The sequence below is a fragment of the Bradyrhizobium sp. KZN70725 genome (genome assembly GCF_055264925.1).
Map to the genome: position 1 here is coordinate 57672 of NZ_JBUYWT010000005.1, position 55546 is coordinate 113217.

56 protein-coding genes and 1 tRNA gene (2 of these 57 only partly in view) are annotated in these 55546 nt (G+C 63.8%); 19 read left to right on the forward strand and 38 right to left on the reverse strand.

Translation table 11 applies throughout. The annotated features are described in order from the left end of the window. Positions 1-640: the beginning of an ATP-binding protein gene (locus ACZBJS_RS06475; RefSeq protein WP_463438586.1), read on the reverse strand. Its footprint begins 2243 nt before the window's first position; 640 of the gene's 2883 nt are visible here — the first part of the coding sequence; it begins with the start codon at positions 638-640; its stop codon lies off the left edge, out of view. A 121-nt stretch (positions 641-761) separates the two neighbouring features. Here ACZBJS_RS06475 and ACZBJS_RS06480 point away from each other — a divergent pair, with 121 nt between their 5' ends. Then, positions 762-1064 carry a hypothetical protein gene (locus ACZBJS_RS06480; protein ID WP_463438587.1) on the forward strand — a complete coding sequence of 101 codons (303 nt, stop codon included), beginning with the start codon at positions 762-764 and terminating at the stop codon, positions 1062-1064. Between the two features lie 33 nt (positions 1065-1097). Here ACZBJS_RS06480 and ACZBJS_RS06485 read toward each other — a convergent pair whose 3' ends face one another. From ACZBJS_RS06485 to ACZBJS_RS06505, 5 genes are all read right to left on the reverse strand, one after another. Then, on the reverse strand, positions 1098-1358 hold the full coding sequence (locus ACZBJS_RS06485) for a DNA -binding domain-containing protein (RefSeq protein WP_463438588.1): 261 nt from the start codon (positions 1356-1358) through the stop codon (positions 1098-1100). 119 nt (positions 1359-1477) lie between these two features. After that, positions 1478-1732, reverse strand: a complete 255-nt coding sequence (locus ACZBJS_RS06490; RefSeq protein WP_463438589.1) for a helix-turn-helix domain-containing protein — start codon at positions 1730-1732, stop codon at positions 1478-1480. Positions 1733-1915: 183 nt separating this feature from the next. After that, positions 1916-2227, reverse strand: a complete 312-nt coding sequence (locus tag ACZBJS_RS06495; RefSeq protein WP_463438590.1) for a DUF736 domain-containing protein — start codon at positions 2225-2227, stop codon at positions 1916-1918. 665 nt (positions 2228-2892) lie between these two features. Then, positions 2893-3786, reverse strand: coding sequence for an ArdC family protein (locus ACZBJS_RS06500; RefSeq protein ID WP_463438591.1), 894 nt, complete (start codon positions 3784-3786; stop codon positions 2893-2895). A gap of 531 nt (positions 3787-4317) precedes the next feature. Then, a complete protein-coding gene (locus ACZBJS_RS06505) occupies positions 4318-4506 on the reverse strand; it encodes a hypothetical protein (protein WP_463438592.1) in 189 nt (62 codons plus the stop codon). A 710-nt stretch (positions 4507-5216) separates the two neighbouring features. Here ACZBJS_RS06505 and ACZBJS_RS06510 point away from each other — a divergent pair. Continuing rightward, the gene (locus ACZBJS_RS06510; RefSeq protein ID WP_463438593.1) at positions 5217-6743 is read left to right on the forward strand and encodes a site-specific integrase; all 1527 of its coding nucleotides are present in this window, start codon (positions 5217-5219) and stop codon (positions 6741-6743) included. 416 nt (positions 6744-7159) lie between these two features. Here the strand turns inward: ACZBJS_RS06510 and ACZBJS_RS06515 are convergent. The 6 genes from ACZBJS_RS06515 to ACZBJS_RS06540 all read right to left on the reverse strand — a co-directional run bounded on the left by ACZBJS_RS06515 (position 7160) and on the right by ACZBJS_RS06540 (position 12758). Continuing rightward, positions 7160-7235 (reverse strand) — tRNA-Lys (locus ACZBJS_RS06515). A 164-nt stretch (positions 7236-7399) separates the two neighbouring features. Further along, a complete protein-coding gene (locus ACZBJS_RS06520; RefSeq protein ID WP_028332421.1) occupies positions 7400-7990 on the reverse strand; it encodes a Spy/CpxP family protein refolding chaperone in 591 nt (196 codons plus the stop codon). A 162-nt stretch (positions 7991-8152) separates the two neighbouring features. Beyond that, positions 8153-9436: a TRAP transporter large permease gene (locus ACZBJS_RS06525; RefSeq protein ID WP_092090549.1), complete on the reverse strand. Its 1284-nt coding sequence runs from the start codon at positions 9434-9436 to the stop codon at positions 8153-8155. Then, positions 9436-10008, reverse strand: coding sequence for a TRAP transporter small permease (locus ACZBJS_RS06530; RefSeq protein ID WP_057020631.1), 573 nt, complete (start codon positions 10006-10008; stop codon positions 9436-9438). The genes ACZBJS_RS06525 and ACZBJS_RS06530 overlap by 1 nt, the downstream gene beginning before the upstream one ends. A gap of 320 nt (positions 10009-10328) precedes the next feature. Further along, positions 10329-11333 (reverse strand): TRAP transporter substrate-binding protein, encoded by a 1005-nt coding sequence (locus tag ACZBJS_RS06535; protein WP_028342401.1) that lies wholly within the window; start codon positions 11331-11333, stop codon positions 10329-10331. A gap of 1071 nt (positions 11334-12404) precedes the next feature. Continuing rightward, a complete protein-coding gene (locus tag ACZBJS_RS06540) occupies positions 12405-12758 on the reverse strand; it encodes a DUF2200 domain-containing protein (protein ID WP_057020632.1) in 354 nt (117 codons plus the stop codon). 343 nt (positions 12759-13101) lie between these two features. On the opposite strand from ACZBJS_RS06540, the gene ACZBJS_RS06545 reads away from it, so the two are divergent. Further along, a complete protein-coding gene (locus ACZBJS_RS06545; RefSeq protein ID WP_463438594.1) occupies positions 13102-14019 on the forward strand; it encodes an MBL fold metallo-hydrolase in 918 nt (305 codons plus the stop codon). A gap of 690 nt (positions 14020-14709) precedes the next feature. On the opposite strand, the gene dapD is transcribed toward ACZBJS_RS06545, so the two are convergent. The 4 genes from dapD to ACZBJS_RS06565 all read right to left on the reverse strand — a co-directional run bounded on the left by dapD (position 14710) and on the right by ACZBJS_RS06565 (position 21910). Beyond that, positions 14710-15681, reverse strand: a complete 972-nt coding sequence (gene dapD / locus ACZBJS_RS06550; protein WP_316393856.1) for a 2,3,4,5-tetrahydropyridine-2,6-dicarboxylate N-succinyltransferase — start codon at positions 15679-15681, stop codon at positions 14710-14712. A gap of 232 nt (positions 15682-15913) precedes the next feature. Continuing rightward, positions 15914-18700, reverse strand: a complete 2787-nt coding sequence (gene fdhF, locus ACZBJS_RS06555) for a formate dehydrogenase subunit alpha (RefSeq protein WP_375162588.1) — start codon at positions 18698-18700, stop codon at positions 15914-15916. A 36-nt stretch (positions 18701-18736) separates the two neighbouring features. After that, positions 18737-20449 carry an NADH-ubiquinone oxidoreductase-F iron-sulfur binding region domain-containing protein gene (locus tag ACZBJS_RS06560; RefSeq protein ID WP_316393855.1) on the reverse strand — a complete coding sequence of 571 codons (1713 nt, stop codon included), beginning with the start codon at positions 20447-20449 and terminating at the stop codon, positions 18737-18739. A 207-nt stretch (positions 20450-20656) separates the two neighbouring features. Then, on the reverse strand, positions 20657-21910 hold the full coding sequence (locus ACZBJS_RS06565; protein ID WP_463438595.1) for a molybdopterin molybdotransferase MoeA: 1254 nt from the start codon (positions 21908-21910) through the stop codon (positions 20657-20659). A 184-nt stretch (positions 21911-22094) separates the two neighbouring features. On the opposite strand from ACZBJS_RS06565, the gene ACZBJS_RS06570 reads away from it, so the two are divergent. Then, positions 22095-22979 (forward strand): formate dehydrogenase accessory sulfurtransferase FdhD, encoded by an 885-nt coding sequence (locus ACZBJS_RS06570; RefSeq protein WP_283069765.1) that lies wholly within the window; start codon positions 22095-22097, stop codon positions 22977-22979. Continuing rightward, positions 22972-23604, forward strand: a complete 633-nt coding sequence (gene mobA, locus ACZBJS_RS06575; protein ID WP_253589662.1) for a molybdenum cofactor guanylyltransferase MobA — start codon at positions 22972-22974, stop codon at positions 23602-23604. The genes ACZBJS_RS06570 and mobA overlap by 8 nt, the downstream gene beginning before the upstream one ends. Before the next feature lie 115 nt (positions 23605-23719). Here mobA and ACZBJS_RS06580 read toward each other — a convergent pair whose 3' ends face one another. From ACZBJS_RS06580 to ACZBJS_RS06640, 13 genes are all read right to left on the reverse strand, one after another. Then, positions 23720-24358, reverse strand: a complete 639-nt coding sequence (locus ACZBJS_RS06580) for an HD domain-containing protein (protein WP_316393851.1) — start codon at positions 24356-24358, stop codon at positions 23720-23722. Between the two features lie 188 nt (positions 24359-24546). Next, the gene (locus ACZBJS_RS06585) at positions 24547-25539 is read right to left on the reverse strand and encodes a LysR family transcriptional regulator (RefSeq protein WP_092090324.1); all 993 of its coding nucleotides are present in this window, start codon (positions 25537-25539) and stop codon (positions 24547-24549) included. 318 nt (positions 25540-25857) lie between these two features. Continuing rightward, on the reverse strand, positions 25858-27417 hold the full coding sequence (locus tag ACZBJS_RS06590; protein WP_038383406.1) for a 2-isopropylmalate synthase: 1560 nt from the start codon (positions 27415-27417) through the stop codon (positions 25858-25860). Positions 27418-27826: 409 nt separating this feature from the next. After that, positions 27827-28909, reverse strand: a complete 1083-nt coding sequence (locus tag ACZBJS_RS06595) for a phosphatase PAP2 family protein (protein ID WP_316393849.1) — start codon at positions 28907-28909, stop codon at positions 27827-27829. Between the two features lie 23 nt (positions 28910-28932). Further along, positions 28933-29874 carry a polyphosphate kinase 2 family protein gene (locus tag ACZBJS_RS06600; RefSeq protein ID WP_057015076.1) on the reverse strand — a complete coding sequence of 314 codons (942 nt, stop codon included), beginning with the start codon at positions 29872-29874 and terminating at the stop codon, positions 28933-28935. Beyond that, positions 29840-30850: a branched-chain amino acid ABC transporter permease gene (locus ACZBJS_RS06605; protein WP_229190073.1), complete on the reverse strand. Its 1011-nt coding sequence runs from the start codon at positions 30848-30850 to the stop codon at positions 29840-29842. Before ACZBJS_RS06605 ends, ACZBJS_RS06600 begins: the two co-directional genes overlap by 35 nt. Continuing rightward, positions 30847-31728: a branched-chain amino acid ABC transporter permease gene (locus ACZBJS_RS06610; RefSeq protein ID WP_283069752.1), complete on the reverse strand. Its 882-nt coding sequence runs from the start codon at positions 31726-31728 to the stop codon at positions 30847-30849. Before ACZBJS_RS06610 ends, ACZBJS_RS06605 begins: the two co-directional genes overlap by 4 nt. Before the next feature lie 224 nt (positions 31729-31952). Continuing rightward, a complete protein-coding gene (locus ACZBJS_RS06615) occupies positions 31953-32666 on the reverse strand; it encodes an ABC transporter ATP-binding protein (RefSeq protein WP_463438596.1) in 714 nt (237 codons plus the stop codon). Between the two features lie 4 nt (positions 32667-32670). Then, positions 32671-33444 (reverse strand): ABC transporter ATP-binding protein, encoded by a 774-nt coding sequence (locus ACZBJS_RS06620; RefSeq protein ID WP_463438597.1) that lies wholly within the window; start codon positions 33442-33444, stop codon positions 32671-32673. Between the two features lie 22 nt (positions 33445-33466). Next, entirely contained in the window at positions 33467-34777 is a 1311-nt protein-coding gene (locus tag ACZBJS_RS06625; RefSeq protein ID WP_463438598.1) for an ABC transporter substrate-binding protein, read from the reverse strand. A gap of 176 nt (positions 34778-34953) precedes the next feature. Continuing rightward, positions 34954-35718, reverse strand: coding sequence for a substrate-binding domain-containing protein (locus ACZBJS_RS06630; RefSeq protein ID WP_316393842.1), 765 nt, complete (start codon positions 35716-35718; stop codon positions 34954-34956). A gap of 15 nt (positions 35719-35733) precedes the next feature. After that, positions 35734-36435, reverse strand: a complete 702-nt coding sequence (locus tag ACZBJS_RS06635; RefSeq protein WP_456782044.1) for an NUDIX hydrolase — start codon at positions 36433-36435, stop codon at positions 35734-35736. 12 nt (positions 36436-36447) lie between these two features. Further along, positions 36448-37473 carry an ABC transporter substrate-binding protein gene (locus ACZBJS_RS06640; RefSeq protein WP_229190068.1) on the reverse strand — a complete coding sequence of 342 codons (1026 nt, stop codon included), beginning with the start codon at positions 37471-37473 and terminating at the stop codon, positions 36448-36450. 190 nt (positions 37474-37663) lie between these two features. Between ACZBJS_RS06640 and ACZBJS_RS06645 the strand changes: the two genes are divergently transcribed. Both ACZBJS_RS06645 and ACZBJS_RS06650 read left to right on the forward strand, forming a co-directional pair. Then, entirely contained in the window at positions 37664-38113 is a 450-nt protein-coding gene (locus tag ACZBJS_RS06645; protein WP_253639119.1) for a cupin domain-containing protein, read from the forward strand. A 220-nt stretch (positions 38114-38333) separates the two neighbouring features. Continuing rightward, a complete protein-coding gene (locus ACZBJS_RS06650) occupies positions 38334-39659 on the forward strand; it encodes a 4Fe-4S binding protein (protein WP_057015068.1) in 1326 nt (441 codons plus the stop codon). A 72-nt stretch (positions 39660-39731) separates the two neighbouring features. Here the strand turns inward: ACZBJS_RS06650 and ACZBJS_RS06655 are convergent, their stop codons facing one another. Then, positions 39732-40616 carry an SDR family oxidoreductase gene (locus tag ACZBJS_RS06655; protein WP_316393833.1) on the reverse strand — a complete coding sequence of 295 codons (885 nt, stop codon included), beginning with the start codon at positions 40614-40616 and terminating at the stop codon, positions 39732-39734. A 92-nt stretch (positions 40617-40708) separates the two neighbouring features. Between ACZBJS_RS06655 and ACZBJS_RS06660 the strand changes: the two genes are divergently transcribed. Next, a complete protein-coding gene (locus tag ACZBJS_RS06660) occupies positions 40709-41542 on the forward strand; it encodes a helix-turn-helix transcriptional regulator (protein ID WP_463438599.1) in 834 nt (277 codons plus the stop codon). Here the strand turns inward: ACZBJS_RS06660 and ACZBJS_RS06665 are convergent. From ACZBJS_RS06665 to ACZBJS_RS06675, 3 genes are read right to left on the reverse strand one after another with little or no spacing between them, the layout of a single operon-like run. Next, positions 41539-42324, reverse strand: a complete 786-nt coding sequence (locus ACZBJS_RS06665; RefSeq protein ID WP_057015065.1) for an ABC transporter permease — start codon at positions 42322-42324, stop codon at positions 41539-41541. The two genes, ACZBJS_RS06660 and ACZBJS_RS06665, sit on opposite strands and share 4 nt — an antisense overlap. Continuing rightward, entirely contained in the window at positions 42324-43139 is an 816-nt protein-coding gene (locus ACZBJS_RS06670) for an ABC transporter ATP-binding protein (RefSeq protein ID WP_057015064.1), read from the reverse strand. Before ACZBJS_RS06670 ends, ACZBJS_RS06665 begins: the two co-directional genes overlap by 1 nt. A gap of 34 nt (positions 43140-43173) precedes the next feature. Continuing rightward, positions 43174-43341, reverse strand: a complete 168-nt coding sequence (locus ACZBJS_RS06675; RefSeq protein ID WP_168857129.1) for a hypothetical protein — start codon at positions 43339-43341, stop codon at positions 43174-43176. Here ACZBJS_RS06675 and ACZBJS_RS06680 point away from each other — a divergent pair. Next, positions 43340-44263: a ketopantoate reductase family protein gene (locus ACZBJS_RS06680; protein ID WP_316393830.1), complete on the forward strand. Its 924-nt coding sequence runs from the start codon at positions 43340-43342 to the stop codon at positions 44261-44263. The genes ACZBJS_RS06675 and ACZBJS_RS06680 overlap by 2 nt on opposite strands. Here the strand turns inward: ACZBJS_RS06680 and ACZBJS_RS06685 are convergent. After that, complete coding sequence (locus ACZBJS_RS06685; RefSeq protein WP_316393829.1) at positions 44239-45036, reverse strand: IclR family transcriptional regulator; 798 nt, start codon at positions 45034-45036, stop codon at positions 44239-44241. The two genes, ACZBJS_RS06680 and ACZBJS_RS06685, sit on opposite strands and share 25 nt — an antisense overlap. Positions 45037-45167: 131 nt before the next feature. Here ACZBJS_RS06685 and ACZBJS_RS06690 point away from each other — a divergent pair, with 131 nt between their 5' ends. The 7 genes from ACZBJS_RS06690 to ACZBJS_RS06720 are packed head-to-tail and all read left to right on the forward strand — an operon-like array spanning position 45168 to position 51104. Next, positions 45168-46403, forward strand: a complete 1236-nt coding sequence (locus tag ACZBJS_RS06690) for an ABC transporter substrate-binding protein (RefSeq protein WP_410469681.1) — start codon at positions 45168-45170, stop codon at positions 46401-46403. 56 nt (positions 46404-46459) lie between these two features. After that, the gene (locus ACZBJS_RS06695) at positions 46460-47809 is read left to right on the forward strand and encodes an aromatic ring-hydroxylating oxygenase subunit alpha (RefSeq protein WP_168857153.1); all 1350 of its coding nucleotides are present in this window, start codon (positions 46460-46462) and stop codon (positions 47807-47809) included. Further along, positions 47806-48612 (forward strand): SDR family NAD(P)-dependent oxidoreductase, encoded by an 807-nt coding sequence (locus ACZBJS_RS06700; protein ID WP_076824289.1) that lies wholly within the window; start codon positions 47806-47808, stop codon positions 48610-48612. The genes ACZBJS_RS06695 and ACZBJS_RS06700 overlap by 4 nt, the downstream gene beginning before the upstream one ends. 32 nt (positions 48613-48644) lie before the next feature. Continuing rightward, complete coding sequence (locus tag ACZBJS_RS06705; RefSeq protein WP_156436025.1) at positions 48645-49238, forward strand: 3-phenylpropionate/cinnamic acid dioxygenase subunit beta; 594 nt, start codon at positions 48645-48647, stop codon at positions 49236-49238. Between the two features lie 42 nt (positions 49239-49280). Beyond that, complete coding sequence (locus ACZBJS_RS06710; protein WP_028342366.1) at positions 49281-49475, forward strand: SH3 domain-containing protein; 195 nt, start codon at positions 49281-49283, stop codon at positions 49473-49475. Between the two features lie 23 nt (positions 49476-49498). After that, the gene (locus ACZBJS_RS06715; protein ID WP_229190059.1) at positions 49499-49894 is read left to right on the forward strand and encodes a hypothetical protein; all 396 of its coding nucleotides are present in this window, start codon (positions 49499-49501) and stop codon (positions 49892-49894) included. Positions 49895-49904: 10 nt separating this feature from the next. Further along, complete coding sequence (locus ACZBJS_RS06720) at positions 49905-51104, forward strand: FAD-dependent monooxygenase (RefSeq protein WP_316393822.1); 1200 nt, start codon at positions 49905-49907, stop codon at positions 51102-51104. 24 nt (positions 51105-51128) lie between these two features. Here ACZBJS_RS06720 and ACZBJS_RS06725 read toward each other — a convergent pair whose 3' ends face one another. From ACZBJS_RS06725 to ACZBJS_RS06740, 4 genes are all read right to left on the reverse strand, one after another. Next, positions 51129-51401 carry a DUF3551 domain-containing protein gene (locus ACZBJS_RS06725; RefSeq protein WP_316393820.1) on the reverse strand — a complete coding sequence of 91 codons (273 nt, stop codon included), beginning with the start codon at positions 51399-51401 and terminating at the stop codon, positions 51129-51131. Between the two features lie 115 nt (positions 51402-51516). Beyond that, positions 51517-51789, reverse strand: coding sequence for a DUF3551 domain-containing protein (locus ACZBJS_RS06730; RefSeq protein ID WP_057015057.1), 273 nt, complete (start codon positions 51787-51789; stop codon positions 51517-51519). 39 nt (positions 51790-51828) lie between these two features. Next, positions 51829-52500, reverse strand: a complete 672-nt coding sequence (locus ACZBJS_RS06735; RefSeq protein ID WP_229190056.1) for a hypothetical protein — start codon at positions 52498-52500, stop codon at positions 51829-51831. A gap of 151 nt (positions 52501-52651) precedes the next feature. Further along, on the reverse strand, positions 52652-53488 hold the full coding sequence (locus ACZBJS_RS06740; protein ID WP_026193124.1) for a hypothetical protein: 837 nt from the start codon (positions 53486-53488) through the stop codon (positions 52652-52654). A 230-nt stretch (positions 53489-53718) separates the two neighbouring features. Between ACZBJS_RS06740 and ACZBJS_RS06745 the strand changes: the two genes are divergently transcribed. The 3 genes from ACZBJS_RS06745 to ACZBJS_RS06755 all read left to right on the forward strand — a co-directional run. Continuing rightward, positions 53719-53934, forward strand: a complete 216-nt coding sequence (locus ACZBJS_RS06745; RefSeq protein WP_016844293.1) for a hypothetical protein — start codon at positions 53719-53721, stop codon at positions 53932-53934. 147 nt (positions 53935-54081) lie between these two features. After that, positions 54082-54870, forward strand: a complete 789-nt coding sequence (locus tag ACZBJS_RS06750) for an ATP-binding cassette domain-containing protein (protein ID WP_463438600.1) — start codon at positions 54082-54084, stop codon at positions 54868-54870. Beyond that, positions 54867-55546, forward strand: partial view of a glycine betaine ABC transporter substrate-binding protein gene (locus ACZBJS_RS06755; RefSeq protein ID WP_316393810.1) — the beginning only. The gene runs 880 nt beyond the window's last position; only the first 680 of its 1560 coding nucleotides appear in the window; it begins with the start codon at positions 54867-54869; the stop codon falls past the right edge of the window. Before ACZBJS_RS06750 ends, ACZBJS_RS06755 begins: the two co-directional genes overlap by 4 nt.

Here is a 55546-nt window from a genome sequence, read left to right on the forward strand (position 1 = left end):
ACGCGGCGGTGATGGCGACGAGGTGCGGGTCCTTGAGGCTCGCGAGGTCTAGAAACCGAACGCCATCCCTGAAGTGGTTTCCAAGCTCATGCGCAAGCGCAACGGCGAGCGTTGTCTTGCCAATACCTCCCGGCCCTCGCAGCGTGACGAACCGGCGCGTCGTCAGCTGCTCGGCCAGCGCGCGAACGTCTCCATCCCTCCCGATCATCCGCGCCGGGCGGACGGGAAGATTGGGATGGAGCGTTGCACCGTCGGGCTCGGGCTGTCTGGCCGGCGGCGCTGATCGGCCCACCGGCGCCACGAAGCAATATCCTCGCCCGGGGACGTTTGCCACATAGGACTCGCCGTTCTCATTCTCGCCCAGCGCACGGCGCAGTTGGGCGATATGGAAACGCAAGCTGCTCTCGTCGACCGTCAGGCCAGGCCAGGCCCTGGTCATGAGTTCGCCCTTGCCGACGACATCGCCGGCACGACTGACCAAATGACAGAGAAGGTCGAAAGCACGACTTCCCAGCGGCGTCGGCGTACCGTCGCGCTCCAGCAGGCGAGCCTGCGGGACGATGCGGAACGGCCCGAACGAAAACGCCTCGGAGGCCGCCTCAACTTGTCTAACTGGGCTTGGTCCGTTGCGGCTCGCCACAGATCACCCGTGACCCTGCATTGGGCAGAGCATCCTTATACCAAATTCGCGGACGGCGCGACCGGAACGAGGTGGAGGTTAGCCCAAAGTTGCGACCATCAAACCTGTCGCGGACCTGCCAGTGCCTGAGGAAGACTTCGCCGGTCGCGATGTGGCGGCAGCCTCGCCAGAACGGGAGATCACGGCCGGCGCGATCACGCTCGTGCGCCGCGCCGACCTCCACAGCTCGACCGTGATGGTGGGGTTCGAGCGCCAAACCGATTGCCCGGACACCGCGAGGATGTCCTTCAGGAGCGGCACGCTTTTCGGCGGACAACCGCGCCAGGTGAAAGCGTCGCGAGTGGTTTGGGAGCGCCGACGGCAGCGGGATCGGCAACTGTCGGCAGGCCCGGATCCGCGTTGGCGTGAGTCAGTGCTTGCATAGAACGCGTTGCAACAGAGCTATTCCTAAGCGAGATCATGGCGATCGTGCTGAGCGGACCAGCTCGCGATACCCGTGTTCGGTCACCCAGTGTGCGCGCGCGAGATGCGCGTCATGGACTTGGCGGCAGCGCTGCGGTTCACGCGTCGGATCGAGACCGAAGAGAAGCTGGACAGCTTCCCGCCAGTCAGCGCCGTCGCGCGCCGAGTCGAGGAGGCGCAGATAGAGAGCCATATGCTCGCGATCATAGGCGGTGAGCGTTTGGCTGACCGGTGGCTCGTCCAGAAAAGGCGGCATCAGATGTCCCACTGGACGACTATATTCGCTTCGCTCAGCAGGCATTGGTTAACACTCGTCCTTGGTGTCAATATGAACGAAGACGACCGGCGGTGTTTCGGCGGACGGCCGGAAGGCCGCTAGCGGCGCGTCGGATGATCATGCCGGTCATGGAGCAACAGTACTCCTTCGCCCTTGTCCGTCGAGAGCAGGACGATACCGGCTGATTCAAGCGCCCTCCGAACCTGGTCACGCGTCGACTCGTACACCTCCAACCCGTTCTCGGATTCGAGGCGCTTGAGCGCGGTCAGCGACGTTCGAGCCTTGTCAGCGAGCGTCTCCTGCGTCCATCCCAGCAGCGCGCGCGCGGCCCGTGATTGTCGGGCGGTGATCATGCATGATCACCTCCCACCCACGCGAACGCACTTGCCAGAACTACGACTATAATAGTCGTTCTCGGCTTCGCGCGCCAGAAGAATCGACGCTTTGCGCCCTGCCGCGCCTCGGCGCGGAGCACTGATTCGGTCGCCGGCACCGAAAAGGCCCCGGCCGACCCGGCCGGGACCTTGGTTCGGGGCTCAGTCGCCGCTGCGGCGCGACCAGATCAGGATGAAGCCCTCATCGCCTTCGACCTTCACCAGCGAGGCGTAGATCGGAGCCGGGAAGCTCGGATCGTCGAGCTTGACCGAGAGGTATTCACGGTCGCTGTCGCGGGCGGTCTTCTTCCAGGCGGCACCGAACTCGGTCACACCGGCGAAGATGCGGTAGTCGGGCGCCTTGTCGTTGTCCTTCTCAGATGCGGCGAAGCGTGCCTTGATGTTCAGCGTCAGTGTCTTGATCGAGCCAATGTAGCCGTTGTCCGAAGCGGTGAAGGTGCCGATGGTAGCCATGGTAGTCTCCGTTGGTTGCTCGGGCCGCGCCCATCGCGGCCTCGATGGCGATCCCTGGCCCGGGGAGCGATCGGCCCGCAGCCTTTTGGGCCCGCAGCGCCTGCGGAGGACGGCGACAAGCCTGCTTTTTTGTCTCCCGCGAGGAATGCCGCCCACTTCGCGGCAGGGGAAAAAAGCAGGCGTAGCCGTTGCGGGAAGGCGATCGAGGCTTTTGCCGGCCCTCGGGCCTGATCAGCCCATTCGAGGTTGCGTTGGACGCGCCATGAACGAACTGACGGAGACCATCATGGCGGCCGACATCGGCGCAGCACAAGGACGTGAGCTGGTCAATCGGGCACATGCTAACATTGGTGTATCAACAGCTAGGAGGCGTATCCCGGCAAACACCAGCGTCCCTCGTAGCAGTCCCGTGTGCCGAGGAGAAGCTACGTCTGGAGCAATGCGACAATCCGCAATCTCAATGCTCCAGACATCACACGAGCGGAGCGTTCGGCCTTCTCGCTCGCTGCTGATGGACGAGCACGACACGGCAGTCATCTTGGCTGCCGCAGGCCGCGCGCCGGTCAGGCGCGCGGCCAAATTTTTGGAACTTGCCGGAGGCCGCTCGCGCGGCTCCGCTTACGTAATCGAGTCATGTCTGCATCGACAGTGTTTGCCGCCGCGGCTCAGGCCGCGGCGGCATTTTCTGTCTGCAACGCGTGAAGATAATCCGCCGCGCGCTGCGCATGCGATGAGGCGGTGAAGATGGCGCGCTTGTCGTTCTTCAGGACCTTGATCCAGGACGCTATATAGGCGGCGTGGTCCTCCCTCACCTCCGGCGTGAGGCCGAGATCGGCAGACAGGAAGGCCGCACCCAGTTCGGCGACCAGTTCTTCCACCGCATAGCCCTCATCCCCAAAACGTTTGCGGCCGAAGTCACGATTCAACCGGCTTTCATGGCGTGTCCAGTGCGTGCATTCATGCGCAAGCGTTGCGTAGTAGCTGATCGCATCGCGGAAGAAGTCGATGCAGGGCATATGAATGTTGTCGGTCGAGGGAACATAGCAGGCGCGACTGCCGCCATGGACAATATTGGCTCCGGTTGCCGCAAAGAACGCGTCGGCATGGGTGGTGCGCTGAATGGGGGCGGTCGGCTGCTCTGGCTGGCCGTAGTAGTGCGACGGAAGCCCGTCGATCTGCTCGACATTGAAGACCGTGTAGCCCTTCATGAAGGGGATCGCGCGTTCGGCCTCGTCGCCTGTTTCGGAATTAGTCTCTTTGCGAATGATCCTGTCGGCATAAACGACAAGCGTCCCGGTCTCCCCTTTGCGGACTTTGCCGTCAAGCGTGCTGGCCTGCTTGTAAGTCATCCAGATGGGTGCGGTGTAACCGTTCGCGACGGCCGCCGACCACAGCATGAGAATGTTGATGCCATTGTAAGGAATGCCGTTGCCGCGCAGAGGTCGCGAGATGCGCCCCGTGCCATGTTCCGCTTTCCATGGTTGATGCCAAGGCCTTACGCCTTGCTCCAGCTTCTGAACGATCTGATCCGTGATCTTCTGGTAAACGTCGGCTTTCATGAGCTTCTCCTAGTTTGCCGGTTGCGCATGCAACCGGAACTAGGCCAGCGCCAATGAGCGGGGGTTGGCCGTCACAGGCCGGAAAACGAGCGGGGCTGGTGCGGGCCGGAGCCGAGCGAAGCGAGGTGACTACACGGCCCCCGTTTTCCGCCCCCATTCTTCATGGGGCTTGGCCTTGACGGCCTGGGGGCCGCAGGCCCCAGAACCTCCCTACGCGCGTGGTCAGGCCTCGCGGGCAACGTCCGAAAATGAGAACGCGCTAGGTGATTTCGTACCAGACCACCCGCTTCAAAAGCATGGCGGTCGCGCCGTGCGAGGCTAGCTTTCTCGGAAAACTATGGAAGTAATCGACAAGAGTCTGCTCGCAAGCGCAAGAGCCCCCCGCAGATAGGAGCAAAGCTCAAGAATGCACGACAGCCACAACCGCGAGCCGCATTGGCCCACCCTCTCGAAGCTTCGTGCCGCTGCTTACTGCAGCGTAAGGCCGTAAGCTGGCGGAGCGCGTCAACGACGCGCCCCCTCTTCTATTCGTTACCGCTGATGTCCGAGCCCGATTCCGAGATGTAGCGCCTTCTGGCGCAGCGCGCCGACAGTGCGCTTGGTGATCTTGGCTATTTTAACGACCGGAGTGCGTGCCTTCGAGTGCGCCTTCAATTCCTTGACATCGGTCTTGGTCCAATCGCGGCGCTTAGCACGTTTCTTTGTTGCTTTCTTCGCCATGACAGCTCCTTTGATTTAGGAGCGCCTTGTAACACAGCTTCTTAGCGAAACAATGTCTGGTCATCGGCATTCAAGATGGATCATCGTCGAACGTCTAACTTTTCGCGTCAGGCGCCATTCTCGCCGACAGGTAGCGCCCACGTGGCGGTTCTTATAGACGCGGTGCGTGAATGCGCGACGTGACAGCGCCCGTCTGCATCCTATTTGCACTCCAAAATAGCCGAATTCCCTACGTCTGGTGCGCTCGCTTTTCACCTTCGTTCTTGTCTGCTTCGATGTCCGTCGACTTCGACCGAAGGAGGGAGAAGTGACGCGGCGTTGCGGTGGTATGCATTTGCCCCTGCCGAATAGTCCACAGGGGATGGTGTCGCCTTATTCTTCGACCGAGGTTGCGATGGCGATAGGCGTCTCCCTGGATACTTTCTATCGCACGCGCCAAATCCGACGCGAGCGGGACGGCTTGCCAGCGCCGATCAGCGAACGGGGGCCGCTTAAGTGGGAACGTACTGGCTTCGACGCGTGGCTGACTCGACATCACCCCACGCGTCCGAAGACGATCGCTAATGACACATTCGCGCCTCCGCCGGCAGCAACCGATGAAGAACATCGCGAGCGGCTGAGAACGGCCTACGGGCACCATGATGCTTGACATTCGAGATCGTGCTGGATTCCAATAAGTGCCCTGTCTTAGTCCGGCATCGAGGCTTTCCATGGCCGATCCGAAATTTCCCTATGTGAAGTGGCGTGATGGCCGTCCACGTTCATCACATGGCGCTTATGCCAGGGTACTCGGCTTTGTCGATGCCGACCTCCGCCATCCGCCTCACGATGAAAAGGGCCGCCCGGTCGGTGCTTGGTTCAACCTTCAGGAGGCCTCCGACTTTTCCGACAGACGACGATCGGAAATCGAGGCGGCGCGGCGCGCTGGCAAACTGCCGAAAAAGATTACTGTACGGAAGCGCGCCACTATTGACGATCTTCTGGACGACTGGAGCAAATCGGCTGAATTCAAGACATTGTCGGCCACCTCGCAATCGTCCTATCGCAAGTGCATCGCCGCCATCCTCTATCGGCCACAGACCCGCGAGGCTGCTGCGAAGATGCGTGCCGAGATCCGAGCCGCCAGATTGCTCGGCGTGGCCGAGCCCGCGCGCGAGTTCGAGGCGATCGCGACCGCGACGCCATCGTCGATCGGCAAGCCGGAACTCCGAGCCTTCTACAACTATGCGAAATCGGTGCGCGGCCATCATATGGCGCTGGCGATGATCGCGACGCTGTCGGCGGCATTCACTTGGGGCCAGGAAAGCATCCTGTGGCGCCTCGGGCCCAACCCGCGAGAGGGCATGGAGTTCGATCATCCGGACGGCCGCATCGTGCTGGTCGCGATGCGGGAATTTTCCGCGTGGGTCGCCGCAGCCGATGCGATCGGGCGGGCCTCGATCGGCGACAGCTTCTATCTCGCGCTATTCACTGGGCAGCGACAGACCGACCGTCTGATTATGCGCGACGAGAGCGATGTCACGGGACGGCATGCGTTCCGGCAAAGCAAGACTGGTGAACTCGTCGACATCAAAGAGGCGCCACAACTTAGCGCACGACTAATCGCTTCGCGCGCGCGGATAAAGGCGCTTAAGCTGCGGCTTCAGCTTGAGGCCGTGCCGCTCGAACTCGTCGTCAACGAGGACAACGGCGAGCCCTATGACGAGAGCACCTATCGCCATTGGGTTTCGACCGCGCGCGCCGTTGCCGTGTTCGGCTTTCTCGCACGCGACACCGTGCGCCAGGCGATCGTCCGCGCTGAGCGATTGACCACCGAACTGATCAGAACCGTCGACGGGTTGTTCGCGTCTTTTCCGCTCAATGAAGAGAATAAGGCGCAGCGCGCTCGCGCGATCGATCAGCGCGCGCGTGTGCTGGCGGAATGGCTGGACGCGCAGACGGCGTGCGACAGCAATGGAGATGACGGAGCATGGCGCCTGAAGCCGTGCCCCTCGCTGATGTTCGTCAACGGCGCCGGCGAACTCGACCAGAAACACGACCAGGACCTGCGCGATACCTGTGTCATGCTGCTCGATCGCGCCGGCTGCGGCCCGTTGACGATCTGCGACATCACCGGGCATTCGTACCGAAGCGTGCAGACCATCGTGAAGCATTACCGCGCCCGCAATGTCGATCGCGCCGACGCCGGCATCGACCGGCTCGAATTGCAGGTGCGCAAGGAGGGGATGAAGGGCTGATAGCCGACCGGCCTAATCTTGTTTCGGCGGCGCCTTGGACCATACACCTGTGGTGCTTGGGATAGTAATATTCCGGCCTCCGGAAATGACGACCGCCATCGCATTGATCGCCGTGCAGAGCGCCACCAACGCCTCGCAACGCGGCCCGAACCCAGTTGGGCGCTGCGGGGGCAATTCCGCAGTCTGGCCCATCAACTTCAGGATCTCCTGGTCAAAGACACTCCGCCACGAGCGGCGCTCAATTACCTGCCTCCTTCGGCATGGACAGTCTATTGCAGAGCGGAATCCGTCGAGAACATCGAAAAAGTCGATTCGTCGCACGGCGTGCGACGTGCGATCACAAAAAACGTCGCACGAGACCCGTTTTGTTCTCGGCAACCCTTCTCGTAACCAATTGGAGAAGAATGCTTTCGCGATGGTGGGCGCACCAGGGCTCGAACCTGGGACCCGCTGATTAAGAGTCAGCTGCTCTACCAACTGAGCTATGCGCCCGGAACTTGTCCGGAAATGACCCTCGCAAGAGAGCGGTCGTTTAGCAAAGCGATTCCCCGATGTCCAGCAAGCTCAAGCAAGTTTTCCCGACTTTCTGACAACCGAAAGGCCGCCGGAATCCGGCGGCCTTTCATAGACTTGGCGAGGGTGCCGGCGGACAGCGCTCAGAGCCGGCCGGAGCGCTCCTGATCAGGGCCATCGTCGCGGTCGAAACGGTCGTGATCGAAGCCGCGGCCGCCGCGCTCCCAGCGGTCCATGCCGCGCTCTAGGCGGTGGCGGCGCCAGCCTTCGGCGCCGAAGCCGCGCCCTTCCATATGGGTCAGCATGCTCAGCCGCCGCTTCTGGTTGTCGTCGAGCGTCTTGTAGAGCGGGTCGGCGGCATCGGCGATCTTCGTCAGCGACGTCGCGGTCGCCGCCATGTTGCCGGCGCGCTCGCGCAGGCGAGCGACCGGATCATCCGGCTTCTGCGACTTGTCCGCATCGGTCTTCTCGGCGGCCATCCGCGCATTGGCACGATCGAGCCGCATCTTCGCGAAGTCGCGCACCGCGGCCTCAACCGGCGGCCACAGCTTCTCCTGATCGGCGTTGAGCTTCAGCCCGGCGTGGACGGCGGCGATCCGCGCGTCGAGGAAGGCGGCCCGATCCTCGGGGCTCATCCGCATATGGCCGTGGAACCAGGGACGATGCTGGGCATAGACCGCGGTCGAACCGGCAATCGTGAGCGCCGCGATGCCGGCGAGCAGAACTTTCTTCATACGAACCTCCTTTGAAGGTTGCTCGAAGATGATGCCGCCCGCCCGCGCCTTCAACTTACGGATTGGACAGAGAGAGCTCTGTTACCAAGATGTAATCCGCTTTCATTGCACCGCAGAAACATCCAAGGCGCGAGGTCGCGCTTTGGATGTCTGTTGTTTGCGCTAGATCATGCCGAGCAAGCGCGGCAGCCACAGCGAGATCTCCGGCACGTAGGTGATCAGGCCGAGGAACACCAGCATCGCGCACAGCCATGGCAACACCGAGATGGTGATCTCGCTGATGCCCATCTTGGCGATACTGCTCGCAATGTAGAGGTTGAGCCCGACCGGCGGGTGGCACAGCCCGACCTCGGTGTTGACGATCATCAGGATGCCGAGATGCACCGGGTGCACGCCGAGCTTGGTCGCCAGCGGAAACAGGATCGGCGCCATGATCAGGAGGATCGACGACGGATCCATCACGTTGCCGGCGAGCAGCAGGATGATGTTGACGACGAGCAGGAACATCCAGACCGAGAAGTTCTTGTCGATGATCCAGGCCGCCATCTCCTGCGGGATCTGCTCGTGCGTCATCAGGAACGAGAACAGCACCGCGTTGGTGATGATGTAGAGCAGCATCGAGCTCATGCTCGCCGCCTGCAGCAGCACCTTCGGCACCTCGGAGAGCTTCAGCTCCTTGTAGACGAATACGGTGATGAAGAAGGCGTAGGTCGCGGCGACCGCTGCGGCTTCGGTCGGCGTGAAGATGCCGCCATAGATGCCGCCGAGCACGATCACGATCAGCAGCAGGCCCCAGATGCTTTCGCGGAACGCCGTGAACTGCTGGCCGATGGTCGCGCGTGGCATCTTCGGATAGCCGTTGCGCTGTGCGACGAAGAAAGTCACCGCCGCCAGCATCAGCGCGAGCACGACGCCCGGCACGATGCCGGCCATGAACAGCGCGCCGATCGAGGTGTTGGTGGAGACGCCGTAGAGCACCAGGATGATCGAGGGCGGCACCAGGATGCCGAGCGCGCCCGAGGTCGAGATCACGCCGACGCCGAACCGCTTCGGATAGCCGTGATCGACCATCGCCGGCATCATGATCGAGCCGATAGCAACCACGGTGGCGACGCTCGAGCCCGAGATCGCCGCGAACATCGCGCAGGCCGCGACGCCGGCCAGCCCAAGGCCGCCGGGCAGATGTCCGACCAGCGAGGTGGTGAACGCGATCATGCGCCGCGCGACGCCGCCGCGGGTCAGGAAGGTGCCCGCCAGGATGAAGAACGGGATCGCCATGATGCCGAAATTGTCGAGGCCCGAAAACAGCTTCAGGCCGACGCTCTCGATCGGCACCTCGGTCATGGTGAACAGGAAGGTGAGCACGGTAAGGCCGAGCGAAATCGAGATCGGCATGCCCGTCAGCATCAGGGCAAACAGCAGTCCGAAAATAAGTGCGGCGCTCATCACGCTTCTCCAAGCGCGACGGGCGCGGTCTTGCTGGTCTCGACGCCATCGACATGGGAGGCGTCATGGTGCGGCAGGTCGTCGGTCCACCAGTAATTCCAGCACACCTGCAGGAAGCGGAAGCACATCAGATAGGAGCCGAGCGGGATGCAGGCGTAGACGATCCAGCTCGGGATCTCGAGATCCGGCGAGACCTGGTCGGTATGCATCAATTCGAACACGAATTTGGCACCCATGGTGCCGACGATCCCTGTGAATAGCGCGCCGCCGAGCAGGCCGAAGGTGATGGTGCGCTTGCGCCAGAAATCGTTGAGGCGGTTGATCAGGACGTCGACGCCGACATGGACGCCGGCGCGCACGCCATAGGCGGCGCCGAACTTCGCCATCCAGATGAACATGTAGATGCAGAGTTCCTGCGACCAGGCGAGATTGATGCCGAACAGGTACGGATAGAGCACGGGAACGTCGACCAGAAAACGGTGCACGACCGTGACGAAGGTCAGCAGCGTCGCGGCCCCCATCAGGCTCGCGATGATGATTTCCTCGAGCCGGTCCAGAATTTTAAGCAGCATTGATCTCCCCTGTCATGGCCTGATGCGGCAACCGGCCACGGCACCCTGGCCGCGACCTCACGCGGCCGCGGCGTTCACTATGTTTGCGGTTCAAGTCCCGCGTGACTGTTGCCGTCGATCGGAGCTGCCTCCGATCTACCTCGCCCCGCGTGCGGGGAGAGGTCGAAATTCAAGCGCAGCTTGAATTTCCGGTGAGGGGGAGCTTCCGCGAGCACATCTGGAGCCGCGTTCGCGGAGAAGGCCCCTCACCCCAACCCTCTCCCTGCAAGAACCGGGAGAGGGAGCTCGTCTGGCATCGCCTCAGCGGCGAAGCATCGCAGCTAGTTCATCGGGCTGCGGCCGGTTTCCTTGAGGAATTCGTCGATCAGCGGCTGGCCGACGCGCGAGGCAACGTCCTTGTAGACCGGCATCATTGCCTTGCGCATCGCCTCGTCCTGCTCCGGCGTCAACGCGACGATCTCGGTCTTGCCGGCCTTCTTGATCTCGGCGAGCGCGTCGTCGTTTTCCTTGGCCGACTGGCTGTTGCCGAACTCGGTGGCTTCCTTCATTGCCTTGGAGAGCTGCTCGCGGATATCGGCCGGCAGGCCGTCCCAGAACTTCTTGTTCACGACCACGACGTAGCCGATGTAGCCGTGATTAGTGACGGTGGCGTACTTCTGCACCTCATGCATTTTCTGGGTGTAGATGTTCGACCAGGTGTTCTCCTGGCCGTCGACCACGCCGGTCTGCAGCGCCTGGTAGACGTCGGAGAATGCCATCACCTGCGGGATCGCGCCGAGCGCGCGGAACTGGGCTTCCAGCACCTTCGACGACTGGATGCGGAACTTGAGCCCCTTGTAGTCGGCGGGCGCGACCAGCTTCTTGTTCGCGCTCATCTGCTTGAAGCCGTTGTCCCAATAGGCGAGACCGGTCATGCCCTTGGAATCCAGCTTCTTGAGCAGCTGGGCGCCGAGCGGCCCGTCGGTGACCTTCCGCAGCGACTTCAGGTCGGGCAGGATGTAGGGCAGATCGAAGACTTCGAATTCCTTGATGCCGATCGGGCCGAACTTCGAGTTTGACGGCGCCAGCATCTGCACCGCGCCGAGCTGCAGCGCCTCGAGCTCTTCCTTGTCCTTGTAAAGCGTCGAGTTCGGGTAGACCTCGACCTTCACCTTGCCGCCGGTGTACTTCTCGGCGAGTTCCTTGAACTTGTCGGCCGCCTTGCCCTTCGGCGTATCCGAGGCCACCACGTGGCTGAATTTGAGAACGATCGGCGACTGCGCCGCCGCAGGCCCGACAAAGGTCAAAGCCGCGATCGACGCCGCAGCCAATATGAGTTTACGCATGTTTCCTCCCGCGTAATTGCGGAGCGCGAATACCGGCCCCGAGACATCCGGTCGCACCATTACAGACAAGCAAAGACGATTGCCATTGCCCCTTTAGCAGGGGCCAATTGCACCATTGCTGCACTGCAAAATTCGATGCGGCGGTATCCCCTTCGGCTCTTGCGACCGTTCAATGACACCGCCCGCACGCTGTGCCCGGCCAAGGCAATGAGGTCAATGCGAGGTTTGGCAATGGCGGGTTCGCCGGGCGCGAATGCTGCGCGTGTTTCTTGCCGGCTGTCGCCCTGCGAAAACAGAGATCCATACGCCGCGGCAAATCTTGCAGATGTGACTCTTCGTTGTCGTCCTGGCGAAAGCCGGGACCCATCACCACCGCATTTGATTGTGAACGAGGTCGTGGCCCCAGCATCGCGCAACAAGTCTCATTTGGGGTAATGGGTCCTGGCTTTCGCCAAGACGACACTGAATGTGTTGGACCACGTGTGGCTCATGCTTCCGCAGTCTCGCGGCGCATTGCGTCCGAGCTTTGCATCTTGTTCCGCCCTCACCTCAATCAGAGGGCGCAGGGAAAGCCGGGTGCCGATCGCACCCATGGGCCCCGAGCAATGGGTAGAAAGCTCGGGGGTAGGACCACAGGTGTAACCGGAAACAACCCGGCTTTCCCTGCGCGATGGGCTACGGCTTACTTCGTGCTCTCCCCGGCGAGACTGGGCTTGGTTGTCACCGTCTTCGCAACGCGCACTGCGCAATCGGAAAAGACACCTGCCGCTAGGGCGTCAGGACCACACGACTTCACCGTCCGCCTCATGCACGTTCGTCAACTGCGCAATCGGCGTCCACCGCATCTCGACCCACGTTCGTGACGACCGCGAAGCGCCCCTCGTGTCGGGTGAGACGGGCAGACCATACACCGAGCCACGCTTCGGATAAAGCGAAATATTTTTGCTGCGAAGGCTTGCGCCGTCGGGCAACTCAGTGGTAGCGGCCCTCCCCGGTCCTTTCGTCATTGCGGGCGACGCACCAGCGTCCGGTGTCGCCTCGCCGAGCGAACGGAATCCAGTCGATCAGGCGTCATTCCCTCCGCAAAATTTTATCCATGGCCTTTCCACGCGCCAGCTCATCGATCAGTTTATCCAGGTAACGAATTTCCCGCATGGTCGGCTCTTTGATTTCCTCAACCCTGACACCGCACACCATGCCCTTGATCAAGGCCCGCGATGGATTCATTTCAGGCGCCTTTGCGAAGAACGTTTCGAAGTCGGTTTGTTTTTCCAACTGAGCTTCCAGCTCCTTCGAACCGTAGCCGGTCAACCAGGAGATCACCTGATCAACCTCCGCTTTGGTGCGTCCCTTCTTCTCCGCTTTCGCGACATAGAGCGGGTAAACGCTTGCGAAGCTCGTTGTATAGATCCGATGCTTGGCCATGAATTGCTCCGAACGTTCGTATTCCGGGGTCTCGACGAGGAGGTATTAGTCCTGGGTTGAACCGGCTTCGCCAATCCGAAGTCTCGCACGTGGCTAGGGGCATGGCGATGGCCTGCTGCCTCCCGTTTCGTCCCCAGCGCTCGCGTGCGGCGGCCCGCATGCGTTGGCAGCAATCGCTCTACAGCGACGGCAACCGCTCTGGGGCGGCGCCCCACCCGATCCGTTAGATCACCACCATGTCCAATCCACGGGCGGAAACAATGCGGCCCGCCGGGATCGAACATCAGGATCGAACGCAGGAGTTTTCAACGATGAACCAGATGATCCGCAATACTCAGCAAGCATGAACCTCGACAATGTCTCGCACGCCGGTCAGCCGGGGCCAAACGAGTTGGTGCCATCGCGCTACGCGCTGAAGATCGGCGAGATCGACGTGCTGGTCGTCAGCGACGGGGTGCTGCCGCTGCCGACCAAGATGCTGGCGCACAATGCCGAGCCGGCCGTCCGCGCGGCCTGGCTGGACGACATGTTCCTGCCGCCGGACGCGTTCGACTGGGCGCTGAACGTGGTCGTGGTGCGAAGCGGCCGGAAAACCATCCTCGTCGACGCCGGGCTGGGGTCGGACCCGGACCTGCACCTGCCGAAGGCCGGGCAGACGGTCAAGCGACTGGAGGCGGCCGGCATCGATCTTGGGTCCGTGACCGACGTGGTGCTGACCCACATGCACATGGACCACGTTGGCGGGCTGCTCGTCGAGGGCGTGAAGGAGCGGCTGCGTCCGGACCTGCGGATCCATGTGGCGGCTGCCGAGGTCAAGTTCTGGGAGGCGCCCGATTTCTCCCGCGTCTCGATGCCGCCGGGTTTCCCCGACGCGCTTCGTGCGACGGCCAAGCGGTTCAGGAAGGAATACCAGAGCCAGCTGCGGCTGTTCGACGAGGAGCACGAGGTGGCGCCCGGAGTGGTCGTCCGTCGCAGCGGCGGCCACACTCCCGGCCACAGCGTCGTTCGTCTGGCGTCCGGCGGCGACCGGCTGACATTCGCCGGTGACCTCGTGTTCGCGGTCGGGTTCGAGCACCCCGAATGGCACAATGGCTTCGAACACGATCCCGAAGAGGCGGCCCGCGCCCGGATCAGTCTGTTGCGGGAACTGGCGGCGAACCGCGAGTTGCTGGTTGCCACGCATATGCCGTTCCCGTCCGTCGGACATGTCGCGGTCGAGGGTGACGCCTTCCGTTGGGTGCCGGTGTTCTGGGACTACTGAGACCTTGTCGAGTTAGAGCCGAACCGGGGCGCGTACTCATATCGATCATGGGGGCGGGCTCCGGCTTCCGCGCGGCCCTTCTGAGCAAAGGTCGGCTACGGTCCACAAGCAGTCATTCAAGCCGGCCGAGAGCGAATTAGCTTGCCTTGCTTTGAGTCCTTTTGCACTCTCAGGCAAAGGAGGCCGATGCATGAAGATAATGACCGTCGCGTGCGCTCTCGGAGCGGCCCTCGTGCTGTGCAACCTCGGGACGTCTGGTGCTGAAGCCCGGGCGCGGAAGGCACAAGTCGTTCATGAACCAAGGAGGGTCATTATCCCGACGCCCGTGATAAGGCCAACTCCGTGGGACTATTATATTGTTCCACGATATCAATATCGCCCTGAAGACGACCGGGTCGATCCATACGCCCCGCCCCTGGTGTCGTCGTGGCGCCTCTATGAGGCGTGGCGGTGGCCATACTGGTGGTGAACAGCGATCGCGCCAAACAGATCGCAATCCGAGTGGTGATCGTCCCCTGACGGACGGGGACTAGTGTGCTGAATGCGAAGTTCGTGCGATTTCGCGGCAGCCACTTTCACGAACTTCGCATTCATAAAGCACACTAGAATCACAAGTTTGCTAGTGTCCTTATCGAATCCGAAGTTCGCTCCGAAGGTGCGGCAAATGATGCGAACTTCGGATTCGGGACACTAGCTGTGAAGTTGCGCGTTGAGGCCGTCCCAATTTGGCGTACGCTTGGTTGCCTCAAGAGCGCCGCTCTGGGAATTCCGACGAAAAAGCAGGCCCTTCTGGCCCGAGAGTTCTTTGGCTTTCAGGACTCGGCCATCTTCCAAAAGGATGCGCGCGCCTGCCGTGACATAACAGCCCGCTTCGACGATACAATCGTCACCCAATGAAATGCCGATACCGGCGTTGGCTCCGATCAGGCAGCGCTCACCGACTGTAATCCTCTCTTTCCCTCCTCCGGACAGAGTGCCCATGATCGACGCTCCGCCACCAACGTCGCTGCCGCTTCCCACAACCACGCCGGCGCTGATCCGGCCTTCGACCATGCAGGGACCGAGCGTACCCGCGTTAAAATTGCAAAAGCCTTCATGCATGACGGTTGTGCCCGGGGCCAAGTGGGCGCCGAGCCTTACGCGATCCGCATCAGCAATTCTCACGTCCGCTGGCGTCACATAATCGGTCATGCGCGGAAACTTATCCACGCCTGTCACCTCGAATGCGAGGGCACGCTTTCGTGCCTCCATTCGCGCGTCCGGTACACGGGAGCACTCACAGGGACCGAGGGTCGTCCAGGCAACGTTAGGTAAGAGACCGAAAACACCCTCGAGGTTCAGACAATTCGGCTGGACGAGCCGGTGGCTCAGCAGATGGAGTCGAAGATACGCGTCGTGCACGTCCGTCGGCGCAGATGCAAGGGAGCCAATTTCTGTACGGATTGGAACGATGTCGACATTGCGAATGTCGTCGTGTCGCGCATATCCGTCCGCCGACTCGCCCAACGATCTGCTGACCTCGTCCTTCGTGAGAGGGACCGTTGCCGTCTTGTCGGCCTCCGCGACCAGGCGCAGCTGAAGAAACCAGGAATCCAGCACGCGCCCATCAGCGGCAATCGTCGCAAATCCCTCGCCTCTCGCGCCCCTCAGCTCCATCGTCATCTGAATTTCTCACACTGCGATCCTGCACGTCATGCATACGCGAGTTCTCGTGGAAATGGCAACTTCCGGGCTCTCAAACAGGTCCGCTTTGGGGCAAAGGGCAACATGGGTCCACGCCGCAGCGACGTCCGGCTCTTACGCTCTGAGCGGACGTCGATCGACGGTGCTTGCGGTGCTGTGTCGGGCGAGCGAGTAGCCGGCGGGCGGCTTTCCGCGCTTCGTCCCCGGACCGCTATTCCGCCGCGGTCCGGATATCGATCTTCTCGGCGCGGACCGCGCAGAACTTGAACTCCGGAATCTTGCCGAACGGGTCGAGCGCCGGGTTGGTCAACAGGTTGGCCGCCGCTTCCGCGTAGCAGAACGGCATGAAGACCATGTTCTCGGGCACGTCGCGGTCGGCACGCACCTTGACCTCGACCGCGCCGCGGCGCGTCTCGAGACGGATGAAGTCGCCGGGCGCGAGTCCCTTCTTGTGCATGTCCTTCGGGGTCATGAACGCGACCGCTTCGGGCTCGATCTGGTCCAGCACCTGGGCACGGCGCGTCATCGAGCCGGTGTGCCAATGTTCGAGCACGCGGCCGGTCGACAGCACCATCGGGTACTCGTCGTCGGGCAGTTCGTCCGGCGGGATCACCTTGGCCGGCACGATCCTGCCGCGGCCGCTTTCGGTCGGGAAGCCGGTGGTGAAGATGATCTCGTTGCCGGGCTTGTCGGGATCGTCGACCGGATAGGTCACCGCGCCCTCGCGCACCAGGCGGTCCCAGCTGATGTTCTTCAGTGACGGCATCAACTCGGCCATCTCGGTGAAGACCTCGCCCGGCCCCGCATAGTTCCAGGGCAGTCCCATCCGCTTACCGATCTCCTGGATGATCCAGAGATCCTGCCTTGCATCGCCCGGCGGCTTGATCACCTCGCGCGCCAGCTGCACGCGGCGGTCGGTATTGGTGAAGGAGCCGGACTTTTCGGCGAACGCCGAGGCCGGCAGGATGACGTCGGCGTGGAACGCGGTCTCTGTGACGAACAGATCCTGCACGACGAGATGATCGAGCTTGGCCAGCGCCTCGCGCGCGTGCTGCAGGTCGGGATCGGACATCGCGGGATTCTCGCCCTCGACATACATGCCGTGGATTTCGCCGGCGTGGATCGCATTCATGATCTCGACCACGGTCAGGCCGCGCACCGGATCGAGCTCCTGCCCCCAGAGTTTCTCGAAGGCGCCGCGCATGTCGTCGCGGCCGACCGGCTGGTAGTCCGGAAGGAACATCGGGATCAGGCCGGCGTCGGAGGCGCCCTGCACGTTGTTCTGCCCGCGCAGCGGATGCAGCCCGGTGCCGGGGCGGCCGACCTGGCCGGTGATCAGCGCGAGCGCGATCAGGCAGCGCGCATTGTCGGTGCCGTGGACGTGCTGGCTGATGCCCATGCCCCAGAAGATGATCGACGATTTGGCGCGGGCATAGGCGCGCGCGACCTCGCGCAGCGTCTCCGCCGGAATGCCGCAAATCTGGGACATGCGCTCCGGCGTGAACTCATGGATCTTCGCCTTCAGCTCGTCATAGCCCTCGGTATAGCCGGCGATGTACTGCTCGTCGGTCAGGCCTTCCGTGATGATCGTGTGGATCATCGCGTTCAGCATCGCGACGTCGCTGCCCGGTTTGAATTGCAGGTGCTGCGTGGCGTGGCGCGACAGCGTCTGCCGGCGCGGGTCCATCACATAGAGCTTGGCGCCGCGCTTGGCGGCGTTCTTGATGTAGGTGGCGGCGACCGGATGGTTCACGGTCGGATTGGCGCCGATCACCCAGATCACCTCGGCGTCGGCCGCGGCCGCGAACGGCGCCGACACCGCGCCTGAGCTCAATCCCTCGAACAGCGCCGCCACCGACGAGGCGTGACACAGCCGCGTGCAGTGATCGACATTGTTGGAGCCGAAGCCGGTGCGCACCAGCTTCTGGAACAGATAGGCTTCCTCGTTCGAGCCCTTGGCCGAGCCGAAGCCGGCCAGCGCCTTGGCGCCCTTCTCGTCGCGGATCTTGCGCAGGCCCGCGGCGGCCAGATCGAGCGCCTCATCCCAGGATGCCTCGCGGAAATGGGTGTAAGGATTGGCCGGATCGACCTGGTCGTTGGCATCCTTCTTGACGCCGGGCAGCCGCACCAGCGGCTTGGTCAGGCGATTGGGGTGATGGATGTAGTCGAAGCCGAAGCGGCCCTTGACGCAGAGCCGGTTACGATTGGCGGGACCATCACGGCCTTCCGCGTAGATCACCTTCTCGTCCTTGACCTGATAGGTGACCTGGCATCCGACGCCGCAATACGGGCACAGCGAATCCACTTTCTTGTCCGGATAGGTGACGCGGGTCTGCTTGTCGTCGAGCATGACCGCCGGCATCAGCGCGCCGGTCGGACAGGCCTGCACGCACTCGCCGCAGGCGACGCAGGTCGATTCGCCCATCGGATCGTCGAAGTCGAACACGATCTTGGCATCGTGGTTGCGGTAGGCCATGCCGATCACGTCGTTGACCTGCACCTCGCGGCACGCCCGCACGCAGAGGCCGCACTGGATGCAGGCGTCGAGATTGACGCTCATCGCCGGATGACTGGTGTCGGCATGCCAGCGTTCAGTGGCGGGAAAGCGGCTTTCGGTCACGCCGGTCTTCTCGGCCCAGTGCCAGAATTTCGAGTCCGGATCGTGCGAGGTGTCGCGCGCCGGCTGGTCCGCCACCAGCAGCTCCATCACCATCTTCTGCGCCGCGACGGCGCGCTGGCTGGCCGACTTCACCTTCATGCCGACCGTCGGCGTCCGCTTGCAGGACGCCGCCAGCACGCGCTCGCCTTCGATTTCGACCATGCAGGCGCGGCAGTTGCCGTCCGGCCTGTAGTCCGGCGCGGGCGAATAGCACAGATGCGGGATCTCGGTGCCCTGGCGTTTGGCGACCTGCCAGATCGTCTCGCCGGCGCGCGCCTCGACCTGCTGGCCGTCGAGCTCGAACTGAATCGTCAGGCCTGAGTTCTGATTGTTGCTCATTCAAATCCTCGTCGAAATTCGTCTGCTCGGCCTCGCCTACTCGGCGGCTTGCTGCGGACGAAAGCCGTCCGGAAAATATTTGATCACTGAGGTCAGCGGATTGGAGGCCGCCTGACCGAGGCCACAGATCGACGCATCGCGCATCGCCTGGCTCAATTGGTCGAGCAGTTCCTTGTTCCAGACCGGCTGCTGCATCAACAGTGCCGCCTTCTCGGTTCCGGCGCGGCACGGCGTGCACTGCCCGCAGCTCTCGTCCTCGAAGAACTTCATCAGGTTCAGCGCGGCGTCCCTGACGTCATCGGCCTGCGAAAGCACGACCACGGCGGCGGAGCCGATGAAGCAGCCATATTTCTCCAGCGTGCCGAAATCGAGCGGGATGTCGTCCATCGACGCCGGCAGGATGCCGCCGGATGCACCGCCCGGCAGATAGGCCTGCAAGGTATGGCCATCGGCCATGCCGCCGCAGAACTCGTCGATCAACTCGCGCAGGGTGATGCCGGCGGGAGCGAGCTTGACGCCAGGATCCTTGACGCGTCCCGACACCGAGAAGCTGCGCAGGCCGTGGCGTTCGTTGCGGCCGTGGCTCTTCCACCAATCGGCGCCCTTCTCGACGATGTCGCGCACCCACCACAACGTCTCGATGTTGTTGATCAGCGTCGGCAGGCCGAACAGCCCGACCTGGAACGGATATGGTGGCTTGTGCCGCGGCAGGCCGCGCTTGCCCTCGATCGATTCCAGCAGCGAGGATTCCTCGCCGCAGATATAGGCGCCGGCGCCGCGCCGCAGATGCAGCGTCGGACCACCCGGTGGGAGCTTCGCGATCTCGCGCGCGAGGATGTCGCGGCAGGCCGGGTACTCGTCGCGGATATAGATGTAGACTTCCGGCGCCTCCACCACGTGGGCGCCGATCAGCATGCCCTCGAGGAAACGATGCGGATCGGTCTCGAGATAATAGCGGTCCTTGAACGTGCCGGGCTCGCCCTCGTCGCCGTTCACCGCCATCGAGCGCGGACCGGGTTCGCCGAGCACCGCGCGCCACTTGCGGCCGGTCGGAAAACCGGCGCCGCCGAGGCCGCGCAGCGACGCATCGTCGAGCGCCTTCAGCAGGTCTTCGCGCGGCAGCTCGCCCGAGCGCAGGCGCGCCAGCAGCCGGTATCCGCCGCCCGCCACATAGGCGTCGTAGTCGACATATGGCGGAAGGTGCACATGGGTGTCGCCGCTCTTCGCCGCCGCCAGCACATTGGTGACGGTCGCATGATCGACGAAGTTGTGGCCGACCTCGGCAGCGGGCGCGGTGTCGCAGCGGCCGACGCACGGTGCGCGCACGACGCGGATGCCGGGGCCGGCGCGGTTCTGCAGATCCTTCAACAGCTGTTCGCCGCCGAGCATCGCGCAGGTCAGCGAATCGCAGACACGTACGGTGAGCGGCGCGATGTCAGCCTCGCCTTCCTTCACGATGTCGAAATGCGCGTAGAAGGTGGCGGTCTCGAACACTTCGGCGAACGACAGCTTCATCTCGTCGGCGAGCGCGGCAAGATGCGCCGCCGAGATCTGATGGTATTTGTCCTGGATCAGATGCAGATACTCGATCAGGAGGTCGCGCCGCCTCGGACGATCGCCGAGCAGCGTCTCGATCTCATGGGCGGCCACGGGGTCGACCTGGCGTCCCTTGGGCGTGGCCTTCGCTCGCTTCCTGCCCTGTCCGGGATGCTCGAACGCACGAACCTTGTGAACGTCGTCTCGACTCATGAAGCCTCGCCTTGGGAACCACGCTTTGCGCGAATTGCACTGCTTCGACGAACTCTATTCTCTGGTATGCCAGAGGCAAGCAGTTTTAGAACGTCTCTAGCAGCGTCGGGTTGCCGCGTAGGCCATTGTTTATGTTTGCCTATCGGGCGATCTGATTTTGCTATCGCGCACCCGTCGCGCTGCGCGGTCCCGACCGCGTTTCAGCTCTCACAGCAGGTCGGCGTAGCCGAGAAAGCCGACGGCATCGCCAGGTTCAACCCGCACCACCGACTCGCCGAGTTCGACCAGTCCATCGGTCTCGATCAGCGACGACAGCAGACCGGCTCCCTCGCGAGGAAACTTGTTCGCTTCCAGCGTACCGTCCGTCGCCCGTCGCAGCGAGACGCGGACATATTCGCGCCGCCCACTCTTCTTCTTGTAGCTGAAGGCCGCCCGCACCGGCATCGACAGCAAGGGGGACGGCACAGCGCCCGATAGCGCCAGCGCGGTCGGCCGCACGACATGAACGAAGGTGACGAAGCTCGCCACCGGATTGCCGGGCAGGCCGATCAGCGGGGTGCCGTCGATGATTCCCATCGCCACCGGGCGGCCGGGCTTGATCGCCATCCGCCACAGCACCAGCGAGCCGGCCTGTTCGATACCGGCCCTGACGTGGTCCTCTTCGCCGGTCGAGACCCCGCCGGTGGTCAGGATCAGGTCGTAGCGCCGCGCGACCTGCTTGAGCGCCGCGGCGAGCTCGGCCCGCTCGTCGCGCAGGATGCCGAGATCGCCGACCTCGCAACCGAGCCGCCGCAGCATCGCCATCAGCATGAAACGGTTGGAATCGAACAGTTGCGCTTCGGCGCGCGCGCTGCCGGGCGCGGCTAGTTCGTCGCCGGTCGAGAACACCCCGACGCGAAGCCGACGCACCACATCGAGCGTGGTGAGCCCAAAGGCCGCAGCGACCGCGATATCCTGCGGGCGCAGCCGCCGGCCCGCCGCCAGCGCGACGTGGCCGCGCGGAATGTCTTCGCCGCTGGGGCGCACATTGGCGCCGACCTTGAGGCCGGACGGCAGGATCACACGCCCGGAATCGTCGATCCGCACGTCTTCCTGCATGAACACGGTGTCGGTGCCATCGGGCATCGGCGCGCCGGTGAAGATCCGCACCGCTTGGCCCGCCTGCGCCGGCTGCGCCGACGCGCCCGCCTGCACCCGTCCGGCAACGGGAAACGCGCGCTCGCCGCTCGCCGGCAGGTCCGCGCCGGATACCGCGTAGCCGTCGACGGCGGAATTCTTGAACGGCGGCAGCGCAAGCGGCGCAACAATGTCGCCGGCCAGGATGCGTCCGTCCGCATCCACCAGGGCAACGGCTTCGGTCTCGCCGACAGGCTTGACCCGCGCGGCGATGATCGCGACGGCCTCATCGACCGACATCATCGGTCCGCCGAATGCGAAGCAGTCGTCCGAAAGCTGCGCCATGATCTCCCTCAGTCCTCGCCATCGACAAGATTTGTTCGACCCGGATCGCGAACTGCGGCGTTATCCTTAAAGCCGGACCGATCGATGGCAGTTCCCGCGACGCGGCGGAGAGTCGCCAGTCAGTCTCCGAACGTGCTTATATCCCTAGCTGCGTTGCCATGTGAACCCATCTGGACGTCAAGCAGTGCCCGAGAAAACCACCGCTCCCATCATTGTTCCTGATCCGGACGATCCGCGCCTGACGGAGCGCGTGGTCGGCGTCGATCAGACCGGCACGCGGACCGAGATCAAGGTGCCGGTCGAGCGGCCGCTGACGCTGTACCTCAACGCGCAGGAGATCGTCACGATGATGACGATCAACGACTACCCCGAATACCTCGCGCTCGGCTACCTGCTGAACCAGAACATGCTCAAATATGACGACGTCGTCACCGAGGTCGAATATGACGACGATCTCGAGGTCGTCGTGGTGCGTACCGCGCACCACACCAATTTCGAGGCCAAGCTGAAGAAGCGCACCCAGACCTCGGGCTGCGCCCAGGGCACGGCGTTCGGCGACCTGCTCGAAGCCGTCGAGAAGGTCGCGCTGCCGAAGGCCGAACTGCGAACCTCCTGGCTCTACCGGATGACGCACACCATCAACACGATGCCCTCGCTCTATCTGGAAGCCGGCGCCATTCACGGCTGCGTGCTGTGCAAGGAGGCGACGCCGGTGTGCTACACCGAGGATGTCGGCCGGCATAATGCCGTCGACAAGATCGCGGGCTGGATCTACCGGCACAATGTCGATCCGGCCGACAAGATTCTCTACACCACCGGCCGGCTGACCTCGGAGATGGTGATCAAGACGGTGCGGATGGGGATCCCGATCCTGGTCTCGCGCTCCGGATTCACGGCGTGGGGCGTCGATCTGGCGCGGCAGGTCGGATTGACGCTGGTCGGTCGCGCCCGCGGCAAGCGCTTCATCGCGCTGTCCGGTGAGGAGCGGATCGTCTACGACCAGAACCTCGACTATGTCGAAGAGGAATCGATGCGTCACAAGCGCAAGGGCGAGACCGACAATGACTGACATTCCGGGGACTAGCATCCCGGGCGTGCTGCTCGCCGGCGGCCTCGCGCGCCGGATGGGCGGCGGCGACAAGCCGATGCGCAAGATCGCGGGCCGCACCATTCTGCAACGGGTGATCGACCGTCTCGCTCCGCAATGCAGTGGGCTGATCATCAACGCCAATGGCGACCCGGCGCGCTTCGCCGCGTTCGGCCTTCCGGTCGTCGCCGACGATGTCGCCGACTATCCCGGTCCGCTCGCCGGCATCCTGGTCGCGCTCGACTGGACCGCCGCCAACCGGCCGGATGCGCAATGGGTGCTGAGCGCCGCGGGCGACTGTCCGTTTCTGCCGCGCGACCTCGTCACGCGCCTGGAGCAAGCGCGCGCGGCCGTGAATGCCGAGCTCGCGGTCGCTTCATCCGGCGGGCAGACGCATCCCGTCATCGGTCTCTGGAGCGTCCGCTTGCGGAACGAGTTGCGCAAGGCGCTGGTCGTCGAGGACGTGCGCAAGATCGACCGCTGGACCGCGCGTTATCCGCTCGCAACGGTCGAGTGGCCGACCGAGCCGCTCGATCCGTTCTTCAATGCCAACACCGTCGAGGACATCGCGGAAGCCGACCGCCTCGCCGCGCTCGACGGCGGATAGAGCATCGGTTCTGATTGAATCAGAACCGAAGCTCTAGATTCTTGTTTTGACGCGTTTTCTTCACGCGAACCGGCGTCCACTTCGCTCGAAAACGCTCTAACGTCCGCCGCCCCACTCAGCTCGGCCACGGCGTGTTGCGGATCCGGGTGCAGGCGTTCGGCCTGTGAAATGTGGGATCGCGCTCCGCGACGAAGTCGAAATTGACAGTGCCGAACGTGGTCTGCGGCTTCTTCAGGGCCGAGCAGGTCTGAACCTCGATGAACTCGTTCTTGAAATCGCCGCGGGGCAACGCGGCAAGGACGACGTCGCGCTGCTCGGCGGTATAATCATCGTATCCGACGCCGACGGCATCGACCAATACGCCTGCATTGGTGAGCGCGATTTCAGGCCGCATGTATTGCGGAATGCCGGGCGTGGTGTGCAAGGCGATCGCCTCCCACACCAGGTCCGCTTTGGGCTCGGCGATGCCGTGGCTCCTGAGAAATTTGCGCGCCGCATCGGCGCCGTCGACCTCAAACCGTTTGGTCTCGGTATGAAAATGTTCGACAAGGCCGAGATCATGAAACAGCGCGGCAACATAAAGCAGTTCAGCGTCGAACTTCAGACCTTGCCTGGCACCCTTGAGCGCGCCGAACACAAACACGCGGACCGAGTGATTGAACAACATCTCGGTCTCATATTGCCGCACCAACTCGGCGGCCTCCCGCGCGATCTTGCTGTCCGGGATTCGAATGCCGGAAATCGTGTCCGCCATCATCGCACTCCTGCCCTGTGTAGCGTCCCGGATGCATGCACTGGACGGCCAATGGCGTCACGATTCATGCGCGCCGGCACTCCGCTACAGTGAATCGTACCACTACCTAACCCGCGAAGCGGCAACCGGAAGGCCCCGGCTGCATGAAGATTCTGCAGGGAGATCGTGAGGCTGGTGCAATATCCGGCTCAGCGCACCTGCGCCACGCCTATCCGCGCCACGCTCCCCGCCTCCGCCGCCCGCAGATAGTCCAGCATCAGACGGCTGGTTGCTGACAGATGCGCGGTGTCGCGGACCACGATCTTCAGCTCGCGCCGTCCCCAATCGTCGCGCAGCGGGATCGCGCGAAGGCCCATGCCGGCGCCGACCACCTCGAAGGCGCGGTCGGGGATCAGCCCGAGCCCCATATTGGCCTGCACCATGCGGCAGACCGCATCGAAGCCGGGCACATTGATGCGCAGCCGCATCGCCTTGCCGGCTTGCGTCGCCGCATATTGCGAGCGCAGATAGATCGAGCTCGCGGTGTGCAAGCCGATATGGTCGAAATCGAGCGTCTCGGTGAACAGCAATGTCTCGCGGCCGGCCAGCCGATGGTCGGCGCGCATCACCACCACCAGATTGTCGTAGCGATAATGGAAGGCCTCGAGCGCGCGGCTGTCGGCCTCGGCCGAGCAGATGCCGATCTCGGCCGCGCCCTCCTCGATGCCGCGCACCACCTGCCCGCTCGGCCGCTCCTGCAGATCGACGCGGAGCAATTCATGCGCGGCGAAGAAGGCGGAGAGATCCTCGGGCAGGTATTGCACGATCGCCGAGAGATTGGCGAGCATGCGGACATGGCCGCGCACGCCTTGCGAATATTCCGACAGCTCGACCGCGATCTTCTCGACATTGAGCAGCGTCACCCGGGCGTGGTGCAGCAGCGCCTCGCCGGCCGGCGTCAGCGCCATGCCCTTGGCGAGCCGCTTGAACAGCGTAACGCCGAACGCCAGCTCGAAATCGTTCATCCGCTTCGACACCGCCGACGCCGCGATCCCCTCGCGCTGCGCGGCGCGGGTGAGGTTCTGTTCGTCGCAGACCGCGACGAACAGGCGAAGCGTTGTCAGGTCGACCCGGCGCGTCAGCGCGGTCTCCGCCGGCGTGGCGGCGCGCGGAAGGTCTGTCACGATGGAGGAGATCGGCATGGACGGCGTTCCCCGGGAAAGAACGCAGCGTAGCGCTGGAGATGGCGCGGAAGATTCCAAAGCAATGCGGGATGGAGCGGAATATTGGTAAATGATTCCAACGGTAACCGAAATGGTCTAATTTTATTCCAATCTGGCCAACTACCGCCGTCATTGCGAGGCGCGAAGCGACGAAGCAATCCATCTATCAGGAATCGGAGAAATGGATTGCTTCGCTACGCTCGCACTGACGGAGGACTCTCGCTCTAGATCTGCACGCCCAAACGAAAAACGCGGCGCCAGGGCGCCGCTTTTCAACCTGTCGGTCGACCGCGCTCGTCAGCCCGCAGCCTTGGCCGGGACGTCGCGCTGGCGCTTCATCACGATCTTGTTCAGCGCGCCGAGATAGGCCTTTGCGGAGGCGACCAGCGTGTCCGGATCGGCGGCGCGGGCCGTCATCGAGCGACCTTCATGGGCCAGACGCACCGAGACCTCGGCCTGCGCGTCGGTGCCTTCGGTCACCGCGTGCACCTGATAGAGCTCCAGCTTGGCCTCGTGCGGCACCAGGCGCTTGATGCAGTTGAAGACGGCATCGACCGGGCCGTTGCCCTCGGCCTCCTCGATCTTGATCTGGCCGTCGACGTCGAGCTTCATGGTCGCGCGCTGCGGGCCATGGGTGCCGGCGATCACGGTCAGCGAGGTCAGCTTGATGCGGTCGTGGGCGGCCGCCATCTCCTGGTCGACCAGCGCCTCGATGTCCTCGTCGTAGATGTCCTTCTTGCGGTCGGCCAGCGCCTTCATCCGCGTAAAGGCATCCTCCAGCTGGTTGGCGCCGAGCTTGTAGCCCATCTCCTCCAGCTTGTGGATGAAGGCGTGACGGCCGGAATGCTTGCCGAGCACCAGCGAGGACTGCTTCAGGCCGACCATCTCGGGCCGCATGATCTCGTAGGTCGAGGCGTCCTTCAGCACGCCGTCCTGATGGATGCCGCTCTCATGCGCGAACGCATTACGGCCGACGATCGCCTTGTTGTACTGCACCGGGAACGAAGTGGCCGCGGACACCACCTTCGAGGCGCGGGTGAGCTGCGTGGTGTCGATCTTGTTCCAGAACGGAAACTTGTCGTTCCGCACATTGATCGCCATCACGATCTCTTCCAGCGCGGCATTGCCGGCGCGCTCGCCGATGCCGTTGACGGTGCACTCGACCTGCCGCGCGCCACCGACGACGCCGGCCAGCGAGTTCGCGACCGCCATGCCGAGGTCGTTGTGGCAATGCACCGAGAAGATCGCCTTGTCGGAGTTCGGCACGCGCTCGATCAGCGTGCGCATGAAGTGGGTGTATTCCTCCGGCACCGTGTAGCCGACGGTGTCGGGGATATTCACCGTGGTGGCGCCGGCCTTGATCACCGCTTCGACGATCCGGCACAGATAGTCCATCTCGCTGCGGGTGCCGTCCTCGGCCGACCATTCGACGTCGTCGATCTGGTTGCGGGCGCGCGCGACCATCGCGACCGAGGTCTCGATGACCTCCTCGGGGGTCTTGTTCAACTTCACCCGCATATGCAGCGGCGAGGTCGCGATCACGGTGTGGACGCGGCCGCGGCGGGCGAACTTCACGGCTTCGGCGCAGCGGTCAATGTCGGCCGGATGGGCACGGGACAGGCCCGCGATGACCGAGTTCTTGGAGCGGCGGGCGATCTCGCTGACCGCCTGGAAATCGCCTTCCGAGGTGATCGGGAAGCCGGCCTCGATGACGTCGACGCCCATGTCGTCCAGGAGTTCGGCGACCTCGAGCTTCTCCTCGAAGGTCATGGTGGCGCCGGGGCACTGCTCGCCGTCGCGCAAGGTGGTGTCGAAAATGATGACGCGGTCCTTCTCGGACTTGTTCGCGGTGGCCATGTCAGAAATTCCTTTAAGCTTTGCGCCCGTCATGTTGCTCCTTGAGCAATTACTTGGGCGATATCAGGGTTCGGTGATCTCGTACAAACCCCTGAGTGCCCAGGCGCAAACGCCCAGCCGGCCCTCAGGGGCAGGTAAGAAGAAGGCCGCCAATAAGCAGGGTGGGCGCTGCGGCAGGGATCGCGGCGGTAGCCTGGGCCACCTCCCCTGAAATCCCATCAATTTGGCCGCGAATCAGCATTGCCAGACCCTGTTGAGCGCCAAAATCCTCGGCCAAAACCATTGACGGTTGGTTGCCGGAACGCGCTGTGCGCCGTCGTTCTAGACGATTATGGCAAGCTGCCGCAATGGGTAAAGATGGTCAGGTGGATTGACCTATCGTCATCGCATGGCTGGGGCGCGATCGCCCTCACCTGACTTCCGCCCGGGGCTCAGCTCGTTGCACCGCGGGTATCATCGCCCATGCTCCTCGCCGGACCACAGCCACGTGCCGCAGCATCCAGGTGTGAAGCCAACCAGCGAGGATCACGGACACGATCGTGATCACCAGACCGCCGATCAGGTCCGCGACGTAGTGACCGCCGACGATCGGCGTTGCCAGGATCATGCCCAGATTGACGAGCGTCATCGGGATGCGCAGCCAGCGGATGTTCCAGCTTGCCCAGATCAGGATCAGGGCTGCCGCGCAATGGAAGCTAGGAAACGCGATCAGTCCCTTGCCCTGGAAATTGCGCAGGCTTCTGAGGCTTCCTTCGCGAATCCGGATCAGCTCATCGATCCAGCCGTCGGACGACAGCGGCAAATTCCGGAACGAGGATATCTCGGTATCGCTGAGATGCAGATGGGTCCACGCCGTGGTGGCCGGAACCAGGGCAAAAATCCCAATCGTCAGCAGCAGTGATATGATCGCCGCCAGGATGAATTTCTCAAGCGTCTTGACATCCTTCTTGATGGCCAGCGCCAGGATCACAACGTTGGGCAGATAAAAAATCGAGTTATAGAATTCGCTCACGAAGCGGACCATCGTGTCCGAGCCCGCGAAGAACCCCGCATAAGCTCTCCAATCATATCCGATCAGCTGATCAGCACGCAGCAATTGGTCGTCGATCAGGGGACGGCCGACTGTCGCGGCGGCATAGGTCAACATCGTCGCGGCGATCGCAACCACCAGATTCTGCGACCAGCAGTTTATGAACAATTGGACGAATTGGATTCGCAGTCCCTTTGTCACGAGGTAGGCGCTGAGCAAGATCGCTGCCATCCCGCCATAGCCGGCCCAATTGACATCGACGTGCCGGAATCCGGACCAATGGAAGGCAGCAAAGCAACCAGCCAGGAACAGCAGGACAGGCGCCCATAGCACGCCCCTCAGTGCGTCATCGTTCGGGTTGTGACTGCCTGTCGCTAAATCTGTGGTTGCCATACCCCCATGTTGCGTCAATTCATTAAGATTGCCTTGCGAGCGGCCGGTACGCGCTGGGAATATCCGCATGCGACAAACATGGGACGCGGCGCCTACTTCTTTGCAGACGTCTTCTCGCCCGCCCCGCCCTTGCCTTCCGCCTCCAGCGCCGCGCGGACGCGCTTGAATTCGCTCAAGTCGGCCTTGTCGACTTCGGGGAATTTCAGGTCGAGCCCGTCGAGGGCGTTGACGATGGTCGAGCCGATCACGACGCGGGCGAACCATTTGTGGTCGGCCGGCACGATGTGCCAGGGCGCCTCTTTGGTTGCGGTGTGATGGATCATGTCCTGATAAGCGGCCTGATATTTGGCCCACAGCTTGCGCTCGGCGACGTCGGCCATCGAGAACTTCCAGTTCTTGGCCGGCTCCTCGAGCCGGTCGAGGAAACGCTGGCGCTGCTCCTCCTTGGAGACGTTGAGGAAGAATTTCAGGATCACGGTGCCGTTGCGCGACAGATAGCGCTCGATCGACGCAATGTCCTCGAAGCGTTCGCGCCAGATGTTCTTGGTCACCAGCTTCTTCGGGATCTTCTGCTTGTCGAGCACTTCCGGATGCACCCGCACGACCAGGCACTCCTCGTAATAGGAGCGGTTGAAGATGCCGATGCGGCCGCGCTCCGGCAGCGCGATCATGGCGCGCCACATGAAGTCGTGGTCGAGCTCCCTGGTCGAAGGCTGCTTGAAGGAGGAAACCTCGCAGCCCTGCGGATTGACGCCCTCGAACACGCTCTTGATCGCGGAATCCTTGCCGGCGGCATCCATGCCCTGGAAGATCAGCAGCAGCGACCAGCGGTCCTGGGCGTAGAGCTTCTCCTGGAAGTCGTTGAGCCGCTTGCGGTTGGCCTCGATGATCTTGCCGCCGGCGTCCTTGTCGATGCCGCCCTTCTCGGCGGTCGGATACGATTTGAGGTGAAATTCGCCCGACCCGTCGAAGCGGAACGGCGCGACGAAGGGCTTCAGTTCATCGGCGAGCGATGGGGACGGTTTGTTGCTCATGGCTTCTCGACGGCTTGCGCGGCGATTTGATCCGGTCGATCACGCTACCAAGAATGCCCTTGGGCAGGAAGATGATGAACAACACCAGCAGTACGCCATAGACCAGATTGTCCCAGCCGACCGCCTTGGTGCCGAAAGAGATGCGCAACACCTCGGCCAGCACGATGGTGATGACGGCGCCGACCGTCGGTCCCAGCGCGACATAGACGCCGCCCACGATCGCCGCGAACACCATCTGCAGGGAGACCGCGATGCCGCTCACCGTGTCGGGCGAGATGAACATCTGGTACTGGCAGTAGAGCGCGCCCGACAGCGCGGTCATCAGCGCGCTGATCAGGGTGATCTTGAGCTTCTCGGCGGTGACGTTGACGCCCGCGGCGGCGGCGGCATCCTCGTCTTCCGAGATCGCCTCCATGGCATGGCGGATCATGCTGCGATCGATCGCGCGCCAGATCACGAGGCCTGTGATCCAGACCGCGAGCGCGATCAGATACCAGGTGGTCTTCTCGTCGAATTGCAGCGCGAGCAGCCCCTTGCCGCTCGGGGCGCGCCGCGGGGTGTAGCCGAGCGAGCCGCCGGTATAGTCGCGGGTCGCGGTGATGACCTGCAGCACGATGCCCGACAGCGCCAGCGTCACCAGCACGAAATAATGCCCGGTGATGCGGAAGCGGAAGCAGGGATAGGCGACGACGAGCGCGAGCACGCCGGCGGTTGCCATGCTGAGGGGAATGCCGATCCAGGGCGACACGCCGAGATGGTTCCACAGCAGCGCGGTGACATAGGCACCGATGCCCATGAAGCCGCCATGGCCGAGCGAGACCAGGCCGAAGCGCCCCATGATCGACCACGAGGTGTAGGCGAACGACCAGATCAGGATCAGCACCAGCACGTGCAGATGATAGGGATCGCGATGCACAAAGGGCACCGCGACGAGCGCGATCAGCGCGATGATCCAGCCGGCGGCTTGCCTGTTCACGAGCGCCTCGCCAGGAGGCCCGCGGGCCGGATGAACATCATGACGATGAAGAAGGCAAAGGCCAGCACGTAACCCCATTCGAGATCGGAGAACAGGCCGCCGAGCGAGATGATCTCGGCGAACACGAAGGCGGCGATGAAGCCGCCGATGAAATTGCCGAGCCCGCCGAGCACGCAGATCAGGAAGGTGATCGGCCCGAATGACAGGCCGACGAACGGATGCACGTCATATTGCAACACCAGGAGGCAGGCGGCGAGGCCGGCGAGCCCGCCGCCGATCGCCGAGGTGACGAGATAGATGCGCTTGGGATCGACGCCCATCAGCGGCATGATCTGGCGGTCCTGCGCGATGGCGCGGATCGCGGTGCCGGTGAAGGTGCGGGTCAGGAACAGATAGACGCCGATCATGCCGAGCAGCGCGGCAGCGAACGACAGCAATCGCGCGTAGCTGAAATTCATCTCGCCGAGCGCGAGCACCGGCAGGCGGATGCCGAGATTGCGGAAGTCGATGCCGAAGGCGACGGTGGCAAAGCTCTGCAGGATGAACAGCACGCCGCCGGTGGCGAGCAGCTGGTTGATCGGCGGCGCGGTCAGGAGCGGGGCGATCACGAAGAAATGCAGCGCGGCGCCGAGCAGCGCCACCAGCAGGATCACCAGCGGCGCGGCGGCCCAGTATGGCAGGCCGTAATACTGCACGAGATAGTACATGCCGTACATGCCGATCATGACGAGTTCGGCGTAGCAGATCCAGGTGACGTCGATGACGCCGAAGATCAGGTTGAGCCCGAGCGCAAGCAGCGCCAGCACGCCGCCGAGCAGGATGCCGTTGATGACGGCCTCCAGCAGGTAGATGTCGAAGACGTCGAGGAAGGATTGCATGGTGGCTCTGCCTTAGACCGAGGCGTCGTCATCTGGCCGAACTCGAACTAGCGCAACCGTCATCCTGAGGTGCGAGCGGAGCGAGCCTCGAAGGATGCACGGCCCGTCTGTGGCCGATTCATCCTTCGAGGCGCGCAAGAGCGCGCACCTCCCGAGCGAACGCAAACGCGTTCGTCCGGGGATGGCGGGGAAATATGTGAGTGCGCTTGCTCGATTCACGATCATTACCCCCTCACACACCCGAGATACGCCTGCTTGATGGTGTCGCTCGCCGCGAGCTCCGCCGCTGACCCGGCGGCGCGGATGCTGCCGGCTTCCAGCAGATAGGCGCGGTCGACCACGCGCAGCACCTGCTGCACGTTCTGCTCGACGATCAGGACCGTCAGCCCGCTTGAGCGGATGCGCTTGACGAGCTCGAACACCTGCTGCACCACGACCGGCGCGAGGCCGGCCGACGGCTCGTCGAGCAGCAGCAGTTTCGGGTTCGACATCAGCGCACGGCCGATCGCGCACATCTGCTGCTCGCCGCCCGACATCGTGCCGGCCATCTGGTGCTGGCGCTCCTTCATGCGCGGAAACAGCTCGAACACGAACTCCAGCCGCTCGGCGTAATGCGCGCGGGCACCGGGCATGTAGGCGCCCATCTTCAGGTTGTCGGCGACGGTGAGCCGGGGAAACAACCGGCGATTTTCCGGCACATGCGCGATCCCGAGGCTGACGATGCGATGCGGAGGTGTCGCGATGACGTTCACGCCTTCCATCGCGATCGTGCCCCTGATCGGGCGGATCAACCCTGAGATCACCCGCATCAGGGTGGTCTTGCCGGCGCCGTTCGGGCCGATCACGCCGACCGCTTCGCCCGCCTTGACGTCGAGACTGACGTCGAACAGCGCCTGGAAGCTGCCATAGCCCGCGTCGATCGATTTCAATTCCAGCATGCGCTCACGCCCCGATCCGGCGCCGCGCCTGGGCTGCGGCCGCGGCTGCGAGGCTCGCATCCGCATCGGTGCCGAGATAGACCTCGATCACTCTTGCGTCGCCGGCGACATCGGCCGGCAGGCCCTCGGCGATCTTCTCGCCGTGATCGAGCACCATCACGCGATCGACCACGCGCATCAATACGCCCATGATGTGCTCGACCCAGATGATGGTGATGCCGAGCTCGTCGCGGATCCGGCGCAGCATGCCGGCGGCCTGGTCCATCTCGGCCTCGTCAAGGCCGCCAAGGCTCTCATCCGCGAGCAACAGCTTCGGGCCGGTGGCGAGCGCCTTGGCGAGCTCGAGCTTCTTCAACCCGGCGGCGCCCAGGCCCTCGACGCTGGCGTGACGATCGGTCGGCAGCCCGACCATCGCGAGCGCCCGCTCGGCCGCCTCCTCGGCCTTGCCGCGGCTGTGGCGGCCCTGGCCGTAGAAGCCGGCGAGCACGACGTTCTCGAAGATGCTGAGGCGACGGAACGGCCGCGGGATCTGGAAGGTTCGGCCGATGCCACGGTTGATGATCCGGTGCGGGGCGAGCCCCGCGATCTCGTGGCCGTCGAACAGGATCGAGCCGGAGGTCGGCGGCAAGGTGCCCGACAGCATGTTGAAGATCGTGCTCTTGCCGGAGCCGTTCGGGCCGATCAGGCCGAGGATCTCGCCCTGCTCGACGCGGAACGACACGTTGTTGACGGCACGAAAGCCGCCAAACCGCTTGACCAGGCCTTCGACGGCGAGCACGGCAGTTCCCTTCGCGAGCGAGCTATTTGTAGCTGTAGGTGGTGCCGGCCGGCAGCGGCAGCTCGGTCTCGCGCTGCATCTGGCTCTTCGGCCACACCACATAGGATTTGTCGTCGATATATTGCAGCACCACCGGGAACGAGCGCGCGTTCTGCCCGGCATACTGCTCTCCCTCGCCGTAGAACTTCACGCCGTAGCCGAGCATGGTGCCGCCCTCGGGTATGTCGGTGTCGAGCGCGGCCTTGCGCAGCGCATCCGGATCGACGCCGCCATACTTCTTGATCGCGCGCGGCAAGACGTCGTCGAGGAAGACATAGGCGTTGGCCGCGCCGATGCCGACATGGGCGGATCGGATCGGCACGCCGGGCTTCAGCCGGTCAAACTCCTCGCCGACCATCTTGATGACCGGCGGCAGCTTGGGATCCATGTTCTTCTGGTTGGCAAGCCAGATCGAGATCGGGTCGGTGTTAAAGAGATAGTTGGCGTCGGTGCCGAGCCCTTCCTTCAGCTTTTCGTAGACGCCGTAGCCCGCGCCATGGCCGACAATGGCGCCGAACTTCAATCCCTGCTCGCGGGCCTGGCGGAACAGCAGGGTAATGTCCGGATTGTAGCCGGTGTGGAAGATCACGTCGGGCTTGGCGCGCTTCAGCTTGGTCACCAGCGCCGACAGATCGGGCGCGGTCGCCGAATAACCCTCCTTGAGCACGATGTTGAAGCCGGCTTTCTTGGCGCCGGCCTCATTGCCCTTGGAGACGTCGACGCCATAGGCGCCGTCCTCATGGATGATGGCGACGCGGAGATCCTTCGGCTCCTTGCCGAACTTGGACATGGAGTATTGCGCGATGAAGTCGGTCGTCATCATGCCGTACTGGTTGCCGGCGGCCTGCGGACGGAACACGTATTTGTAGTTCTTGCCGTCGAACACGCCGGAGGAAATGCAGGTCGTGATCCACATGAACTTCTTCATCTGCTCGACCCGCGCCGACACCGGCACGCATTGCGCCGAGGAGAAGAAGCCCATCACCATGTCGACCTTTTCCTGCTCGAGCAGCCGGACGGCCTCGTTGATCGCGATGTCGGGCTTGCTCTGCGCGTCGGCATAGACGGCCTCGACCTTGTAACCCTCGACGCCGGTCTTGGCGTAATGGTCGAGCATGATCTTGACGCCGGTGTATTGCAGCTCGGAGCCGCCGCCGGCCAGCGGGCCGGTCAAATCGAAGATCACGCCGATCTTGATCTTCTTGTCCTGCGCATGCGCTGCATTGGCCATACCAAGCGCCGCAAGCGCGACAGATAGACCCGCAAGCCAGCGGGCAGCCCTCCTGACCGGCATGAATCCCTCCCCAGAGATTGTGCACTGCATTTTTTGTTGTCGTGCCGCCCTATCACAGGGGGAGCGGCCGATGATGTCAAGCGCGATGGCTGCGTCCGCACCGCGCAGGCTTGCGCAAAGTTTCGGCGGAACGGTGCCGACGCACGGTGCTCGGGCGCGCGCGTGGCAGCGGCAATTTATCCGCGGGGCCGTTCCATGCCGGCCCGTTTGATGGCCGCGAGCAAGATATCGCTGTCCGAGACAAGAAAATCGATCAGGCGCTTGGCGGCTTCCGGCGCTTGCGCGTCGCTGACGATCGCGGCCGTGAAGGTCTGGACCAGCTGGAAATCTGGCGGCAACAAACCGACAACTTCGATGCCACCCTCCTGAACCAGTTCGCTGGTCGGGCCGATCGAGAGATTTGCCTTGCCTGCTCTCAGCGCTTCGGCCGCTTCGGTTCCGCGCGCCTCGAGGGTGAGCCTGACCGTGTCCGGCAAGTTCAGCCTGGGGAAAACCTTGTCGCGGACGTACTGCCCGCTCGTGCTGCTCGGCGCCACCACCTGGCCGGCATCGATCAAGGCTTTCGTGAGCGCGACATCATTGCCGATGTCCGGCTTGCGAGAGCCTGCTCGAACCGCCGCGGCCAAAGGTGCCGTCGCCAGTCCGGCTTCCGATCCCGCACGAATTCGGCCGTCTTCGGTCAGACTTCGAAGCCCCTCGCGCGAAAGGATCACCACATCCGCTTTGGTGCCGTTCGCAAGCTGCTGCCTGATCGTCTTCGGACCGGTGCCCTCCGACGCGCCCGATCCGGTCTCCACCCCGATGCCCGTGCTTCGCTCGAATTCAGGCAGCACGTCGCGGTAGACCGTAGCGAAACCACCCGAAATGATGACCTTGATCGTGTTGGGGCCATCGGCGATTGCCGGTGTCGACGCAGCGGCAGCGGTGCCTTGCTCGGTCATTGCGCATTCCTTCGCCTAGGCCGGCAGCTGCGTCTCGATGAATGCGGTGACGAAGCGCGGCATTGCGGGAGTGAGATCGGCGCGGCTGCGCACCAGATGGATGCCCGCAAGCTCGGGATTTGCCTGGCGCGCGAGATTGGCCTCGATCCGCGCCCGCAGCGCGTCACCGGGCATATCGACGCGCAGGATCCGCATCATCGCAAGCGCAGGCCCGGTGTAGATGCAGTGCCAATCGGCGTCGCCGCGGCAATCCGATGGCAACAATCCCGTCTCCTCCTCGAGTTCGCGCATCACGCTTCCGGCGATATCGACCGTGTCGCCCCTGATATCGTCGAGATCGGGCGTCCCTGACGGGAAATAGATGCGGCCGGCATTCGCGGTCTGCTCGCCCATCACCCCGCACACGAAGGCGCCGTCGCTGGCGAGCAGCGCCCCCATGCCGAAACCGTTGAACACCTCGCTGTCCGGAAAGCCCCAGTCGCGCCAGGCGAGGAAGCTCGCGAAATCGGTCTCGAAATAGCTCGCGCTGAGCCGCTCGCCGGCGAAGACCGGATCGCGCCCGAGCAGCACACGGCCGTTCCACAGGTTCGGGTTCAGCCGCTGCTGCTCGGCGAAATGCGCGTCGATCTCGACGCGCCGCTCGTCCGCAAACGGCCAGGGACGCCGCTGCAAGGCAAGGTCGAGCGCGGCGACACGACAAATGAGCGGAGACTGCATATCCGAACGTGTTTACTTCGCGTTTCCGGTCGTCTTCTTGACCTGGTCGACGAACTTGTTGGTGTAGGTCTTGGTGACGTCGATGCCGGCCTTCGCGACATCGGGTGACCCTTCGCTGAACACCGCGAGCACCGCCTCTGCGCCCTTGGGGTCCATCTTGCCGGTCTCGGAATACATCGGGATCGTGTTCTTCAGGGCCGCGAGATACTGCGCCTTGTCCTTGCCGACGAGCTCGTCGGGCATCTTGGCCATGATGTCTTCGGCGCTGTGCGAATGGATCCAGGCCAGCGTCGCCATGATCGCATTGGTCAGCGCCTGCACCTCCTTCTCGTGGCCGTTGACCCAGGCCGCGGTCGAATACAGCGCGCCGCCGGGATATTCGCCGCCGAACACCGCAAGCGTGTCGTGCTGGGTGCGGGTGTCGCTGAGGATCTTGAGGTCCTTGTAGCTGCCCTGCAGCACGGTGACGGCAGGATCGAGCATCACGGCGGCGTCGATCTGGCCCTGCTCCATCGCGGCCACCGCAGTGGCGCCGAGGCCGACGCCGATTACGGCGGTGCCCGTAGGATCGAGGCCGTTCTTCTTCAAGAGATATTTCAGGAAGAAATCGGTCGAGGAGCCCGGCGCGCTGACGCCGACCTTCTTGCCGGCGAGATCCTTGATCGAGTTGATCTCGCCGGTGTGCTTCGGCGACACCACCAGCACGAGGCCGGGATAGCGGTCATAGACCACGAAGGCCTGCAGCTCCTGCTTCTTGGCCGCAAGATTGACGCAGTGGTCGAAATAGCCGGAGACGACGTCGGCGCTGCCGCCGAGCACGGCCTTGAGCGCATCCGAGCCGCCCTTGAGGTCGACCAGTTCGACCGCGAGCCCGGCCTTGTCGTATTCGCCGAGTTGCTTGGCCAGCACGGTGGGCAGATAGCACAGGCAAGCGCCGCCCCCGACCGCGATGGTGATCTTGCTTTGCGCCGCGGCAAGGCCCGTGGACAGGGTCAGCGCCAGCAGCATTCCGGCAAGCTTGCCAAGCAGTTTGTTCATGACGTCCTCCGTTCGACTGGCCGGCAAGATAGAGGAGCCGGCAGGCCTTGAGAAGGCGACTTTCCGACAGCTGGTCAAGCCTGCGGGGGGGGGGGGGCGGCATAGCATCGCGGATACAAGAAAACGCAGAAGAAGCGCCAAAACCATAAGTACCAAGAATACTTCAAGGGAAACATCAAGGGAGGTCTTCATGAATCGTATTGCAACCGCGCTGTCGATCGCTACCGCCTTTGCCGCGAGCTGTGGCATCACCCATTTGCTGCGGCCGGCGCTCGCCGCCGAAAACATCACGGCGCGGGTCATCCACACCGGCGAGATGGAGGGCGACAAGCTCGGCGACGCCAACAAGGTCGGCTTCCGTTCCAAGATGTTCGTCTCCGCCGACGGCGCCACCGTCTCTATCCAGGACGGCAATGTGCCGAAGCACATGCATCCCAACACCAACGAGATGCAGTTCGTCCTCGAAGGCACCGGCACAGTCTGGCTCGGCGACAAGGAAGTGACGGTGAAGCCGGGCGACCTGATCGTGATCCCGAAGGGCACGCCGCATGGCGGCACCAAGCCGAACGGCCGCGCCATCAAGGCCATCGCGATCAAGACGCCGCCGCAGGCGCCGGATGATACCAAGCTGCTGGATTGATTACGGCCATCCTCAACGTCATTGCGAGCGAAGCGAAGGCAATCCATCTCTCCGGATAGGCGGACCCATGGATTGCTTCGTCGCTTCGTTCCTCGCAATGACGAAAGTCGCGCGCGCGCCGGCGCCGGTTCCATGACATGACACTTGACAGATAATTCACTTGCCCCAAGTTCGTTCGCTCCATAGTATGACGATCGTCATTTAATAGAAAGCTAGACCCATGAGCCTGGACGATCACCCCACGGTCAGGGCTGTGCGCGCTCGCAGCAGCGAACCGGTCCGCGACGTCCCGGTTTCATCGGAACTGATCAAGGACATCGCGCGCAGATGCGGAGCCGATGATGTCGGCATCATCGAGTTCGAACGGGCCGCCATCGCGCCGCAGCGGGACTTCATTCGCAAGGTCTATGGCCGGACGCGCTCCCTGCTCGCGATCGTCTGCCACATGAACCGCGAGCCGGTGCGCTCGCCCTCGCGCTCGGTCGCCAACGAGGAATTCCACAGCACCTACGATCACGTCAACGAAACCGCGCGTGCCATCGTTCGCGCGCTCGACGAGCACGGCATCCCGGCCTGCAACTCGGTTGCCGCGTTCCCGATGGAGATGGACCTGCCCAGGATCATGATGGTCCAGCACAAGCCGATAGCGGTGGAAGCCGGTCTCGGCCGCATGGGAATCCATCGCAGCGTCATCCACCCGAAATTCGGCAGCTTCGTCCTGCTCGGCACCATCCTGCTCGGATGCGAGGTCGACGCGCATGACCACCCGATCGACTACAATCCCTGCCTGGAGTGCAAACTGTGCGTCGCGGCCTGCCCGGTCGGCGCCATCAAGCCGGACGGCGGCTTCGATTTCCTGTCCTGCCACACCCACAACTATCACGACTTTCTCGGCAACTTCTCGCAGTGGGTGGAGAAGGTCGCGGATGCAAAGGACGCAAGGGATTATCGCGCCCGCGTTCCCCGCACCGAGACGCTAAACATCTGGCAATCGCTGTCGTTCAAGCCTGGCTACAAGGCGGCCTATTGCATTTCGGCTTGCCCGGCCGGCGAAGACGTGATCGGCCCCTTCCTCCACGATCGCGACGCCCACTTCTCCGATGTGGTGCAGCCGCTGATCGACAAGGACGAGTTCGTCTACGTGATCCCGGATACCGACGCCGAGGACACGGTGACGCGGCGCTTTCCGCACAAAAAACTTCAGCATGTCACGTCTGGCCGCCATACCGGCAGCCTGCAGGCCTATATCTTTTCGCTCTCGCTCGGATTCCAGCGCGGCAGGGCCCGAGGTCTGGATTTCGTGACGCATCTGCGCTTCACCGGCACGAGCGCGCTGGACATGACCGTTGCGATCAAGGGCAAGGATCTCCAGGTCGTGCCGGGACGGCATGTCGGAGAGGCGGCTCTGACCATCACCGCCGATACCCAGGCCTGGCTGCGCGTGCAGAACCGCGACCTCGAACTGGCCGACGCGATTGCCGCGAAGCTGGTGAGCTACAGCGACGAAGCATTGTTCGCCGCCTACATGCGGTGCTTCCCGCTCTGAGCCGCAGCGTAGGTGCGTAGGGTGGCTTACGCCTTCGGCTATCCCACCCTACGCATCCTACTGCCCTGCTTCTTACTGCGCGGAATCGATCAGCTGTTCGAGATCGGCAATCAACCCCGGCCCGGTCGGCTGCCATCCAAGCTTCCCGCGCGTCTGCTCGCTGGAAGCCGCCATGTCGTATGCCGCGAACGTGCCGAGCCAGCCAAAGAAGGCCTGCGCCTCTTGCGGGGCGATGGATTTGACCGGCAGCTTCAGCCGCCGTCCGATCGTTTCGGCAATATCGCGCATCGAGACCCCCTCTTCCGCGACGGCGTGATACCTTGCGTTCGGCTCAGCCTTTTCGATGGCCAGCCGGTAGAGACGCGCCACGTCGAGAACATGCGCCGCCGGCCAGCGATTTTGCCCATCGCCGAGATAGGCGCACGCGCCCTTTTCGCGGTACACCGCGATCAAGGGGGTGATGAGACCCTGCCTGACGGGATCGTGGACCTGGGGAAGACGCATGGCCGACGCGCGGACGCCCTTTAGCGACAGGGCCGTCTGTTCCGACACACGGGGAAATGAGAAATCCGGCGATATCGTTTGGTCCTCAGTCGCGATCTGGCCGGGCGCGGCCAATCCCGCCAAGCCCCCGGTCACGATCAGCGGCCTGTCCGATCCGGCCAGAACAGAACCCAGCGCTTCGATGGCGCGGCGGTCGATCTCGCAACTCTTCGCGAAATTAGACCAGTCGTGAACGAAGCCCAGGTGAATGACAGCATCCGAAGCGCTCGCCCCCTTGCGTAAGCTATCAAGGTCCTCGAGCGAGCCGCGAAGAACCTCCGCGCCAATGGCAGAGATCGCGTTCGCCCCCTCGTCCGAACGGGCCACACCAAGAACCTGATGTCCGGCGGCGATCAGGTCCTTGACGACGGGCGTGCCGATGAATCCGGTGGCACCAGTGACGAACACACGCATGAGGAAGTCTCCAGGTTTCGTTGGAGACAAATCTGGCCCCGCGCGCTATCCTGTTAAAGTAGTGACCTTATCATGGTATAATAGCTAACAGGATGAGCGAACCGCTCGCGCAAGAGAACCTGCTCGGCGCCTACCTGAAGGACCGCCGCAGCAAGCTCGATCCGGCCGTGTTCGGCTTTCCGCCGGAGCGGCGGCGCACGCCGGGCCTGCGCCGCGAAGAGGTGGCGCAGCGCGCCAACATCAGCGCGACCTGGTACACCTGGCTCGAACAGGGCCGCGGCGGCGCGCCCTCGGCCGATGTGCTCGACCGCATCGCGCGTGCGCTGATGCTGACCGATGTCGAGCGCGAGCATCTGTTCCTGCTCGGCCTCGGCCGCACGCCCGAGGTGCGCTACCAGAAGAGCGAAGGCGTCACCCCCCGGCTGCAGCGCGTGCTCGACGCGCTGGAGCCGCGCCCCGCCGTGATACGCACCGCAACCTGGGATATCGTCGCCTGGAACCGGGCCGCGACCGTCATGCTGACGGACTACGGATCGCTGCCGGCGCGCGAGCGCAACGTGCTGCGCTTCATGTTCCTCGATCCGCGCGTCCGCGCGGCACAACATGACTGGGCCAGCGTGGCGCGCTTCGTGGTCGGCGCCTTCAGGGTGGACGCTGCGCGCGCCGGCGCAGCTGCCGAGGTGCAACCCTTCGTCGACGAGTTGTGCCGGCTCAGCCCGGAATTCGCGGCGCTGTGGCGCGACAATGACGTGCGAGCCCATGGCGAGGGCGTAGAGCAGCTGCGGCACCCGATCCTGGGTCAGGTCAAGTTCGAATATTCGGCGTTCGCGGTCGATGGCCGGCCCGACCTCAGCATGATCGTCTACAATCCGATTGACCCGGAGGTGACGGAGAATATCCGCGGGTTGATCGAGGCAGTACCCTAATCATGCGTCACCGGCGTCGGCCGCCACACCAGCAGCCGATTCTCGACCATCGTCACGCCCATGTCGATCAGGATGACGAAGGCGGACAGCACGAACATGCCCGCGAACACGCCGGCGACGTCGAAGACGCCCTCGGCCTGCTGGATCAGGTAGCCGAGGCCGGCGGCGGAGCCGAGATATTCGCCGACCACCGCGCCGACCACGGCAAAGCCGACCGAGGTGTGCAGCGAGGAGAACATCCAGGACAGCGCCGACGGCCAGTAGACGTGGCGCATCAGCTGCCGCTCGTTCATGCCGAGCATGCGGCCATTGTCGAGCACCGTGGTCGGCACTTCCTTGACGCCCTGGTAGACGTTGAAGAACACGATGAAGAACACCAAGGTCACGCCGAGCGCGACCTTGGACCAGACGCCGAGCCCGAACCACAGCGCGAAGATCGGCGCCAGCACCACGCGCGGCAGCGCGTTGACCATCTTCACATAGGGATCGAACACCGCGGCGACGCGCGGCTGCCGCGCGAACCAGAAGCCGACCAGAATGCCGCCGGCCGAGCCGATCACGAAGGCGAGGATGGATTCCCACAGCGTAATCGCGAGATGCTTCCAGATCACCCCGGTCGAGAACCATTTCACGATTTGGCTGAAGACGTCGAGCGGATTGGAGAAGAAGAACGGCGGCAACAGCACCTTGCCGAACACCGACACGGTGGAGAAGACCTGCCACAGCGCCAGCGTGACGACGGCGACCAGAACCTGCAGGGACAACAGTGTGACGCGCGACATCAGGCAGCTCCCGCCTGCGTCGACTGGACATAACCCTTCATCACCTCGTCCTTCAGCACGCCCCAGATCTCGCGGTGCAGGGCATGGAAATCCTTCTCCATCCGGATCTCGGCGATGTCGCGCGGCCGCGGCAGCGTGATGCGCCAGTCGCCGATGATGCGCGCGGAAGGACCGGCCGACATGATCACGACGCGATCGGCTAGCGCGATCGCCTCCTCGAGATCGTGGGTGACGAACAGCACCGCCTTGCGGTCGGCGCTCCACAATTCCAAGAGCAGATTGCCCATGATCTGCCGGGTCTGGGCGTCCAGCGGACCGAACGGCTCGTCCATCAGCAGGATCTTCGGATCGCGGATCAGGACCTGCGCCAGCGCAACACGCTTGCGCTGGCCGCCCGACAGCATGTGCGGATAGCGATTGGCGAAGGCGCCGAGCCCGACCGAGGTCAGCCATTTCTGCGCGCGCGCGAGCGCCTCGGCGCGCGGCGTGCCTGATATCTCGAGCCCGATCGCGACATTGTCGATCGCGGTCTTCCAGGGGAACAGCGCATCGGCCTGGAACAGGTAGCCGGCATCACGGTTGAGGCCGCTCAGCGGCTTGTCGAAGATCCTTGCCGTTCCGGCCGCGGGCTTGAGCAGCCCAGCCGTGACGTTCAGCAGCGTCGACTTCCCGCATCCGGTCGGACCGACAATGGCGACGAACTCGCCATGATCAACCGAAAGATTGGCCCGTTCGACCGCGGTATAGACGCGTCCATCCGCCAACCGAAACGCCACCGTCGCACTGTCAAGCGCGACCGCCGTCGGCTCCGTCATCGCCACGCATCCCTCCCGAACTTTCCGAGATGGCTTAGCGGTTCGGGCAGGCAAGTTCAACGCAGGAAGATGGCGTAGCAAACAAGGCTGTGGTCACGCGATTTTCAGACAGGCCGGGGTTGCGCAATTGCGCAACCGGGTTGCGCATTGCGCCGACATCGTCGAGGCTGCAGCCCAAAGCGACGAACAAGGAGACAATCATGCGGATCGCAGTGGTGGGCGCCGGAGGCGTCGGGGGCGGCTTTGGTGCGGCGCTCGCGCATGCCGGCGCCGACGTCACCTTTATCGCGCGCGGCGCTCATTTGGCCGCCATGCGCAGCGAGGGGCTGAAGGTTCAGGGTGGCCGCGGCGAAACCCATCTGGTCCCGACCCAGGCGACCGACGATCCGGCAAGCGTCGGCCCGGTCGATATCGTGCTGTTCTGCGTCAAGCTGTGGGACGTCGAGAGCGCCGGCCAACACATCAGGCCGATGGTCGGCCCCGACACCGCGGTGATCCCGCTGCAGAACGGCATCGACGCGCCCGACAGGCTGGTCCCGATTCTGGGACGCAACGCGGTGATGGGCGGCGTGGCACAGATCTCGGCCTCGATCATCAAGCCTGGCGTCATCAACCAGGTCGGCACCTTCATGCGCATGATCTTCGGTGAGCTCGACGGCCGCATCACGCCGCGCGGCAAGGCGCTGCTCGATCTCTGCCTGAAGGCCGGCTTCGACGCGACCTTGAGCGAGCAGATCAACACCGAGCTCTGGATGAAGTTCGTCGGCCTCGCCACCAATGCCGGCATGACCGCGGTCACCAGGCTGCCGATCGGCAAGCTGCGCGACGATCCCGATTTGCGCCCGCTCTTCGTATCGGCCTGCGAGGAGATCATCGCCATCGCGCACGCCAACGGCATCAGGCTGCCGCCGGATGCGCTGACGAAAGTGCTCGACTTCATCGGACACGCGCCGCCGGCGATGAAGGCCTCGATGGCGCTCGATCTCGAGCGTGGCAGCCGGCTCGAACTGCCGTGGCTGAACGGCAAGGTGGTCGAGTTCGGCCGCAAGCTCGGCGTCCCGACGCCGACGCACGACATGCTCTATGCGGTGTTGAAGCCCTATGCGATGGGCGCGCCGTCCTGATAGCCCAGCAGAACCGAAATCTGCCGGCCGGCCTCGCGCACCAGCTTTGAATATTCCAATAGCTTCCGCTCGTCGATGCGCGCGCTCGGTCCGTAGAGGCCGACCGAACCGACCACCTCGCCGCGGTGATCGAAACAAGGCGCGGAGACGGCAACCGCGCCGGCGAAGATCTCGCCATGGCTGGTCGCATAGCCGTTGCGCCGCGCAAAGGTCAGCGCGTCCTCGAGCCGCGCACGGTCCGCGCTCTTTGCAATGCTGGCAAGAAGCGCGGCTTGCCGCTTCGGGTCCATGAAGGCCAGCATCGCCTTGCCGGTCGATCCCTGGATCAGGCTCAGACTGTGGCCGACGCCGCGGCTGATCGAGAGCACGTGACGGCTCTCGCATTCGAGGATGCAGATGCCGCGATCGTCCTGCTCGCGGAACAACGCTGCGGTCTCGCCGGTCGCCTCGCGCAGGCCTTCGACGACCGGGCGCGCGATCGCGACCACCTCGAGACCCTTCAGCCAGACATGGGCCAGCTTCATCACGCCGTGCGACAACCGGAAACGCTGCGGGTCGCCTCCGGCCTGGATCAGGTCGCGCTGCGCCAGCGTCTGCAGCAGGCGATAGAGCGTCGGCCGGCTCAGCCCGACCCGCTTCTGGATCTCGATCACGCTCATCGCCGGCTGATCCGGCGTGAAGCATTGCAGGATCGCGATGGCGCGGTCGACGGCCCGCACGCCTGACGCCCCCTGCTCCGCGTCCAGAACCTCCGCCTTCGGTTTCTTTGCCATCCGTCCACATCCGCAAAATCGGCAGGGGCGCGCTGCATCCAGCGCGCTTGACCAAGCGGCCCGCGCGGATAGTATCGCAAATTATGAGAATAATGTCCACTAGATGGACATGCGAAAAATCGACGGGAGGATTGGAATTGCTGGAGACAAACACCTCGCGCAGATGGGCCGCCGCCGCGATCGCCACGCTGATGCTCACAGCGCCGCTGGCGTACGCCGCACCCGACGGCTCAGGCATCTCGGACGGCGTAGTGCGGATTGCGGTGCTGGGTGACTACGGCAGCGGCCGCGATCTCGGCGGGCCGGGCTCGGTGACCGCCGCCAAGCTTGCCGCTGAGGATTTTCACAACAAGGTGCTGGGCAAGCCGATCGAGATCATCTCGGCGGATCACCAGAACAAGCCGGACGTCGCGGTCGGAATCGCGCGGCAATGGTTCGACGTCGAGCATGTCGACGCGGTGACCGATCTCGCCGTGAGCTCGGTCGGACTCGCCGTCGCCGGCCTTGCAACGCAGAGCAACCGCACCGCGCTGGTCTCGGGCGCCGCGACGTCCGATTTGACCGGCGACAAATGCTCGCCCGTCGTCACGCATTGGGCCGACGACACCTACGCACTGTCGGCCGGCCTGGTCGGCGAGCTGAGCCGCCGCGTCGGCAAGGAATGGTTCTTCGTCGCGGTCGATTACTCGTTCGGCACCGCGATGGTGAAGGACGCCTCGCGCGCGGTGACCGATACGGGCGGCAAGGTGCTCGGCGCGGTGCGCTATCCCTTCAACACCACCGACTTCTCATCCTTTTTGCTGGCCGCGCAGAGCTCCGGCGCCAAGGTGGTGGCGCTGGCCGGCACCGGCGCCGACACCGTCAACGCGGTGAAGCAGACCCACGAATTCGGCCTGCAACAGGGCGGGCAGACCATCGTCGGCATGCTGACCTTCATCTCCGACGTCCATTCGATCGGCCTGCGCGACGCGCAGGGCATGTACATCGCGTCCCAATACTACTGGGATGATGACGACGGCACCCGCGCCTTCGCCAAGCGCTTCATCGAGATCGAGAAGCGTGAACCGACCAAATTGCAGGCCGCGACCTACGCCGCCGTGCGCCACTATCTGAAGGCGATCGAGGCCGCCGGCAGCGACGAGGCGAAGGTGGTTAACGGCGAGATGCGCAAGCTGCCGGTCGATTTCTTCGGCCGCCCCGCGCACATCCGCAAAGACGGCCGCGTCGTCTACGACCTCTCGCTCTACCGCGTGAAGAAGCCGGATGAGAGCAAATATCCCTGGGACTACTACCAGAAGATCGCGGCCATCCCCGGCGACAAGGCCTTCCGCCCCGAGGGAACGGGCGGCTGCAAGCTCGACAAGTAGGACGCACCATTATCGCCGCGACGCGCGGTCGCGCATGCAAGATCAAGGAGGAGCCGATGCCGCTTCGCAACGATTTCGATCAGCTTGTTGACGTCAAGGGTGGCTTCATCAGCCGCGAGATCTTCGTGGATGCCGATATCTATCGGCAGGAGCTCGACAAGGTCTTCACCCGCGCCTGGCTGCTGGTCGGCCACGAAAGCCTGGTGCCCAATCCCGGCGACTTCTACACCTCGCGGATGGGCGAGGAATCCGTCATCCTCTGCCGCGACAAGAAGGGCGATATCCACGTCTTTCTCAATTCGTGCCGGCACCGCGGCATGAAGGTGTGCCGCTACGAGCAGGGCAACACGTCATTGTTCACCTGCCCCTATCATAGCTGGACCTACACCACCGACGGCAAGCTGCAGGGCGTTCCGCTGCACCGGACGCTGTACGACGGGGTGCTCGACCGCGACGCCAACTCGCTGGTCTCGGTGGCGAAGCTCTGCAACTACAAGGGCTCGATCTGGGCGACCTGGGACAAGGACGCGCCCGACTTCATCACCTATCTCGGCGATGCCAAGATCCATCTCGACCAGGCGCTCGACTGCCGCGACGGCCGCGAGGGCGGCTCCGAGGTGATCGGCGTCCACAAATGGGTGTTCCCCGCTAATTGGAAATTCGCCGCCGAGAATTTCCTCGGCGACACCTATCACAACCCGAGTCATCGCTCGGTTGACCTGATCGGCATAGGCCCGAGCGCTGCCGCCGGCAAGAAGGGCCGCCGCGACGACGAGCTGGAGAAGGCGCAGCACGTCTGGATCAGCTTTCCGGAAGGCCATGGCGTGCACAGCGCGATCCAGCCGGAGGCCAATGAATACATCGAGTCCTTCCTCGACAACCCGATCCTCGAAAAATACTTCCGGCACTGTTTCGAGGAACGCAAGCGGCGGCTCGGCGAAGGGGCGCGGCTGCTGCCGTTCGTCGGCACGATCTTCCCCAACACCTCCTATCACGGCCGCCAGCCGCGCGGACTTTGCGCGTGGCATCCGCACAGCCCGACCTCGACCGAAGGCTGGCGCTTCTTCCTGGTCGACAAGGACGCGCCGAACGAAGCCAAGGAATATCTGCGCCGCTACTACATGCGCTACTCCGGCCCCGCCGGCATGACCGAACAGGACGACATGGAGAACTGGCTCTATGCGACCGCGGCGAGCACCGGCACGGTGGCGCGGCGCTATCCCTTCAACTATCAGCAGTCGATGGGCGCCTACGTCACCGATCATCCGCTCGGCGGCGATGTCTCCACGCAAGTCACCGAGCAGATCGCGCGCGGCTTCTATCGCCGCTGGACCACCTACATGCAGGGCGGCGACTGGCACGAACTGCTCGGATCACCCGCCGGCAACCGGCAGGCCGCAGAATGAGCGCGCCCGCAAAAACCGTCCTCGTCAGCGGGGGCACCTTCGGCATCGGCCGCGCGATCACGCTCGGCCTCGCGCGGCGCGGCCACGCGGTGGTCGCCTTCGGTCTCGAGGCGGCGCAGGTCTCGAGTACCGCGCAGAACGCCATTCCGGCCCTGCGCGACGAGCTTGATCGCGAAGGCCTCTCCGCCGAACTGATGGAAGCCGACGTATCGCGGGCCGGCGATGTCGCCAAGGTGGTCGCCCACACGATGGCGCGGTTCGGGCGCATCGACGGCGTCGTCAACAACGCCGCGATCGGCCCGCTCGGCACAGTGCTCGACACCGACGAGGCGCTGTTCGACCGGATCATCGCCGTCAATCTGAAAGGACCGTATCTGACTAGCCGCGCCGCGATCCCGCACATGATCGCGCAAGGCGGCGGCTCGATCGTCAACATCGGATCCGGCGCCGGCTGGGGCAAGCCGAACATGGCGGTCTACAGCGCGAGCAAGGGCGGCGTTGTCGCGCTGAGCGCAGCGATGGCCTACGACTTCTTCCACCAACGCATTCGCGTCAACACCGTAATCCCCGGTGGTGGCGGCATCGTCAGCGGCATGAGCCTCGGCCGTGTCGGCGGCGATGCGGCGCGTTTCGGCAAGGGCGCGCCGGGCACCGCCGCGGGCCGCGTCGCCGCCGGTGACGACATCGCCAATGTGGTCGCCTTCCTGCTGTCGCCGGAAGCCGAAACGCTGTCCGGCACCGTGATCGATGTCGGCTGCTTCGCCCAGCAGGGCGGACCGATCCCGCCCAAGCCGGCGCTCTGACAACCCCTGCGATGCCTGATGAGGAGATAGCGATGACGACGACCGTTCAGGATCAGGACCAACAACAACACGCCGGCAACGCCGCGATCGAGCGATCGGCGGCCTACTACCGGCTGAAGGCCGATGTCGAGGATTTCTACTACCACGAGGCCGATCTGCTCGACGACCGGCGCTTCCGCGACTGGCTCGAGCTACTCACCGACGACATCAGCTATTTCATGCCGATCCGCCGCAACGTGAAGTTCGGCCAGCAGGCCGCGCGCGAGAACACCAAACGCGGCGAAGGCATCAGCTGGTTCGACGAGGACAAATGGACATTGACCAAACGGGTCGAGCAGATCCTGACCGGGGTGCACTATGCTGAGGAGCCGCTGTCGCGGATCACGCATATGGTCAGCAATGCGCAGATCAAGGGCGCGCGGCCCGACATCGATGCAGCCCATGAGCTCGATGTCACCAGCCGCTTCCTCGTCTATCAGAACCGCGTCGAGTACGAGACCTACATCTTCGTCGGCCGTCGCAACGACGCGCTACGCCTGACCGACACTGGCTGGAAGATCGCGCGGCGCGAGATATTGCTTGAACAGAATATCCTGCTGGCCAAGAATCTCACCACGTTCTTCTGAACGAGGCCAATTCCGAGTGGGCCAAGCGTAGCAGGGGTAGCGATGATTGACGTGATGGCGATCAAGGTGGGGACGCGGCTGAAACTGGAGGCCGGCGTCGTCGCCGAAGTGGTGGAGAACATGGACGATGGCCAGTGGCTGCAGGTGCGCTATCTGGAGTGCCCTGCCCGGCCCGCCGACGTTGGCACGGTGGAGCTGTGCCACGCCCAGGACGTCATCAAGGTGCTCAGCGAGTAGTCCCAGTCAACGGACCGACGATCATGCTGCGATTTGAATACATGCCGAGCGATTTTCATCCGCTGTTCCTGTTCCTCGGCGAATCTGCCGATCTCGCCGCCCTGGCAATGCTGCTGCGGCGCTTTGCCGAGGACCCGCAGACCATTGCCGTCGCGGAGCGGATTCCCGGCGCCGTCTCGCGCGACGCGCTGGTGCTGGCGCCTGCCGACGACGAATTCGGCATGCGCGATCTCGGCGGCCGCTTTGCCTGGAAACTGACCGATTGGCAGGCGGAGCGGATCGCCGAGCGCATCGAGCTGTTAACCCCTGAGGATAACAAGTCCGGCTCGGAGATCGTCGAGATCGGCAGCGTCGGCGAGATCCCGGTCAAGCTGTCGCGCGGCGAATTCACCGACGACTTCCTGATCACGCGCAGATAGCGGAGTTCGCGTGAGTACACACCGCAGGCCAAAGGTCCTGATTGCCGGCGCCGGGATCGGCGGCCTTGTCGCCGGATTGTCGCTGCTGCAGCGTGGCATCGAGGTCGAGATCTTCGAGCAGGCGTCCGAGCTGCGCGAGCTCGGCGCCGGTGTCCAGCTCAGCGCCAACGGCACACGCGTCCTGATCGCGCTCGGGCTTGAGCAAGAGATGCAGGCGATCGCCTGCGAGCCCTCGGGCAAGGAGATCAGGCTGTTCAGCACCGGGAGGACCTGGAAACTATTCGACCTCGGCGCCTCCTCGCGCGTGATCTATGGCGCGCCCTACTGGATGGTGCATCGCGGCGACTTTCACCGCGTGCTGGTCGACGCATTCACGGCTCGGGCGCCAGGGCGCCTGCATCTCGGCAGCCGCTGCACCGGATTTGACCAGGACGACGACGGCATCTGGCTACACCTTGCCAATGGCGAGCGTCGGCGCGGCGACGTCGTGGTCGGCGCCGACGGCGTGCACTCCGAAATTCGCCGGCAGATCGGCGGCGACACCAAACCGTTCTTCTCGGGCGTGGCCGCCTGGCGCGGCCTGGTGCCGATGGAACGGCTACCGGCGAGCCTGCAACGGGACGTCGGCACCAACTGGATCGGCCCGGGCGGCCACGTCATCACCTATCCGGTTCGCCGCGGCGAGCTGTTGAACTTCGTCGGCATCTTCGAGGGTGAGAGCTGGTCGGTCGAATCGTGGACCGAACGCGGCACGCGCGAGGCCTGCAGCGGAGCCTTTGCCGGATGGAATCCGCAGATCCACACCATTATCGCGAGCCTCGATATTCCCTACAAATGGGCGCTGCTCGGCCGCGACCCGCTCGATCGCTTCGTCGTCGGGCGCGCCTGCCTGCTCGGCGACGCCGCGCACCCGACGCTGCCGTTCCTGGCCCAGGGCGCCAACATGGCGATCGAGGACGGCATGGTGCTGGCGCGCTGTCTTGAAGGCTTCCCGCCCGAGGAAGCGCTGCAGCGCTACCAGACCGCACGGCTGACGCGGACGAACGCGATCGTGGTGAAGTCGGCCGAGAATGCCAGGCGCTTCCATAATCCCGCGCTTGCCGACGCCGAAGGCGCCGACGCCTATGTCTCGCGCGAATGGCAGCCGGACCGGGTGCGCGAGCGCTATGATTGGCTGTTCACCTACAATGCCTTGCGTGTGCCATTTTGACGGGACGAGTTTCGCGGGCCCGCCTCACTGAACGGGATGGCGTCCGCGGCGCACCGGACGATCCGGCGGTGGTGGCGGACGAGCGAAGAAGGGATTGACGATGCACATCGCAGAGAGACCCGATGCGGTCGCCTGACACTGCGGGATCGAGGTGTAGCTGCAATCGATGTGGTCTCCGGCCATCGGCCCGTTATAGAGATGCAAACAGACCGGATAGTTCGGATCATAGGCCTGTCCGGCGGCAGGTCGGGCCAGCGCGACCGCGAACGCAGCGATCGCGAAAAGTTTCAGGCGCATCGGATTCTCCTTATTGCTCGGACCGTTTCCTCACAACTGCCGGAGTTAGTCAACCGCACTGGGGACACGACGGCCATACAGTCTTGAGCGACGGCAGGCGGCAAGCCTGAGCGCGCTAGTTGGCGGACTGGCGTTGTCGCTGCCCCCGTTGCTTTGGCGGCTTTTTCGGACCTTTGTAGAACGGATTGACCGAACACGTCGCGGAGCGTCCCGAGGCCGTCGCCTGGCACTGCGGAAGCGACGTGTAGCTGCAATCGATATACTCGGGCGTCAGCCTGCCGCCATAGACTTCCAGGCACACTGGATAGTTCGGATCGTACATCTGTGCGGGGGCGGGCCCGGCGATGCAAACGCCGACGGCGGCGATGATGATGAGTTTCAAACGCATCGAATTCTCCTCAAGCCTCGTCCGGAACGCAGGGCCCGGCTATCGTTGCTCGTCGGCCGGCTTGCCGTCGCCCTCACCGAGGCAGCGGATCATGAAGGCCGTCGTGTCCCGCGGCAGCACTTGCGCGGCGCGCGCCTTGAGACGGCATTCGAGCTGCGCGATCTGGCGCGCCCGCTGCCGTTCGGACGGCAGCGTCGATTGCCGCAACCGCCGCAACGTCATCGGCGAGCCGTCCGACTCGAAACTCAGCTCGTATTTCTTGCCGTTCTGGTCGGTGGCGGCGCAGGTGATGGTGGACACCTGCCGCGTGATGAAGCTTCCGACCTGACGGCATGAGCCTGTCGACATCTCGACCAGCGGCACCGGCAGACCATCCACCCGCGGGCGGTCGCTCGACTTCAGCAACATGCGGTCGACCGCGAGCTCGAACAGATTGTCCTGGGTGCGCTCGGTGCTCTCGCCGGAGAACGAGATGATGTGGCTCTTGTCGGCGGGATCGTCGAGCACCACGGTGAATTCGGAACGGCCGCGCAGGGTGTGGAAATAGGCGACTGCCTTGCAGGTGTAGCTGCGGCCGGCGACGGTGACGTTGCGGCAAGTGCCGGACATCAACGCGTACAGATCGACGTCGTAGACCGGACCGGCGGCAACGGCCAGCGCCGGCCAGCAGAGAACGGCAGCCGCAATCAATTGAGCGAAACGGGAGATCATGCTGAAAGGGTCGAAAACACGGTCGCTGGAGGGGTCCATGGCGCAAGGTCGCTGATTTCCATGGACTGTGCAACGACGAAGCAGGCCTAAATGTGGACACCACGCGAACGGCTGGGGAACGCAGCACAATCCGTGCTGAAAGGCCGCGGCGTCAGATTTGCGGGCCGGACAGCGTCACCTCGCGCTCGGCGCGGAACACGTTGCTATAGAGGTTCGCGATCCACTGGCGGCCGCTTGCCGTCATGTTCAGGCAGTTGATGGCGCCCTGAATGTGCGGCGCAACCATGTTCCAGTAGAATTGCGGATAGCGGTCGACGATATCGGCCGGCGACTCATAGCCGAGCTGGCGGTTGATGCCGACCTCCTCGAACTCGTGATAGAGCGCGTTGGCCTTCCTGATATAGTTGGGATCGCCGAGCTGACCGATGAAATCGGCCGCCCGGACGATCGACGCCTCATCGTCATATTGCTGGCCTTCGGGCGCCGGAAACCGCGTACCCTCGATGTTGCGCGCGACGCGCTCGCGATCGAGTGGAAGGACGGCCTCGAGCCTGTCGAGCACATAAAGCTTCGAGCGGTCGACATGATACGGCATCAGGCCGGCATCCGACGAGCCACGCGGCAGCACCACCTTGTTGCCGGAGGCATCGATGACGTAGCCATCGGGTCCATCGCCTTTCAAAAGACCGCGCACATAGCCGATGTCGTGAGTCAGGCAGGCGATGATGGTGTGGGTGTAATCTTCGGCGGTGACGTGGGTGTGCAGCGCGCGGCCGCGGATGATGTCATGCCCGGCGAGCGTGACCAGCATGGTGTGCTCGACATTGTGGTAGAGCGCGTCGCTGTTGCCGATGCATTCCAGCGCGATGCGCGCGGCGGCCGGCAGGAGTTCGCCGAAGCGCGCCTGCGAAGCGCCGAAGGTGCGGCTGACATGCGTGGCGAGAAACTTCTCCAAAGCACCTGCCGCCAACTCAGGTAACGTCATCATCGATGCAGCCCCCGACCGCGCAACGTTCCTCGCTCGCCCCGATCTCACGCCGTAGTTGGGCAGCGACTATAGCGTATCTACGGGCGTGCGGCTACGCGCTGACGGGCGTGACGATTCGCTCCGGCCGTACTTTCCCGGTCTTGTCGGCTGCGACGCCAGAGCTGCTGATAGTGGCATGAACCCTGCATGATTCGGGTCAGACCGGGTTAACCCCACTGATATAGGCCGTCATGCTCGTTACGCTCGTCGCCATCCTCTGCAATGCTCAACTCTGCATGGAAAAGGTCGTCACCACGAGTGACCAATCCGGCATCACCATGGGCGCCTGCGCAGTGAATGCGCAGATCGGCATCGCCGATTGGCTCGCCAAGGGGCCGTATCACGAATGGCACCTGCAGAGCTATAAATGCATCATGGGCAAGTACGTACCCAAGAACGAAGTGTGATGTGTACTCACAGCCCCGGACGGGGCTGATCCGCTTCGACCGGAACAGCCTGCGAAACCACCGCGCAGGCGCCCGTACCTCGAGTCAAAGTCCAATTTATGGGCTATCACTGTCGTTAACGACGGTGAGACATGAGGTCGCCCTGGAATGCCCGCAACGCCGCTGATTGCCTATGCGCATGTCGGCAAGAGTTTTGACAGTGGTCGCGTGGTGGCGGTCGACGACGTCTCGCTTGACGTGGCCGAGGGTGAATTCCTGGCGATTGTTGGCGGCTCGGGCTCCGGCAAGACGACGCTGCTGAGGCTCGCCAATCGCCTGATCGAAGCCGACCACGGCCGGATCGCGGTCGAGGGTGAGGATGTCAGCCGCATCGACCCGATCCTGCTGCGGCGCCGCATCGGCTATGTCTTCCAGAGCGGTGGGCTGTTTCCGCATCTGTCCGTCGCCGACAACATCGGCATCACGCCACATCTGCTCGGCTGGACGCAGGCGGAGATCTCGGCGCGGGTCGATGAACTGCTCGACCTTGTGCGGCTCGACAACTCACAATATCGCGAGCGTTTGCCGCACGAGCTCTCCGGCGGCCAGCGTCAACGCATAGGCGTCGCACGTGCGCTGGCTGCGAAGCCGCGCATCGTGCTGATGGACGAGCCGTTCGGCGCGCTTGATCCCCTCACCCGCGACGCGCTCGGCGACGATTATCGAACGCTGCACCGCGAGCTCGGCCTGACCACGGTCATGATCACCCACGACATGACCGAGGCGTTGCTGCTGGCCGATCGTGTCGCGGTGATGCGCGGCGGCATGCTGCTGGCCCAGGGCACGCCGGCGGAGCTCTCGGCCAGCACCGACGGCTATGTCGGCGAACTGATGCGCACGCCGCGGCGGCAGGCGGAACGCCTGGGCGCTTTGCTGCCGCGGGGCGACACGGCATGACTCTATCGGCCGATCCGCGCTGGAGCGAGGCGCTTTCCCATCTGCCCGACTATCTCGGCAATCATGTGCGGGTCAGCGTCGCCGCGCTGGCGCTCGGGCTCCTGATCAGCCTGCCGCTTGCGATCATCGCTCGTAACCGGCCGGTGCTGCGCACGACGTTGCTCGGGCTTGCCAGCATCGTGCAGACCGTGCCCGGTCTCGCGCTGCTCGCATTGTTCTATCCGCTGCTGCTGGCGCTCGCCGCGTTGACCGCGGCGTGGCTCGGCTTCAGCTTCTCCGCCTTCGGCTTCCTGCCCGCCGTGCTGGCGCTCGCGCTCTATTCGATGCTGCCGGTGTTGCGCAACACCATCACCGGCCTGTCCGGGGTCGATCCGGCGGTGCTGGAAGCCGCCCAGGGCGTCGGCATGACGCCGCGGCAATCGCTCACCATGGTCGAGCTGCCGCTGGCGCTGCCGGTGATGATGGCCGGGATCCGCACCGCGGCGGTATGGGTAATCGGCACCGCCACCTTGTCGACGCCGATCGGCCAGACCAGCCTCGGCAACTACATCTTCGCGGGATTGCAGACCCAGAACTGGGTGTTCGTGCTGTTCGGCTGTTTCGCTGCGGCCGTGCTCGCGCTTGTGGTTGACCAATTGCTGGCGCTGATCGAGAACGGACTGCGGAAGCGCAGCCG

What these genes read in the sequence shown, in the direction of transcription:
- ACZBJS_RS06485 (WP_463438588.1), bottom strand. Translation starts at nt 1,358, where the DNA reads ATGCCGCCTTTTCTGGACGAGCCACCGGTCAGCCAAACGCTCACCGCC.
- ACZBJS_RS06490 (WP_463438589.1), bottom strand. Translation starts at nt 1,732, where the DNA reads ATGATCACCGCCCGACAATCACGGGCCGCGCGCGCGCTGCTGGGATGG.
- ACZBJS_RS06495 (WP_463438590.1), bottom strand. Translation starts at nt 2,227, where the DNA reads ATGGCTACCATCGGCACCTTCACCGCTTCGGACAACGGCTACATTGGC.
- ACZBJS_RS06500 (WP_463438591.1), bottom strand. Translation starts at nt 3,786, where the DNA reads ATGAAAGCCGACGTTTACCAGAAGATCACGGATCAGATCGTTCAGAAG.
- ACZBJS_RS06505 (WP_463438592.1), bottom strand. Translation starts at nt 4,506, where the DNA reads ATGGCGAAGAAAGCAACAAAGAAACGTGCTAAGCGCCGCGATTGGACC.
- ACZBJS_RS06510 (WP_463438593.1), top strand. Translation starts at nt 5,217, where the DNA reads ATGGCCGATCCGAAATTTCCCTATGTGAAGTGGCGTGATGGCCGTCCA.
- ACZBJS_RS06520 (WP_028332421.1), bottom strand. Translation starts at nt 7,990, where the DNA reads ATGAAGAAAGTTCTGCTCGCCGGCATCGCGGCGCTCACGATTGCCGGT.
- ACZBJS_RS06525 (WP_092090549.1), bottom strand. Translation starts at nt 9,436, where the DNA reads ATGAGCGCCGCACTTATTTTCGGACTGCTGTTTGCCCTGATGCTGACG.
- ACZBJS_RS06530 (WP_057020631.1), bottom strand. Translation starts at nt 10,008, where the DNA reads ATGCTGCTTAAAATTCTGGACCGGCTCGAGGAAATCATCATCGCGAGC.
- ACZBJS_RS06535 (WP_028342401.1), bottom strand. Translation starts at nt 11,333, where the DNA reads ATGCGTAAACTCATATTGGCTGCGGCGTCGATCGCGGCTTTGACCTTT.
- ACZBJS_RS06540 (WP_057020632.1), bottom strand. Translation starts at nt 12,758, where the DNA reads ATGGCCAAGCATCGGATCTATACAACGAGCTTCGCAAGCGTTTACCCG.
- ACZBJS_RS06545 (WP_463438594.1), top strand. Translation starts at nt 13,102, where the DNA reads ATGAACCTCGACAATGTCTCGCACGCCGGTCAGCCGGGGCCAAACGAG.
- dapD (WP_316393856.1), bottom strand. Translation starts at nt 15,681, where the DNA reads ATGACGATGGAGCTGAGGGGCGCGAGAGGCGAGGGATTTGCGACGATT.
- fdhF (WP_375162588.1), bottom strand. Translation starts at nt 18,700, where the DNA reads ATGAGCAACAATCAGAACTCAGGCCTGACGATTCAGTTCGAGCTCGAC.
- ACZBJS_RS06560 (WP_316393855.1), bottom strand. Translation starts at nt 20,449, where the DNA reads ATGAGTCGAGACGACGTTCACAAGGTTCGTGCGTTCGAGCATCCCGGA.
- ACZBJS_RS06565 (WP_463438595.1), bottom strand. Translation starts at nt 21,910, where the DNA reads ATGGCGCAGCTTTCGGACGACTGCTTCGCATTCGGCGGACCGATGATG.
- mobA (WP_253589662.1), top strand. Translation starts at nt 22,972, where the DNA reads ATGACTGACATTCCGGGGACTAGCATCCCGGGCGTGCTGCTCGCCGGC.
- ACZBJS_RS06580 (WP_316393851.1), bottom strand. Translation starts at nt 24,358, where the DNA reads ATGGCGGACACGATTTCCGGCATTCGAATCCCGGACAGCAAGATCGCG.
- ACZBJS_RS06585 (WP_092090324.1), bottom strand. Translation starts at nt 25,539, where the DNA reads ATGCCGATCTCCTCCATCGTGACAGACCTTCCGCGCGCCGCCACGCCG.
- ACZBJS_RS06590 (WP_038383406.1), bottom strand. Translation starts at nt 27,417, where the DNA reads ATGGCCACCGCGAACAAGTCCGAGAAGGACCGCGTCATCATTTTCGAC.
- ACZBJS_RS06595 (WP_316393849.1), bottom strand. Translation starts at nt 28,909, where the DNA reads ATGCGGATATTCCCAGCGCGTACCGGCCGCTCGCAAGGCAATCTTAAT.
- ACZBJS_RS06600 (WP_057015076.1), bottom strand. Translation starts at nt 29,874, where the DNA reads ATGAGCAACAAACCGTCCCCATCGCTCGCCGATGAACTGAAGCCCTTC.
- ACZBJS_RS06610 (WP_283069752.1), bottom strand. Translation starts at nt 31,728, where the DNA reads ATGCAATCCTTCCTCGACGTCTTCGACATCTACCTGCTGGAGGCCGTC.
- ACZBJS_RS06615 (WP_463438596.1), bottom strand. Translation starts at nt 32,666, where the DNA reads ATGCTGGAATTGAAATCGATCGACGCGGGCTATGGCAGCTTCCAGGCG.
- ACZBJS_RS06625 (WP_463438598.1), bottom strand. Translation starts at nt 34,777, where the DNA reads ATGCCGGTCAGGAGGGCTGCCCGCTGGCTTGCGGGTCTATCTGTCGCG.
- ACZBJS_RS06630 (WP_316393842.1), bottom strand. Translation starts at nt 35,718, where the DNA reads ATGACCGAGCAAGGCACCGCTGCCGCTGCGTCGACACCGGCAATCGCC.
- ACZBJS_RS06635 (WP_456782044.1), bottom strand. Translation starts at nt 36,435, where the DNA reads ATGCAGTCTCCGCTCATTTGTCGTGTCGCCGCGCTCGACCTTGCCTTG.
- ACZBJS_RS06640 (WP_229190068.1), bottom strand. Translation starts at nt 37,473, where the DNA reads ATGAACAAACTGCTTGGCAAGCTTGCCGGAATGCTGCTGGCGCTGACC.
- ACZBJS_RS06645 (WP_253639119.1), top strand. Translation starts at nt 37,664, where the DNA reads ATGAATCGTATTGCAACCGCGCTGTCGATCGCTACCGCCTTTGCCGCG.
- ACZBJS_RS06650 (WP_057015068.1), top strand. Translation starts at nt 38,334, where the DNA reads ATGAGCCTGGACGATCACCCCACGGTCAGGGCTGTGCGCGCTCGCAGC.
- ACZBJS_RS06655 (WP_316393833.1), bottom strand. Translation starts at nt 40,616, where the DNA reads ATGCGTGTGTTCGTCACTGGTGCCACCGGATTCATCGGCACGCCCGTC.
- ACZBJS_RS06660 (WP_463438599.1), top strand. Translation starts at nt 40,709, where the DNA reads ATGAGCGAACCGCTCGCGCAAGAGAACCTGCTCGGCGCCTACCTGAAG.
- ACZBJS_RS06665 (WP_057015065.1), bottom strand. Translation starts at nt 42,324, where the DNA reads ATGTCGCGCGTCACACTGTTGTCCCTGCAGGTTCTGGTCGCCGTCGTC.
- ACZBJS_RS06670 (WP_057015064.1), bottom strand. Translation starts at nt 43,139, where the DNA reads ATGACGGAGCCGACGGCGGTCGCGCTTGACAGTGCGACGGTGGCGTTT.
- ACZBJS_RS06680 (WP_316393830.1), top strand. Translation starts at nt 43,340, where the DNA reads ATGCGGATCGCAGTGGTGGGCGCCGGAGGCGTCGGGGGCGGCTTTGGT.
- ACZBJS_RS06675 (WP_168857129.1), bottom strand. Translation starts at nt 43,341, where the DNA reads ATGATTGTCTCCTTGTTCGTCGCTTTGGGCTGCAGCCTCGACGATGTC.
- ACZBJS_RS06685 (WP_316393829.1), bottom strand. Translation starts at nt 45,036, where the DNA reads ATGGCAAAGAAACCGAAGGCGGAGGTTCTGGACGCGGAGCAGGGGGCG.
- ACZBJS_RS06695 (WP_168857153.1), top strand. Translation starts at nt 46,460, where the DNA reads ATGCCGCTTCGCAACGATTTCGATCAGCTTGTTGACGTCAAGGGTGGC.
- ACZBJS_RS06700 (WP_076824289.1), top strand. Translation starts at nt 47,806, where the DNA reads ATGAGCGCGCCCGCAAAAACCGTCCTCGTCAGCGGGGGCACCTTCGGC.
- ACZBJS_RS06705 (WP_156436025.1), top strand. Translation starts at nt 48,645, where the DNA reads ATGACGACGACCGTTCAGGATCAGGACCAACAACAACACGCCGGCAAC.
- ACZBJS_RS06710 (WP_028342366.1), top strand. Translation starts at nt 49,281, where the DNA reads ATGATTGACGTGATGGCGATCAAGGTGGGGACGCGGCTGAAACTGGAG.
- ACZBJS_RS06715 (WP_229190059.1), top strand. Translation starts at nt 49,499, where the DNA reads ATGCTGCGATTTGAATACATGCCGAGCGATTTTCATCCGCTGTTCCTG.
- ACZBJS_RS06725 (WP_316393820.1), bottom strand. Translation starts at nt 51,401, where the DNA reads ATGCGCCTGAAACTTTTCGCGATCGCTGCGTTCGCGGTCGCGCTGGCC.
- ACZBJS_RS06730 (WP_057015057.1), bottom strand. Translation starts at nt 51,789, where the DNA reads ATGCGTTTGAAACTCATCATCATCGCCGCCGTCGGCGTTTGCATCGCC.
- ACZBJS_RS06735 (WP_229190056.1), bottom strand. Translation starts at nt 52,500, where the DNA reads ATGATCTCCCGTTTCGCTCAATTGATTGCGGCTGCCGTTCTCTGCTGG.
- ACZBJS_RS06740 (WP_026193124.1), bottom strand. Translation starts at nt 53,488, where the DNA reads ATGATGACGTTACCTGAGTTGGCGGCAGGTGCTTTGGAGAAGTTTCTC.
- ACZBJS_RS06745 (WP_016844293.1), top strand. Translation starts at nt 53,719, where the DNA reads ATGCTCGTTACGCTCGTCGCCATCCTCTGCAATGCTCAACTCTGCATG.
- ACZBJS_RS06750 (WP_463438600.1), top strand. Translation starts at nt 54,082, where the DNA reads ATGCCCGCAACGCCGCTGATTGCCTATGCGCATGTCGGCAAGAGTTTT.